At 57.5% G+C, this 55,930-nt stretch carries 58 protein-coding genes (2 of these 58 running past the window's edge); 28 read left to right on the top strand and 30 right to left on the bottom strand.

All coding sequences use genetic code 11. The features are described 5' to 3' along the window. The 7 genes from infB to pip all read right to left on the bottom strand — a co-directional run. Positions 1-1,110 carry the 5' portion of a translation initiation factor IF-2 gene (gene infB, locus K3J57_RS14020; protein WP_259785385.1) on the bottom strand. The gene continues 1,383 nt to the left of window position 1, outside the view, so the window shows 1,110 of its 2,493 coding nt (coding positions 1-1,110); it begins with the start codon at positions 1,108-1,110; its stop codon lies beyond the left edge, outside the window. Further along, positions 1,107-1,745: an RNA-binding protein gene (locus K3J57_RS14015; RefSeq protein ID WP_055187185.1), complete on the bottom strand. Its 639-nt coding sequence runs from the start codon at positions 1,743-1,745 to the stop codon at positions 1,107-1,109. Before K3J57_RS14015 ends, infB begins: the two co-directional genes overlap by 4 nt. 23 nt (positions 1,746-1,768) lie before the next feature. Continuing rightward, complete coding sequence (gene nusA, locus K3J57_RS14010; RefSeq protein WP_173486231.1) at positions 1,769-3,385, bottom strand: transcription termination factor NusA; 1,617 nt, start codon at positions 3,383-3,385, stop codon at positions 1,769-1,771. A gap of 2 nt (positions 3,386-3,387) precedes the next feature. Continuing rightward, positions 3,388-3,972 carry a ribosome maturation factor RimP gene (gene rimP, locus K3J57_RS14005; RefSeq protein ID WP_259796381.1) on the bottom strand — a complete coding sequence of 195 codons (585 nt, stop codon included), beginning with the start codon at positions 3,970-3,972 and terminating at the stop codon, positions 3,388-3,390. 184 nt (positions 3,973-4,156) lie between these two features. Continuing rightward, on the bottom strand, positions 4,157-4,771 hold the full coding sequence (locus tag K3J57_RS14000; protein WP_259796379.1) for a class I SAM-dependent methyltransferase: 615 nt from the start codon (positions 4,769-4,771) through the stop codon (positions 4,157-4,159). Between the two features lie 166 nt (positions 4,772-4,937). Then, positions 4,938-5,567, bottom strand: coding sequence for a CDGSH iron-sulfur domain-containing protein (locus K3J57_RS13995; RefSeq protein ID WP_259792557.1), 630 nt, complete (start codon positions 5,565-5,567; stop codon positions 4,938-4,940). 111 nt (positions 5,568-5,678) lie between these two features. Further along, a complete protein-coding gene (pip, locus tag K3J57_RS13990) occupies positions 5,679-6,665 on the bottom strand; it encodes a prolyl aminopeptidase (RefSeq protein WP_259794963.1) in 987 nt (328 codons plus the stop codon). 50 nt (positions 6,666-6,715) lie between these two features. On the opposite strand from pip, the gene ubiG reads away from it, so the two are divergent. Both ubiG and K3J57_RS13980 read left to right on the top strand, forming a co-directional pair. Further along, the gene (ubiG, locus tag K3J57_RS13985; RefSeq protein ID WP_259796377.1) at positions 6,716-7,462 is read left to right on the top strand and encodes a bifunctional 2-polyprenyl-6-hydroxyphenol methylase/3-demethylubiquinol 3-O-methyltransferase UbiG; all 747 of its coding nucleotides are present in this window, start codon (positions 6,716-6,718) and stop codon (positions 7,460-7,462) included. Positions 7,463-7,559: 97 nt separating this feature from the next. After that, positions 7,560-7,760 (top strand): hypothetical protein, encoded by a 201-nt coding sequence (locus K3J57_RS13980; RefSeq protein ID WP_259796375.1) that lies wholly within the window; start codon positions 7,560-7,562, stop codon positions 7,758-7,760. 90 nt (positions 7,761-7,850) lie between these two features. Here the strand turns inward: K3J57_RS13980 and K3J57_RS13975 are convergent, their stop codons facing one another. From K3J57_RS13975 to K3J57_RS13960, 4 genes are read right to left on the bottom strand one after another with little or no spacing between them, the layout of a single operon-like run. Further along, positions 7,851-8,309, bottom strand: coding sequence for a MarR family winged helix-turn-helix transcriptional regulator (locus tag K3J57_RS13975; RefSeq protein WP_173486235.1), 459 nt, complete (start codon positions 8,307-8,309; stop codon positions 7,851-7,853). After that, positions 8,310-9,128: a carbon-nitrogen hydrolase family protein gene (locus K3J57_RS13970; RefSeq protein WP_259792552.1), complete on the bottom strand. Its 819-nt coding sequence runs from the start codon at positions 9,126-9,128 to the stop codon at positions 8,310-8,312. Next, positions 9,128-9,391 carry a glutaredoxin 3 gene (gene grxC / locus K3J57_RS13965; RefSeq protein ID WP_055187175.1) on the bottom strand — a complete coding sequence of 88 codons (264 nt, stop codon included), beginning with the start codon at positions 9,389-9,391 and terminating at the stop codon, positions 9,128-9,130. Before grxC ends, K3J57_RS13970 begins: the two co-directional genes overlap by 1 nt. 37 nt (positions 9,392-9,428) lie before the next feature. Further along, positions 9,429-10,145, bottom strand: a complete 717-nt coding sequence (locus K3J57_RS13960; protein ID WP_259796374.1) for a ComF family protein — start codon at positions 10,143-10,145, stop codon at positions 9,429-9,431. Between the two features lie 30 nt (positions 10,146-10,175). Here K3J57_RS13960 and K3J57_RS13955 point away from each other — a divergent pair, with 30 nt between their 5' ends. The 5 genes from K3J57_RS13955 (at position 10,176) to K3J57_RS13935 (ending at position 15,410) form a co-directional block, all read left to right on the top strand. Beyond that, positions 10,176-11,006: a methyltransferase domain-containing protein gene (locus tag K3J57_RS13955; protein WP_259796372.1), complete on the top strand. Its 831-nt coding sequence runs from the start codon at positions 10,176-10,178 to the stop codon at positions 11,004-11,006. 70 nt (positions 11,007-11,076) lie between these two features. After that, positions 11,077-12,111: a ferrochelatase gene (hemH, locus tag K3J57_RS13950; protein ID WP_259796371.1), complete on the top strand. Its 1,035-nt coding sequence runs from the start codon at positions 11,077-11,079 to the stop codon at positions 12,109-12,111. A gap of 105 nt (positions 12,112-12,216) precedes the next feature. Then, positions 12,217-12,774, top strand: coding sequence for an ATP-dependent protease subunit HslV (hslV, locus tag K3J57_RS13945; protein ID WP_259796369.1), 558 nt, complete (start codon positions 12,217-12,219; stop codon positions 12,772-12,774). Further along, the gene (gene hslU / locus K3J57_RS13940; RefSeq protein WP_259796368.1) at positions 12,771-14,078 is read left to right on the top strand and encodes an ATP-dependent protease ATPase subunit HslU; all 1,308 of its coding nucleotides are present in this window, start codon (positions 12,771-12,773) and stop codon (positions 14,076-14,078) included. Before hslV ends, hslU begins: the two co-directional genes overlap by 4 nt. Positions 14,079-14,306: 228 nt before the next feature. Beyond that, positions 14,307-15,410 (top strand): alpha/beta hydrolase, encoded by a 1,104-nt coding sequence (locus K3J57_RS13935; RefSeq protein WP_259792538.1) that lies wholly within the window; start codon positions 14,307-14,309, stop codon positions 15,408-15,410. Here K3J57_RS13935 and K3J57_RS13930 read toward each other — a convergent pair. The 3 genes from K3J57_RS13930 to K3J57_RS13920 are packed head-to-tail and all read right to left on the bottom strand — an operon-like array spanning position 15,407 to position 17,718. Beyond that, complete coding sequence (locus K3J57_RS13930; RefSeq protein WP_259796365.1) at positions 15,407-16,000, bottom strand: Smr/MutS family protein; 594 nt, start codon at positions 15,998-16,000, stop codon at positions 15,407-15,409. The two genes, K3J57_RS13935 and K3J57_RS13930, sit on opposite strands and share 4 nt — an antisense overlap. Positions 16,001-16,003: 3 nt before the next feature. Continuing rightward, positions 16,004-17,062 (bottom strand): murein transglycosylase A, encoded by a 1,059-nt coding sequence (mltA, locus tag K3J57_RS13925; RefSeq protein WP_259796363.1) that lies wholly within the window; start codon positions 17,060-17,062, stop codon positions 16,004-16,006. Then, positions 17,059-17,718: a Tim44/TimA family putative adaptor protein gene (locus tag K3J57_RS13920; protein WP_173486245.1), complete on the bottom strand. Its 660-nt coding sequence runs from the start codon at positions 17,716-17,718 to the stop codon at positions 17,059-17,061. The genes mltA and K3J57_RS13920 overlap by 4 nt, the downstream gene beginning before the upstream one ends. Before the next feature lie 105 nt (positions 17,719-17,823). On the opposite strand from K3J57_RS13920, the gene K3J57_RS13915 reads away from it, so the two are divergent. Next, positions 17,824-18,330, top strand: a complete 507-nt coding sequence (locus K3J57_RS13915) for an FxsA family protein (protein WP_259785341.1) — start codon at positions 17,824-17,826, stop codon at positions 18,328-18,330. 52 nt (positions 18,331-18,382) lie between these two features. Here the strand turns inward: K3J57_RS13915 and idi are convergent, their stop codons facing one another. Next, positions 18,383-18,901: an isopentenyl-diphosphate delta-isomerase gene (gene idi, locus K3J57_RS13910; RefSeq protein WP_259796361.1), complete on the bottom strand. Its 519-nt coding sequence runs from the start codon at positions 18,899-18,901 to the stop codon at positions 18,383-18,385. A gap of 124 nt (positions 18,902-19,025) precedes the next feature. Between idi and secB the strand changes: the two genes are divergently transcribed. Further along, the gene (gene secB / locus K3J57_RS13905; protein WP_173486248.1) at positions 19,026-19,508 is read left to right on the top strand and encodes a protein-export chaperone SecB; all 483 of its coding nucleotides are present in this window, start codon (positions 19,026-19,028) and stop codon (positions 19,506-19,508) included. A gap of 12 nt (positions 19,509-19,520) precedes the next feature. Here secB and dnaQ read toward each other — a convergent pair whose 3' ends face one another. The 4 genes from dnaQ to K3J57_RS13885 are packed head-to-tail and all read right to left on the bottom strand — an operon-like array spanning position 19,521 to position 22,276. Further along, the gene (dnaQ, locus tag K3J57_RS13900) at positions 19,521-20,258 is read right to left on the bottom strand and encodes a DNA polymerase III subunit epsilon (protein WP_259792512.1); all 738 of its coding nucleotides are present in this window, start codon (positions 20,256-20,258) and stop codon (positions 19,521-19,523) included. Then, the gene (coaE, locus tag K3J57_RS13895; RefSeq protein ID WP_259785337.1) at positions 20,251-20,847 is read right to left on the bottom strand and encodes a dephospho-CoA kinase; all 597 of its coding nucleotides are present in this window, start codon (positions 20,845-20,847) and stop codon (positions 20,251-20,253) included. The genes dnaQ and coaE overlap by 8 nt, the downstream gene beginning before the upstream one ends. Next, positions 20,844-21,680, bottom strand: a complete 837-nt coding sequence (locus K3J57_RS13890) for a shikimate dehydrogenase (RefSeq protein ID WP_259785336.1) — start codon at positions 21,678-21,680, stop codon at positions 20,844-20,846. Before K3J57_RS13890 ends, coaE begins: the two co-directional genes overlap by 4 nt. Continuing rightward, positions 21,677-22,276 (bottom strand): Maf family protein, encoded by a 600-nt coding sequence (locus K3J57_RS13885; RefSeq protein WP_173486252.1) that lies wholly within the window; start codon positions 22,274-22,276, stop codon positions 21,677-21,679. Before K3J57_RS13885 ends, K3J57_RS13890 begins: the two co-directional genes overlap by 4 nt. A gap of 397 nt (positions 22,277-22,673) precedes the next feature. On the opposite strand from K3J57_RS13885, the gene hemJ reads away from it, so the two are divergent. The 7 genes from hemJ (at position 22,674) to K3J57_RS13850 (ending at position 30,049) form a co-directional block, all read left to right on the top strand. Beyond that, positions 22,674-23,123, top strand: coding sequence for a protoporphyrinogen oxidase HemJ (gene hemJ, locus K3J57_RS13880; RefSeq protein WP_173487858.1), 450 nt, complete (start codon positions 22,674-22,676; stop codon positions 23,121-23,123). Positions 23,124-23,257: 134 nt separating this feature from the next. Next, positions 23,258-24,529 carry a transcription termination factor Rho gene (rho, locus tag K3J57_RS13875; RefSeq protein WP_173487857.1) on the top strand — a complete coding sequence of 424 codons (1,272 nt, stop codon included), beginning with the start codon at positions 23,258-23,260 and terminating at the stop codon, positions 24,527-24,529. A gap of 27 nt (positions 24,530-24,556) precedes the next feature. Then, positions 24,557-25,846, top strand: a complete 1,290-nt coding sequence (gene mnmE / locus K3J57_RS13870) for a tRNA uridine-5-carboxymethylaminomethyl(34) synthesis GTPase MnmE (protein ID WP_259796360.1) — start codon at positions 24,557-24,559, stop codon at positions 25,844-25,846. Between the two features lie 30 nt (positions 25,847-25,876). After that, the gene (mnmG, locus tag K3J57_RS13865) at positions 25,877-27,751 is read left to right on the top strand and encodes a tRNA uridine-5-carboxymethylaminomethyl(34) synthesis enzyme MnmG (RefSeq protein ID WP_259792497.1); all 1,875 of its coding nucleotides are present in this window, start codon (positions 25,877-25,879) and stop codon (positions 27,749-27,751) included. Further along, complete coding sequence (rsmG, locus tag K3J57_RS13860; protein ID WP_259792495.1) at positions 27,748-28,371, top strand: 16S rRNA (guanine(527)-N(7))-methyltransferase RsmG; 624 nt, start codon at positions 27,748-27,750, stop codon at positions 28,369-28,371. The genes mnmG and rsmG overlap by 4 nt, the downstream gene beginning before the upstream one ends. After that, complete coding sequence (locus K3J57_RS13855; protein ID WP_259778373.1) at positions 28,364-29,152, top strand: ParA family protein; 789 nt, start codon at positions 28,364-28,366, stop codon at positions 29,150-29,152. Before rsmG ends, K3J57_RS13855 begins: the two co-directional genes overlap by 8 nt. 9 nt (positions 29,153-29,161) lie before the next feature. Continuing rightward, entirely contained in the window at positions 29,162-30,049 is an 888-nt protein-coding gene (locus tag K3J57_RS13850) for a ParB/RepB/Spo0J family partition protein (RefSeq protein WP_259796358.1), read from the top strand. Positions 30,050-30,057: 8 nt separating this feature from the next. On the opposite strand, the gene hemW is transcribed toward K3J57_RS13850, so the two are convergent. The 3 genes from hemW to rph are packed head-to-tail and all read right to left on the bottom strand — an operon-like array spanning position 30,058 to position 32,526. Then, complete coding sequence (hemW, locus tag K3J57_RS13845; RefSeq protein ID WP_259796357.1) at positions 30,058-31,245, bottom strand: radical SAM family heme chaperone HemW; 1,188 nt, start codon at positions 31,243-31,245, stop codon at positions 30,058-30,060. Next, positions 31,208-31,819 (bottom strand): RdgB/HAM1 family non-canonical purine NTP pyrophosphatase, encoded by a 612-nt coding sequence (gene rdgB / locus K3J57_RS13840; RefSeq protein ID WP_259792488.1) that lies wholly within the window; start codon positions 31,817-31,819, stop codon positions 31,208-31,210. Before rdgB ends, hemW begins: the two co-directional genes overlap by 38 nt. Next, positions 31,816-32,526: a ribonuclease PH gene (rph, locus tag K3J57_RS13835; RefSeq protein WP_055192909.1), complete on the bottom strand. Its 711-nt coding sequence runs from the start codon at positions 32,524-32,526 to the stop codon at positions 31,816-31,818. The genes rdgB and rph overlap by 4 nt, the downstream gene beginning before the upstream one ends. A 71-nt stretch (positions 32,527-32,597) precedes the next feature. Between rph and hrcA the strand changes: the two genes are divergently transcribed. The 3 genes from hrcA to K3J57_RS13820 all read left to right on the top strand — a co-directional run bounded on the left by hrcA (position 32,598) and on the right by K3J57_RS13820 (position 35,359). Next, complete coding sequence (gene hrcA / locus K3J57_RS13830) at positions 32,598-33,662, top strand: heat-inducible transcriptional repressor HrcA (protein ID WP_259785322.1); 1,065 nt, start codon at positions 32,598-32,600, stop codon at positions 33,660-33,662. 3 nt (positions 33,663-33,665) lie between these two features. Continuing rightward, positions 33,666-34,253, top strand: coding sequence for a nucleotide exchange factor GrpE (locus K3J57_RS13825; RefSeq protein ID WP_173487848.1), 588 nt, complete (start codon positions 33,666-33,668; stop codon positions 34,251-34,253). A 65-nt stretch (positions 34,254-34,318) separates the two neighbouring features. After that, positions 34,319-35,359 carry a TPM domain-containing protein gene (locus K3J57_RS13820; protein WP_259792486.1) on the top strand — a complete coding sequence of 347 codons (1,041 nt, stop codon included), beginning with the start codon at positions 34,319-34,321 and terminating at the stop codon, positions 35,357-35,359. Between the two features lie 103 nt (positions 35,360-35,462). Here K3J57_RS13820 and mutS read toward each other — a convergent pair whose 3' ends face one another. Together mutS and galE are read right to left on the bottom strand one after the other, a co-directional pair. Then, entirely contained in the window at positions 35,463-38,084 is a 2,622-nt protein-coding gene (mutS, locus tag K3J57_RS13815; protein WP_259794961.1) for a DNA mismatch repair protein MutS, read from the bottom strand. A 132-nt stretch (positions 38,085-38,216) separates the two neighbouring features. Beyond that, the gene (gene galE / locus K3J57_RS13810; protein ID WP_173486264.1) at positions 38,217-39,227 is read right to left on the bottom strand and encodes a UDP-glucose 4-epimerase GalE; all 1,011 of its coding nucleotides are present in this window, start codon (positions 39,225-39,227) and stop codon (positions 38,217-38,219) included. Between the two features lie 256 nt (positions 39,228-39,483). On the opposite strand from galE, the gene K3J57_RS13805 reads away from it, so the two are divergent. The 3 genes from K3J57_RS13805 (at position 39,484) to K3J57_RS13795 (ending at position 43,813) form a co-directional block, all read left to right on the top strand. Then, positions 39,484-41,745 carry an NADP-dependent malic enzyme gene (locus K3J57_RS13805; protein ID WP_259796356.1) on the top strand — a complete coding sequence of 754 codons (2,262 nt, stop codon included), beginning with the start codon at positions 39,484-39,486 and terminating at the stop codon, positions 41,743-41,745. A 144-nt stretch (positions 41,746-41,889) separates the two neighbouring features. Beyond that, positions 41,890-42,873, top strand: a complete 984-nt coding sequence (locus K3J57_RS13800) for a glutathione S-transferase family protein (protein WP_259796355.1) — start codon at positions 41,890-41,892, stop codon at positions 42,871-42,873. A 79-nt stretch (positions 42,874-42,952) separates the two neighbouring features. Continuing rightward, positions 42,953-43,813 (top strand): COG3904 family protein, encoded by an 861-nt coding sequence (locus tag K3J57_RS13795; RefSeq protein ID WP_259796354.1) that lies wholly within the window; start codon positions 42,953-42,955, stop codon positions 43,811-43,813. Positions 43,814-43,959: 146 nt separating this feature from the next. Here K3J57_RS13795 and K3J57_RS13790 read toward each other — a convergent pair whose 3' ends face one another. Continuing rightward, positions 43,960-46,176: an NADP-dependent isocitrate dehydrogenase gene (locus K3J57_RS13790; RefSeq protein ID WP_259792477.1), complete on the bottom strand. Its 2,217-nt coding sequence runs from the start codon at positions 46,174-46,176 to the stop codon at positions 43,960-43,962. A gap of 174 nt (positions 46,177-46,350) precedes the next feature. Continuing rightward, positions 46,351-47,370: an isocitrate/isopropylmalate dehydrogenase family protein gene (locus tag K3J57_RS13785; protein ID WP_055192918.1), complete on the bottom strand. Its 1,020-nt coding sequence runs from the start codon at positions 47,368-47,370 to the stop codon at positions 46,351-46,353. Positions 47,371-47,565: 195 nt separating this feature from the next. Between K3J57_RS13785 and K3J57_RS13780 the strand changes: the two genes are divergently transcribed. After that, positions 47,566-48,447, top strand: coding sequence for a ribokinase (locus K3J57_RS13780; protein WP_259796353.1), 882 nt, complete (start codon positions 47,566-47,568; stop codon positions 48,445-48,447). A gap of 10 nt (positions 48,448-48,457) precedes the next feature. Here the strand turns inward: K3J57_RS13780 and K3J57_RS13775 are convergent, their stop codons facing one another. From K3J57_RS13775 to K3J57_RS13765, 3 genes are all read right to left on the bottom strand, one after another. Continuing rightward, positions 48,458-48,742 (bottom strand): SCP2 sterol-binding domain-containing protein, encoded by a 285-nt coding sequence (locus tag K3J57_RS13775; protein ID WP_055192920.1) that lies wholly within the window; start codon positions 48,740-48,742, stop codon positions 48,458-48,460. Positions 48,743-48,854: 112 nt separating this feature from the next. Beyond that, complete coding sequence (locus tag K3J57_RS13770; protein ID WP_259797805.1) at positions 48,855-49,259, bottom strand: DUF1810 domain-containing protein; 405 nt, start codon at positions 49,257-49,259, stop codon at positions 48,855-48,857. 35 nt (positions 49,260-49,294) lie between these two features. Then, on the bottom strand, positions 49,295-50,545 hold the full coding sequence (locus K3J57_RS13765) for an argininosuccinate synthase (protein ID WP_173487839.1): 1,251 nt from the start codon (positions 50,543-50,545) through the stop codon (positions 49,295-49,297). Positions 50,546-50,690: 145 nt separating this feature from the next. Here K3J57_RS13765 and K3J57_RS13760 point away from each other — a divergent pair, with 145 nt between their 5' ends. After that, on the top strand, positions 50,691-51,512 hold the full coding sequence (locus tag K3J57_RS13760; protein WP_259792471.1) for a hypothetical protein: 822 nt from the start codon (positions 50,691-50,693) through the stop codon (positions 51,510-51,512). A gap of 41 nt (positions 51,513-51,553) precedes the next feature. Further along, positions 51,554-52,801: a threonine ammonia-lyase IlvA gene (gene ilvA / locus K3J57_RS13755; protein WP_259773439.1), complete on the top strand. Its 1,248-nt coding sequence runs from the start codon at positions 51,554-51,556 to the stop codon at positions 52,799-52,801. A gap of 14 nt (positions 52,802-52,815) precedes the next feature. Here the strand turns inward: ilvA and K3J57_RS13750 are convergent, their stop codons facing one another. Further along, a complete protein-coding gene (locus K3J57_RS13750) occupies positions 52,816-53,127 on the bottom strand; it encodes an Hpt domain-containing protein (protein WP_259792469.1) in 312 nt (103 codons plus the stop codon). Positions 53,128-53,332: 205 nt separating this feature from the next. Between K3J57_RS13750 and K3J57_RS13745 the strand changes: the two genes are divergently transcribed. The 3 genes from K3J57_RS13745 to K3J57_RS13735 all read left to right on the top strand — a co-directional run. After that, entirely contained in the window at positions 53,333-54,601 is a 1,269-nt protein-coding gene (locus K3J57_RS13745) for a PP2C family protein-serine/threonine phosphatase (RefSeq protein ID WP_259778363.1), read from the top strand. 114 nt (positions 54,602-54,715) lie between these two features. Then, positions 54,716-55,720, top strand: coding sequence for an Hsp33 family molecular chaperone HslO (hslO, locus tag K3J57_RS13740; protein WP_259792467.1), 1,005 nt, complete (start codon positions 54,716-54,718; stop codon positions 55,718-55,720). Further along, on the top strand, positions 55,701-55,930 hold the beginning of the coding sequence (locus K3J57_RS13735; protein WP_259792465.1) for a CoA pyrophosphatase. 370 nt of this gene lie beyond the right edge of the window; the window shows 230 of its 600 coding nt (coding positions 1-230); the start codon lies at positions 55,701-55,703; its stop codon lies beyond the right edge, outside the window. The genes hslO and K3J57_RS13735 overlap by 20 nt, the downstream gene beginning before the upstream one ends.

The raw sequence follows: 55,930 nt of genomic DNA, 5'->3' as shown, positions 1-55,930 counted from the left end.
CTGGTAGGCACCGATATGCTGGGTGATGCCACCAGCTTCACCTGCGGTCACTTTCGCATCGCGAATGGCGTCCAGAAGCGAGGTCTTACCATGGTCAACGTGGCCCATGATGGTGATGACCGGAGCGCGCGGCTGCAGGTCTTCCTCTTTGTCTTCCACCTGATCGATCACGTCTTCAACGTCAGCATCCGAAACGCGCACAATCTTGTGGCCAAATTCTTCGATGATCAGTTCCGCAGTATCCGCATCGATGGATTGGTTCTGCGTAACCATCATGCCCATTTTCATGAGCGACTTGACCACGTCCGCCACGCGTTCCGCCATACGGTTGGCAAGCTCTGACACCACAATGGCCTCAGGCACCTGCACGTCACGCACGACCTTTTCACGTTCAACATTGCCCATGGCTTTCTGACGGGCACGCTCTTGCTGACGGCGCATCGAGGCAACCGACCGCTGGCGGCCACCGCGATCACCGGACAGGGCCTGGTTCAGCGTCAGCTTGCCTGAACGGCGGTTGTCGTCACCTTTGCCCTTGCCGCGGTTCTGGCGGGCGGCGTCGGCATTGCCACGATCATCTTTCTTGGACCGGGTGGTCGAAGAGGGGGTTTTGGCCGTGCGTGCCTCAGCAGCCTGCGCTGCAGCCGGATCCGGTTTCGGAGCCGCCTTGGCACGCTTGGCGGCCTCTTCGGCCTCGCGTTTCTTGCGGGCTTCTTCCTCAGCCTTGGCTTTCAGCGCCTCTTCGCGCTCGCGTTCTTCACGCTCTTTGGCCTCGGCCTCCTCGCGGCGACGCTGACGCTCTTCCTCGCGGGCCTTTTCCTCAGCCGCACGCTTGGCGGCCTCTTCGCTTTCACGGGCCTTGGCAGCCTGCAGCGCCTTCAGGCGACGTTCCATTTCCGCATCGGAAATGCCGCCGGGGCGTTTCTTGGGATCACCTTTTGCGGGCGAGGCAGCACCCCCCGCAGCCGCACCCGGCTTGGGGACAACAACGCGTTTGCGTTTCGTTTCGACCACGACATTCTTGGTGCGCCCGTGGCTGAAGCTCTGCTTCACCTGACCTGGGCGGCTTCCGCGCAGGCCGAGGGTCTTTTTGCCGTCATTATCGCTCATCTGGTCTTCGTACCTTTCCGGTGACCCTTGTCACCGCCGCTGTCTAGCGCCCGCATGGCTGTCAATTTCTTGGCTTCCTCTACAACACGAGAGGCCAAACCACCAGCCGCAAGAGCACCATGTATCACATTTTCCCGTCCAAACGCCAATCCGAGCTCATCCCCGGTCAGGCAGTTGATGTAACGGTCACGCTCCCGAGGGGGGCGTAATTTCGATTTCTGACGGTCGGACCCGTCAATTGCCTGGATCAGAACCTTGGCCTCATCCTTGGCCAGCCAGTCCTTGACCTTTTCATATCCGGCCACCGCCTGACCTGCTTTGCGTGCCATGGCGATCAGGTGGACCACCCGGTCGGCATAGCCCTTTTCGAGCAGATCCAGGAGCCCATCCGGCACCGTCACGGGCTGGCGCGCAGCGCGCGAAAACAGCCCTTTCTTGATCGCCGTGGCAATGGCCGCCCGGTTGGCAGCCACATAAATGCCCCGCCCGGGCAGCTTGCCCAGAAGGTCAGGCACCACCATGCCGTCAGGCCCCACCACAAAGCGGATCAGCCCCGCTTTTGGCTGGCTTTCGCCCGTGGCGATGCACTTGCGTTCCGGCTCTTGGGGCCGCGATTTTGATCCACCGCGCGTCATGCGCCGACCTCTGAGGCCTGAAATCAGGCCTCAGCCTCCTCGGTGGTTTCCTCGTCACCTTCCTCGGCTTCGGGCAACAGTTCCTCCGGGTCCACCCAGCCCAGCATGACGCGGGCGGTCATGACCATATCCTGTGCCTCTTCCAACGAGATGCCGAATTTCTCAAGCGAGCCATCATCCTTGACGCGTTGGCCATCCACGGTGGTCCAACCACCGGCCAGTTCCCAGTCAGCGCAGGTTGCAAAATCTTCCAGCGACTTCACACCGTCTTCTGCCAGGGCCTCAACCATCTGCGCGGTCAGACCTTCGAACGCAATCAGGCTGTCCTCGGCGCCCATTGCGCGGGCGTTTTCGAGGGCCTTGGCAGCCTGAGCTTCCAGATAATCACGGGCGCGGGCCTGCAATTCCTGCGCGGTGCCTTCATCAACGCCGTCAATGACCAGCAGTTCATCCAGCTCGACATAGCCGACCTCTTCGAGGTTGGTGAAGCCTTCGGCCACCAGAAGCTGGGCAAAGAACTCGTCCAGATCCAGGGTTTCCATGAAGAGCGCGGTGCGGGCGGCGAATTCCTTCTGGCGACGCTCGCTCTCTTCTGCCTCGGTCATGATGTCGATATCGAGGTTGGTCAGCTGGGAGGCCAGACGCACGTTCTGACCGCGGCGGCCAATGGCCAGCGACAGCTGCTCATCCGGCACCACAACTTCGATCTTTCCGGCTTCTTCATCCAGCACCACTTTCGACACTTCGGCCGGCTGTAGCGCGTTCACAAGGAAGGTCGGCTGATCTTCGTTCCACGGGATGATGTCGATTTTCTCACCCTGCAGCTCATTCACAACCGCCTGCACGCGCGAGCCGCGCATACCGACACAGGCCCCCACCGGGTCAATGCCGCTGTCATAGGAGATCACGGCGATTTTGGCGCGCGAACCGGGGTCACGGGCCACGGCCTTGATTTCGATCACGCCGTCATAAATCTCCGGCACTTCCATCTTGAAGAGTTCAGCCATGAATTCCGGTGCGGTGCGCGACAGGAAGATCTGCGGACCACGGGTTTCACGGCGCACATCCTTGACATAGCAGCGAATGCGGTCATTCGGGCGATAGCTTTCACGACCGATCTTTTCATTGCGGCGCAGGATCGCTTCGCCGGTGCCGACGTCGACAATGACATTGCCATATTCTTCGCGTTTGACCTGACCATTGATGATGGTGCCAACGCGGTCTTTGAATTCTTCGAACTGACGATCGCGTTCAGCTTCGCGCACTTTCTGCAAGATCACCTGCTTGGCGGACTGGGCGGCGATCCGGCCCATCTCAACCGGCGGAACCTCTTCCGAATACACGTCACCCACCTGCGGGTTTTCCATGTATTGCTTGGCTTGTTCGACGGTAAACTCGGCCTGGTAATTCTCCAGCTCCTCATCCGCCACAACGGTGCGCACGCGGGTAAAGGTGGCGCGGCCGGTCTTGCGGTCGATCGACACGCGGATGTCCATTTCCGCGCCGTAACGCGATTTGGCGGCCCGTGCGAGGCTTTCTTCCATCGCTTCGATCACCAGCGCCGGGTCGATCATCTTTTCGCGGGCCACGGCCTCGGCGGTTTGCAGCAGTTCAAGCTGGTTGGCAGACGTGATTGCCATGGTCAGTCCTCCTCGGAACCGGTGATTTCCTGAATTTCGTCAAATTGGGCTTCGTCGATCTGGCCCGCATCCTTGCGCGCACGCAGCACGTCACGGATGAGCTCATCGGTCATGATCAGCTTGGCATCCGCCAGCCAGTCAAAGTCAAGGCCGATGGTGACCATCTCGCCCTGGTTTTCAATTTCGATCAGCACTTCATTGCCTTCGGTCCCCATCAGGGTGCCCTTGAAGCGCTTGCGCCCGTCGATCAGTTCGGTGGTTTCGATCTTGGCGGTGTAATCCTGCCAGGCGTCGAAATCCTTGAGCCGGGTCAGCGGGCGGTCGATGCCGGGGGATCCGACCTCAAGCGTGTAATTGTCCTCAATCGGGTCTTCCACGTCGAGCACGGCGCTGATCGCGGTTGAGATCTCGGCGCATTCATCCACTTCGATCCCGCCATCGGGACGCTGGGCCATGATCTGCAGCATTGGCGTATTGCTGCCCTGCAAACGCAAGCGCACCAATTCAAATCCCATGCCTTCGATCACCGGGCCGACGATGCCGGCAAGGCGCTGATCCATTGCGGTTTTGGCAACCAGTTCGGTCACTGTATTCTCCTATCGGGGCGATCGGGATACCAATCCCCCAAAAACAAAAAAACGGGCCAGCGGGCCCGTTCGTCTTACCGGTGGAGCTTCGAGTTTGGACCCCGACGCGCCGCTGTTGAATTGGGATATAGGCGGGATTGACGGGAAATGCAAGGGGGCAGGGACATTGCCCCCATTTCAGCGCTTATTCCGGCTTCTTCGCGATCAGAAATAGTGCGGTAATGCCCCCTTCGGGTTTCCAGTCTTCGACAATCTCAAACCCCGCGTCCCGCATCATCTGGCGCAGGGCGTCTTCGGTGAACCATGTCACGGAGGGTGCTTTGCCCAGCATCTGCGCAATCGGCAGGGCCAGTTTCAGCCACCACAGCTTGCCCAGGCAGGCGGTGGAGGTGACAAGCACCCCGCCGGGTTTCAACGTGTCATAGGCTTTGCGGATCGCGGCGGCAGGATCGTCCAGCAGGTGCAGGATCGAATGGCCCTGCACCATGTCCACGCTTTCCGGCTCCAGCGCCATGGTGGTGAAATCGCCCACCTCAAACCTGATCTTATCCGCGCCATCCTTGGCCCGCGCAATACGGATCATCTCGGACGACAGGTCCACCGCGTGATATTCTGCCACATGGGGCGCGTGGATCAGCGCGGTCGACCCGGTGCCGCAGGCAAATTCCAGCACCGCCATGTCAGGCCGCATATAGTCCTGCGTCTTGGCCAGCTTGTATTCATAGCTCGCCATATCCTTGATCTGATCGCGAGAATATTTCTCGGCAATCTTATTCCAGAAATCATCCGCCGCGATCATGCGCCACTCCTTTAAAGCGTTTCGAGTTTACGTTGAGCCACAGCGTGAACACGAAACGCGCGAAACAATTATATGTGGTGGGCGTTTCGACCTATTGTGGTGACCCAACAATAAGTCGAAACGCTTTAATCAACCTACAAATGCAATTTGTAGAGGAGATGGGGTGTCAGTCGTCGCTTTTCCACCCCGCGTCGCGGTGCGACCCGTCACAGAAGGGTTTGTTGCCCGACAGGCCACAACGGCAGAGCACATATTTCTGCGCAGATTGCCCTTCGCCCTTTGGCAAGACCGGCGGCTCCACACCATGCACCCACAAGGGTCCGTTTTTTTCGACGCGGATTTGCGGGCCATCCGGCACCAGATGCTCCGCGGCGCCATCCGCGCCTTTCAGGGACAGCGCGCCAGAGGGGCAGGCGGTGACCACTGCGCGCAGTTCCTCCATCGTGCCCCTGTCCGGCTGCACCCAGGGCTTTTCATTTGGATTGAAGATGTTTCTGGCAATCCGCCCGCATTCGGCGGCGTGGGAACACAGCATCGGGTTGTAATAAACCGTGGCCTCGGCCCCTTCATAGGCAATCAGCCGGTCGCGCCCTGCGGGCGTGCCAGGGCTGCTGTCAAACCCGGCCTCGACATGGCTGCCATCACAATAAGGTTTGTTTTTCGACTGGCCGCATCGGCACAGGCCCATGACTGGCTTGCATTCTTCCGCCTGGCCGGCTGCGGTTTCCAGACTGCTGATACCCTTGGCCACAAGGGGGCCGTTGTCGCGTGCCTCGATTTTCGGCTGATCTGCCATGGTCTCTCCTCCCATCCAGATTGGCTGCCCCACCAGTCTGCGCAGAGAGGCGGATTTGCACAATAGGGCAGGGCGCACAGAATGGCCTGCGCGGGCGCACCAAAGCCGGTGTCAGACACCCAGCGTGTCGCGTTGGCGCGCCAGCTTGTCCATCGTGTAAGTCAGCTCATCCGTGATCCCACGCTCTGACAGCGCGTGCCCGGCCAGATGGATCATGCGCAGGGTCGAGCTGGGCCAGCGTTTGTGCAATTCATAGGCCGATCCGGGCGGACAGATCATGTCATGACGCCCCTGCACAATCGTGCCGGGCACATGGGCAATCTTTGGCATATGGCGCAGGATCTGCCCCTCTTCCAGCCAGGCCCCGTTGGCGAAATAGTGGTTTTCAAGCCGGGCAAAGGCACGGGCGTAATCTGCCGGCGCATCCACCATGTGGCCCCGGTTCTGGATCGAGGCAAGCGCGTTTTCCCACCCGGCCCAGGCCTTGGCAAACCGCACCTCCTGCGCGTAATCGCCGCAAAACAGGCGGCGGTTGTAGGCAGCAATCAGATCCTCATGTTCGTCAGGCGGCACCATCGACGTGAAGTCATCCCACAGCTCGGGCCAGAACCGCCCAGCGCCCCCCCCGTAGAACCAATCCAGCTCAGCCTTGCGCGCCAGAAACACCCCGCGCAACACCAGCCACGCCACCCGTGACGGATGGGCCTGCGCATAGATCAGCGCAAGCGTTGCGCCCCAGCTGCCGCCAAAAATGATCCAGCGATCAATGCCAAGGGTCAGGCGGATATGCTCGATATCAGCCACCAGATGCCAGGTGGTGTTGGCGTCAATCTCGGCATGTGGGCGCGACCGGCCACATCCGCGTTGGTCAAACAGGACAATCCGATAGGCGTTCGGGTCAAAAAACCGGCGCATCTGAGGGGAGCTGCCACCCCCCGGTCCACCGTGAAACACCACGACCGGCATCCCCTGCGGATTGCCGCTTTGCTCAACATAAAGCTTGTGACCATCCCCCACATCCAGCATATGCCGATCATATGGTTCAATCGGGGGATACAGCCCTCCGGCTGTGCTGTTTTTTCCTGCGGCCTTGTCCATGGAAATACTATATAACGCCATTCAGGCCCCTGCTATCAGAAAGACGTGAGATGACCCAGAGCTCTGTTGACCCGTCCGAAGTGGAGAAATTCGCCGCCATGGCAGCGGAGTGGTGGGACCCGACCGGCAAGTTCAAACCGCTGCACATGATGAACCCGGTGCGGTTGGATTACATCACCAGCCAGATCGCGGCAGAGTTTGGCCGGGACCTGTCCGATGACAAACCCTTTGCCGGGCTGCGCATTCTCGATATCGGCTGTGGCGGCGGGCTTTTGTCGGAACCGATGGCGCGGCTGGGTGCGGATGTGGTGGGAGCGGATGCCACCGAACGCAATATCCCGGTGGCCCGGGCGCATGCGGAAGAGATGGGGCTTGAGATCGACTATCGCCACACCACCGCCGAAGCGATCGAAGAGGCAGGCGAACGGTTCGACGTGGTGCTGAATATGGAAGTGATCGAACATGTGGCCGATCCGCTGGCATTCCTGGTCTCCTGCCAGAACCTGCTCAAACCCGGCGGGCTGCTCCTGTGTTCCACCATCAACCGCAATCCGAAAAGCTTCATGGTTGCGATCGTGGGCGCCGAACATGTGATGCGCTGGCTGCCCAAAGGCACACATGAATGGTCGAAATTCATCACCCCTGATGAGCTTGAGGACCTGCTGGCAGAAAGCATGTTGCGGGTGGTGGACCGCAAGGGGTTTGTGTTCAACCCGATTTCCTGGCAATGGTCGATCTCGGATCGGGACCTGTCGGTAAATTATGTGACTGCCAGCGTGAAACCCAATAGAGACTAGTGTAATATATTGAAAACAAACGGGTTTTCCTGAATTCGTGTAAATCTGTTTTGTTTTCCGTAAAGCGGCACCCACTGTACATATACACCCACGGAAGATGAGCGACAAAACCGAGAACCTGATCCGCACCCACAGCTCCTGGCGCGACCATGTCACGCCGGAAGAGCGCGCGCGGTTGCTGGTTCTGGAAGAACGGATTGAACGCAAGCGACGCAGTCTGGATGAAACGATCTCGGAGCGTCAGAAGATCATGAGCCGGTCAATCCGGCGCATGCGGCGCAAGGCTGGAAAGGACTAAAGCGTTGCGTGACCGGGCAGTGTCGCAACCGCCCATCAACCGAAACGCATCATGAGATCGCGGGGAGATCGCTGGAAAACGCCAGCGACGTCATTCCGCCTCACTCAGCAATTGCCGCATTTCACGCAGCACGGGCAGGGCCTGCTTCACCCGGTCCTTGCCGATTTTGGTCACCATATTGCCAATGATCGGAGTGATGGATTGCAGCGCCGCATCCCGCGCCGCCCGCCCGGCGGGGGAAATGGTGACGAACTTACGCCGCGCATCATCCCAGTCGGGACGGATATGGATATGCCCTGCCCATTCCAGCTTGTTCAGCGTGTTGGTCATCGCCCCGCGGGTCACATGGAACGCCTTTGCCAGCTGCGCCGGGCTTTTCTCTTCCCCTGACCGTGCCAGGTGATTCAGAACGGAGAAGTGGCTCAGCTCCATCCCCTTGGGCAGAGCTTTCGACAGGCGGTTGCGGGCCAACTGATCGGCCATGAACATCTCGCTGAACAGCGCGACAGAAAGGTTATCCCTGCTTTGATTTGTGCTTTGGTCGGACATTCAGGGGCCTTCATATTTGCGATCATGGGTCAAAGAGGGCACACGCGCCCGGGCCCGCTTTACCTCATTCAGGTCGATATCGACCAGAGTGACGCCGGGTTTCTCCCCCCCATCTGCCAGAATTTCCCCCCAGGGCGCAACCACCAGTGAATGTCCAAATGTCGCACGCTTTTCAGTATTTTGCCCACATTGAGCGGGCGCCAGCACGAAACAACCGGTCTCAATCGCCCGCGCGCGCAGCAGTGTTTCCCAATGGGCCGCACCTGTTACCGGGGAAAAAGCAGCGGGCACGGTCAGGATCTCGGCACCGTTTTGCGCCAATTGCCGGTAGAGATGCGGAAACCGGATATCATAGCAGATCGTCATGCCGATCCGCGCGAAATCCGTCTCGGCCAGAACGGCCTGCTCACCGGGCCTGTAATGGGCACTTTCGCGATAGCTTTCCTGCGCATTGATCTCGACATCAAACATGTGGATCTTGTCATACCTGGCCGTGATCTGGCCAAGGGGCGAAATCAGGAAGGATCTATTGGCAAACCGCCCGTCCGGGTCATGGGTTTTCACCGCAAGCGATCCCAGCAACACCCAGATGCCCAGCGCCCGGGCCTCCTCCCGAATTTCATGCAGGAAGGCGCAGTCTTCTTCGTGGGAAATCTGCGCCGCCTGCGTTCTGCGCGAAGAGGAGAGCAGGTTGGTAACCTCTGGCGTCAGCACAAACCCGGCCCCACCCGCCGCCGCCGCACGCAAAGCACTCCGGGTTGAGGTCAGGTTGGCGCCCATATCCTCACCCGAGGTCATTTGCACCAACCCGATTTTCATCACAGCCCCCCGGTCAGGGCGCCATCCAGCTTACCGGCGCGGTCCAGATCATAAAGGTCGTCACATCCGCCAACATGATTGTCGCCAATAAAGATCTGCGGCACGGTATGACGCCCATTTGCACGCGCCATCATTTCCTGCCGACGCGCCGGATCAAACCCCACATCAATCTCATCAAAGGACACGCCTTTCTGCTTCAAAAGGCGCTTTGCCGCGTGACAGAAGCCACATAGGGCGCTGGTGTAAATGGTAACGGGTTGCATGACTATCCTCGGTTTGTTGCCAAGGATATATAGGATGTCAGGGCTCTTTCGCAACGCGTGCCAATGACAAGACCGTGACCGACGCGGCCCCGGCATCAAGGCAAGCGTCCGCTCCTGCAGAAAAAGTGGCCCCGGATGTCATCACATCATCCACCAGAAGGATGTGACGTCCAGACAGGGCATACTGCCGTTTCGGCTGGGGTTTGATCGCGCCTTTCATGTTTTCAAACCTTTCATCTGCCGACAGCCCATCATGGACAGATGTGCGTCGCGGGCGGATCAGCAGATCGGGCGCAAACTCCAGCTCCAGCCGGTCGGACAGGGCCCTGCCAAGCTCCGCCGCTTGGTTGAACCGCCGTTTGAGAAGGCGGGTCCAGTGGATTGGAATCGGCACAATCAGCGCATTTGGGGGCAGGACAGGGGCAATTGCCCGCGCCATCCAACCCGCCGCCGGGCGCGCCAGATCGGTCCGGTCGCCATGTTTCAATGCCAACACCATGCGCCGGGCATTGTCCCGATACTGCAAGGACGACCTCCCATGCGCCCAGGGACGATCCGTTTTCAGGCAATCATCACAATGGCTGACATGATGGTCTTCCTCTCCCAACAGGGGGGCACCACACAGATCACACACCACCCCTTCGATAAACGGGGTGTCCCGCCAACAGGCGCCACATAAGCCAAACTCGCTTTCCACCTGATCACCGCAGCACACGCATTGAGGCGGATACAACAGACGAAGCGCGGATTGCATTTCCTGTTTCTCCTTCTATGGTCCCAGCTTATGACCAGAGCAAGCCAGATGCCCAACGCCCTTACCGACCCCGAACGCCTGGCCCGCAACCGGGCCCGGTCCCACGCGGATGGGATGTTCCTGCAATCCCTTGCGGTGGATGAGGTCCATGATCGCCTGGATATGGTTAACAGAACGTTTAAAAACATCGCCATTGTCACCGGTTTCCCACAGATCTGGGGGCCCGCCTTCCCCCAAGCCACCCTTGTCGATGACCGGGATGATCTGCCGCTGAAGGCGGGTCACTATGATCTGGTGATCCACGCGATGGGGCTTCACTGGGCCAATGATCCGGTTGGGCAACTCATCCAATCACGACTTGCCCTGAAACCCGATGGCCTGTTTCTCGGTGTGTGTTTCGGCGGGCAAACCCTGGCCGAACTGCGCGCTGTTTTGGCTGAAACAGAGACCAAAATGATGGGCGGGCTGTCTCCTCGTGTTGCCCCAATGGGGGAAATCCGCGATTTGGGGGCTTTGCTGCAGCGCGCGGGGTTCGCCCTTCCGGTGGCAGACAGCGCCCCGCGAACCGTATCCTATAAGGACCTGTTTGCGCTGATGGCGGATCTGCGCCTGATGGGAGAGCGGAACGCGCTTGCCAAACGTAATCCCCTGCCACTGCCGCGCCGCTTTTTCATCGCCGCTGATCAGCATTACAAATCGCATTTTCCGGCGGAACAGGGTCGCATTTCAGCAACGTTTGAGTTCATCACCCTGACCGGATGGGCCCCGGATGACAGCCAACCCAAACCGCTTCGGCCGGGATCCGCCGCCGCAAGGCTGGCCGATGCCCTTGGCACAGATGAGACAAAACTCCCGAAATAGAGCCGAAGCAATTGACGCAACCCGAAAAGCCGCTATCTGAGATCAAGAATATGCGCGCAGGAGCAAGCCAATGATCATGGAGAAACCCACAGACCACCCCACCATCAAACCTCGGAAAGTGGGCATTCTGTTTGCCAATCTGGGCACCCCGGATGGCTATGATTACTGGTCAATGCGTCGGTATCTGAACGAATTTCTGTCTGACAAGCGGGTGATTGATTACCCGGCCTGGAAATGGCAGCCGATTCTGCAGGCCATTATCCTGACCAAACGTCCGAAATCCTCGGGCGAAGCCTATAAGTCGATCTGGAATGAGGAGCTTGGGGAAAGTCCGCTGATGACCATCACCAAGCTGCAGGTGGCCAAGCTGCAGGCTGAACTGGCAGAACTTTACGGCGATCGGGTGATGGTGGATTTCTGTATGCGATATGGCAATCCATCCACCAAGTCGAAACTGTCTGAAATGGTCTCTAACGGCTGTGATAGGGTCTTGTTTTTCCCGCTTTACCCACAATATGCCGGCGCCACGATGGGCACCGCAAATGACCAGTTTTTCCGCGCCCTGATGGAAGAGAAATGGCAGCCTGCGTCGCGCACCATCGAACCCTATTTCGACGACCCGGCCTATGTCGACGCGCTGGCGCAGTCAGTTGAGCGGGGATATGCGGCGCTCGACACACGGCCCGATCTTCTGGTTGTGTCCTATCACGGCATGCCGATCCGCTACCTGACCGAAGGCGACCCCTATCATTGCCAGTGCCAGAAAAGCACCCGCCTGCTGCGCGAGCGGCTGGGCTGGAGCGACACAGACATCACAACCACCTTTCAATCCGTGTTCGGTCCCGAAGAGTGGCTGAAACCCTATACGGTCGAAGAAGTGGCGCGGCTGGCGAAATCCGGCAAGAAAAACATCGCGGTGATCGCCCCGGCCTTCTCGGCTGATTGCATTGAAACCCTTGAGGAAATTCAGGAAGAGATCCAGGAAGCCTTTATTGAGGCGGGCGGTGAAACTTTCACCTATATCCCCTGCCTGAATGATGATGACGCCCATATCAAGGCGCTGGTCGGTGTGGCGGAACGCAACCTGCGGGGCTGGCTCGACTAAGGCGTATCACGACCGCCCCTGGTTCGTGACACAGCTTTTCAGGAACAAGAACTTGTCTGCCCCGTGCCCCACCTCCATATAGGGGGAAACGGATTTGGAGGCATTATGGCGGATACGGACTTTCCCGGCTGGCACGGCACCACGATCATTGGGGTGCGCAAAGGGGACAAGGTGGTTGTGGCAGGCGACGGGCAGGTCAGCCTGGGCCAGACCGTGATCAAAGGCTCCGCGCGCAAGGTGCGCAGGCTCAGCCCCGGCGGATTTGATGTGGTGGCGGGCTTTGCAGGATCAACCGCCGATGCCTTTACCCTGCTTGAACGTCTGGAAGCCAAGCTGGAAGCCACGCCCGGACAACTGGCGCGCGCCTCTGTTGAGCTGGCCAAGGACTGGCGCACTGACAAATACCTGCAAAAACTCGAAGCGATGCTGATCGTGACCGACGGGAGCGAGCTTCTGGTGATCACCGGGGCAGGGGATGTGCTGGAGCCGGAACATGATGTGGCGGCCATCGGATCTGGCGGCAATTTTGCCCTCGCGGCGGCCCGCGGATTGATGGAAAGCGATCTGGACGCGGAAAGCATCGCGCGCAAGGCCATGGCGATTGCGGCGGATATCTGCGTCTATACAAATGGCAATCTGACGGTTGAGGAAATCTGCAAATGACCGACCTGACCCCCCGTGAAATCGTATCCGAACTGGATCGCTTCATCATCGGCCAGAACGATGCAAAACGCGCGGTTGCCGTGGCGCTGCGCAATCGCTGGCGCCGCAAGCAGCTTTCTGCTGATCTGCGCGATGAGGTCTATCCGAAAAACATCCTGATGATCGGGCCGACCGGCGTCGGCAAAACCGAGATTTCGCGTCGGCTGGCAAAGCTGGCGCGCGCGCCGTTCATCAAGGTCGAAGCCACGAAATTCACCGAGGTGGGGTATGTGGGCCGGGATGTGGAACAGATTATCCGCGACCTCGTGGATGCGGCCATCATCCAGACCCGTGACCATATGCGCGAAGATGTGCGCGCGCGGGCCGAAGAAAACGCCGAGGAGCGGGTGATCGAAGCAATTGCCGGCAGTGATGCCCGCGAGGCCACGCGCGAGATGTTTCGCAAAAAACTGCGGGACGGGTTGCTTGACGACACGATGATCGAGCTGGACGTGGTGGACAATTCCAACCCGATGCAGATGATCGACATGCCGGGACAGCCGGGTCAGGGCATGGGAATGCTGAACCTTGGGGATATGTTCGGCAAGGCCTTTGGCGGGCGGACCACGCGGCGCAAGATGACCGTGCGCGAAAGCTATGACGTGCTGTTGGGGGAAGAGGCCGACAAGCTTCTGGATGACGAAACCGTCACCAAGGCCGCCCTGGAAGCGGTGGAGCAGAACGGCATTGTTTTCCTTGATGAAATCGACAAGGTCTGCGCCCGTCAGGAAGCCCGCGGCGGAGATGTGTCACGCGAAGGCGTGCAGCGCGACCTGTTGCCGCTGATCGAAGGCACCACCGTTTCGACCAAACATGGGGCGGTCAAGACCGACCATATCCTGTTCATCGCCTCGGGGGCATTTCACATTGCCAAACCCTCTGACCTGCTGCCGGAACTGCAGGGGCGTCTTCCGATCCGGGTTGAGCTTCGCGCCCTGACCGAAGCGGATTTCGTGCGCATTCTGACCGAAACCGACAATGCCCTGACGCTGCAATACACCGCGCTTATGGGCACGGAAAACGTGAATGTGGAGTTCACCAAAGACGGTATCGCGGCCCTTGCCAAGATCGCCGCTGACGTGAACCGGGATGTGGAAAATATCGGTGCCCGGCGCCTTTATACCGTGCTTGAACGCGTGTTTGAGGAGCTCAGCTTCTCAGCCCCGGATCGCAGTGGCGAGATTGTCACCGTGGATCGTGCTTTTGTGGATGACAACCTGGGCTCCTTGATGAAATCCGCAGATCTGAGCCGGTACGTCCTTTGACATCTGCGCCCGATCAGGCACAAGTTTCAGACAAATGAACGCGCCGCCCGGATCAGGGCGGCGTTTTTTCATTTCTCAGCTATACTCATTTCTATTCCGCTGAATGCGTTTCGGTTTTAACCTATCGCGGGGAAAGACAGGAACGTGGTGAAAGAGATCAATAACAGGGCATTTCGATATATTCCCGTATCTCATGCCTGTTCCGAAACACTTTGAGAGTGATTGACCGTGCGCCGATTTATTCTGTTTTTCATTTTCTTTCCGCTGATGGCCTGCGCTCCGCGGGGTGAAATCACCCTATATGCCGGCGCGGGTGAGGTCGGAAACGTGCAGAAGATCTTTATCGGTACCTCACGAGAGTTCGACCTGCTTATCGGTCGCCCCACCGGAAATCGCGGCGAAGAGCTGGTCTTTGGCCGGGTGGATGTCTCCGTTCCCCCCGAGCGTGAAACCGGCAGCGTGACCTGGCCTCACAATGCAACGCCGGACCCCGCCAAGCATTTCCTCGTCGATGATTTCGCCAGCTACCGGGACAGCAGCAGCTTTACCAAGGCTGTGCAAAAGGCGCTGCGGGGGCGCACGGGGGATGAGCGGGTTGCGACCATCTTTGTGCATGGGTTCAACAACACTTTCTCCGAAGGGCTCTATCGTTTTGCCCAATTGGTCGAAGACCTGGATCTGCCCTTTCTGCCAATCCACTATTCCTGGCCCAGCGCCGGGCACCCGCTGGGATATGGCTATGATCGGGACAGCATGCTCTATGCCCGCGACGGGCTGGAAGAGCTGATCCGCGCCACGCTGCGTTCCGGGGTGAAAGAGGTGATCCTGATCGGCCATTCGATGGGCGCGCTGCTGACCATGGAAAGCCTGCGTCAGCTGGCAATTTCCAATGAAACATCGGTGATGCAACGGATCGGCGGTGTCCTTCTGTTGTCACCGGATATTGATATTGACCTGTTTCGCCAGCAGGCCAAGCGGATCGAGAAACTGCCGCAGCCTTTCTATATTTTCAGCTCGACCAAGGACAAGGCACTGCGCCTTTCGGCCGGGCTGACCGGACAAACTGCCCGGCTTGGCAATGCCGAAGATATTGGCCCCCTTGCGGATCTGGATGTGACACTTGTCGATATCTCCGCCTTCTCAGACGGGCTGGCGGATCACAATGTCGCGCTGTCCTCCCCCGGATTTCTCAAACTGATCCTCTCGGTTCCTGATCTGGTGGGGACAATCGGCAAGACACGCGGTCCGAACCTGTTGCCGGGAACGGTTCTTGTTGTGCAGAACGCCACCAAGCTGGTGATTGGCAATCCCAGCCAGCCGGACGATGGCTAACGCAACCGGCGCAGATAGACGTAATAGGCCCCCTGGCCGCCATGCTTCAGATGCGCCTCTGATATCTGCAACACATGCTGTTTCAGCGGCGGCATATGCAGCCAATGCGGCACCTGATGACGCAGCACCCCGTGACGCACGGGAATGGGTCCGCCCTCGTCCCGGTGCTTGCCCTTCCCGGTGATCACCAGAACCAGCCGCCGTTGATCCGCCACCGCCTCAAGAATAAAGCGGGTCAGGATCGGGTGGGCCTGGGCAATTGTCATGCCATGCAGGTCGATCCGGGCTTCAGGTGACAGGCGCCCCTTCTTCATCCGCCCAAAGGTTTTCTTGTCCATGGCCAGACGTTGCTGGGCGATCTGATCCGACACAGGGGGGGCAAGATCATGCCCTGCATTGCGGGGATGTGCGGCCTCTCCAATCCGAAAACGAGGGGTCTTGACCTCGGGGGGTTTGGGGGCCGGCCTTGTATTTTCCGCAGGAAGAGTGCCTGTTTCCGGTCGGGTAGGGTGCAGGCGCTGCGTGTTCTCAGCCACTTTCTGCCAGAGCGCCTTTTCCTCTTCATTCAGCTTGCGCGGACGTCGGGCCATGGATCACTCCTCAACCTCAAGCGCAAAGGCGCGCTGGATCGGCATCAGAACATACATCCGCCCCCCGTCACGGATCTTACCTGCCAGAATGCCCGCCTGTTTCCCCGTGCCCCAGAAAATATCCGCCCGCTGCGCGCCCTTGACCCGCGACCCGGTATCCTGAGCCACCATCAGACGGCTGAAGGGCTCTTTCCCCGATTTCTCCAGCCAGACCGGCGCCCCCAGGGGCGTATATTTCGGGTCAACCGCCAGCGACCGCTGCGCGGTTATGGATCGGTTCATCGCCCCCAAAGGGCCTTTGTCACGGGGCAGCTGTTCCAGTTTCCGGAAAAACACATAGGAGTTGTTGGACATGAGCAGATCATGCCCATCCACCGGGTTGCGTTTGACCCAGTTGCGGATCACCGCCTGCGAAACCTGATGCGGATTATAAATCCCGCGCCGCACCATCTCTTTCCCAAGCGACTTGAACGCGTGGCCGTTATTTCCCCCATATCCCAGACGGATGGCGCTGCCATCAGTCAGGCGGATACGGCCCGAGCCCTGGATCTGCAGGAATTGCAGGTCAACCGGATCCGCCACCCAGGCAATTTCCAGCCCAAGCCCAGCCAGCGCGCCGCCTTCCTCAATCTCACGCCGGGTGCGCCAGGGCTGCCCTTTGGGAAGGCCGCTGGGTTTGCGATAGACAGGATAGCGATATGTCTCGGTCCTGAGGCGCGACCCCGCAATCTCCGGCTCGTAATATGCGGTGAACAGCGGGTCCATCCCGTTCTCGATCAGCACCGGGCGGAAAAACAGCTCAAAGAAAGCGCGCCCGGCCCCTCCACTCAGCGAATGGCGCTGCGCCACCGCGCAAAGGGGGGCCCAAAGCGGTTCATCCAGATCAATACAAGTGTCGATGAAAACGGAAAGGGCCGCATCATGATCGTCAGCGGCCCAGCCATTCAGCTCGGTGAACTCCAGCACGGACACACGCGCATCGGTGGGCAGTTTATCCCCAAGACCTGCAAACGCAGGGCCGCCCCAAAGGGCCAGCGCACATGCCAGCCCCCGGAAGATCATCCGCCAGTGGCCACCAGCTGCCAGTTCGGGTTGTCGGTGCCCATCTTGCGGGCAAAGGTCCAGATATCTTTCTGGCGCTTCACCTCATTCGGGTTGCCTTCGATGATCTCACCGCCATTGTCACGCACAACCGAGGTCAGCTCGCCCACAAATCGCACGGTGATTTCACCTTCATTTGTGGCGGGATCAAAGGTGGCATCTTCCAGCTTCAGCTCACGCAGGCCAACAAAACTGGCCTCGATCGTCAGACCCTGCTCACGGCGGCTTTCGACCACCATGGCAAAGCTTTCATAAACATCGTCCGACAGGAACGGCTTGATATCCGCCATTTCACCTGCCTCGAATCCCATCAGGATCATTTCGTAAGCGCCGCGCGCGCCGCCCAGGAACTCTCCGACCGAGAAATCAGGCTCCAGCGCCTTCATCGCCACCAGCGCACGGGCGGCCTCCGAGTTCTCTTCTACGTGGTCGGTGATGTCACTGTCCGGTCCACCTTCGATGACCTCGAAACTCCCCCGCGTGGCGCGTGGATTGTCCTGCCGCGTTACCTGCGGTTTTTCATATCCTTCGCGTGTGCCCAGCACATCGCGCAGGCGCAGGATCAGGAATAGCGCAATGCCGGCCAGCACCAAAAGCTGGATCAGGGGAGAACTCATATGGACCTCATTTTCTGGACGCTCTGGAAACACGTTCACCGGAAACATATGTAAGTACTGCGGGCGGACAAGTCCACCACGCCAAAAGAATAAACGAGGTGTATCATGTGGCTCTTTGCCCTGTTCATAGCGGTTCCGCTGATCGAAATCGCGTTGTTCATTCAGGTTGGAGGTCTGATTGGCCTGTGGCCGACCCTTCTGATCGTGGTTTTGACCGCTGTGATCGGCACCCAGCTGATGCGCGCGCAGGGGGCGATGGCGATGGCGGATCTGCGCAACAGCTTTGGTCAGCTACAGGACCCGACCGAACCCCTGGCCCATGGTGCGATGATCCTGTTTTCCGGGGCGCTTCTGCTCACGCCGGGGTTTTTCACCGATACGGTTGGCTTTGCGCTTCTCATCCCTGCGGTGCGGAGGGCAGTTTTCAACCATCTGAAATCAAAAGTGAAAGTTCAAAGTTTCACCATGGGAACCCAGTCTGAATTCGGCGAAACCCGCCCGCAGTCAGGCCGTGACGACGACGTGATTGATGGCGAATTTACCGATGTGTCCCCCGATAAACGCCCCACCCATCATGTCGAAAAAGGCCCCTCGGGCTGGACCAAGCACTAACAAGCACTAAAGCGTTTCGATTTTCCCTGCCTCAGGTAAGAACCGGGCCGCGTCAGGCCCCGAACACCGACGCCCGGTGATCGCGCAGGTAGATCCTGAGCCAGGGCGTAAAGACCTCCGGTGTCCGGGCAATATCCGTGTCTAACTCAACCGGATCGGCCCAGCGCGTGGCCTGAACTTCCTCCGGGTTCAGATCAATCTTCGGCAGGGTGTCACAGCGGATCACAAAAAGGTCGACCACCTCATGTTCGATCAACCCGCCCCCGACATCCGCCCGATATTCAAGCTGCTCAACCCAGACCGGATCAAGCCCGGTGATCCCCAGCTCTTCCCTCAGACGCCGAATGGCACAATCCCGCGGATCCTCCCCCCAATGCGGGTGGGTGCAGCAACTGTTCGCCCAGAGGTTCGGCGTGTGATATTTCCCGGCCGCGCGCTGCTGCAACAGCACCTTGCCCTTGTGCAGAATAAACACCGACACCGCCTTGTGGCGCATCGCTTTCACATGCGCCTCCAGCTTGTCGACCGGGGTCAGGGTGCCATCCACCCAAGTGGGGATCTTCGTGTTCATGTCCGTCCTTTAGCGATTTTGCCCCGCTCCGAAAACCCCTTCTCCTTGGACTTGACCACATCGGTTGTGCCTGCCTGAGCAAGGTGCTAGGCATCTTTCCAACCAAATTCTTAAGGAGATCCCCATGGCCGAGGAACAACAAGCCCCCGTGCCGCCCAAGATGCAAATCCTGGGCCAGTTCATCCGCGACATGTCGTTTGAAAACATCCTGGCCCAAAAGGGTGTCGAAGGCGAAGTGCAGCCCGAAATCAGTGTCGAAGTGGCGCTGGATGCGCAAAAACGCCCAGCCGACAACCAGTACGAAATCACCACGAAATTCACCGTGGGTTCACGCAACAAGAACGGCGGTCAGCAGCTTTTCCTGCTTGAGCTGGAATATGGTGGCATCTTCCACGTGGAAAACGTGCCGGACGAACAACTGCACCCGTTCTTGATGATCGAATGCCCGCGTATGCTGTTCCCCTTCGTGCGGCGCATCGTTTCTGACGTGACCCGCGATGGTGGCTTCCCGCCGCTTAACCTGGATACCGTTGATTTCCTTGCCCTTTATCGTGCAGAAATCGAACGCCGCGCAGCGGCAGAGGCAGAAACCGCCACGCAGAACTGATCCTGCCGGGGATCAGCTCTCCGACAGTTTTTTCCAAAGCGCGTCGTCGCCCAGCTTGTCAATAAACTCGGCATGGGCGGCGGCTTCTGCGTCATTGATCCGCGAAGGAAGCGGGGTTGGGCGCGCGGTTGGGCGCCAATTATCAGCGACATCCTCGTTTGATGCACTGCCGGGTCCACCCGCCAGAACCAGATCCGGCTGTCGCCCACCAATCAGCTCCAGATACACTTCTGCCAGAATTTCACTGTCAAGAAGCGCGCCGTGCAGGGTTCGGTTCGAGTTGTCGATCCCAAAGCGACGGCAGAGCGCATCCAGTGAGGCAGGCGCACCAGGGAACTTTTTGCGCGCAATCGCAAGCGTATCAAGCGCCCGCTCCCAGGGCAGTTCCGCAAGCCCCATCCATTTCAGTTCGGCATTCAGGAATTTCATGTCGAACGCCGCGTTGTGAATGACCAGACGCGCATCCCCGATGAACTCCACAAAAGCCTGTCCGACCTCTTTGAAGACAGGTTTGTCTTTCAAAATCACCTCACCGGGCGCAGCAGGGCGGGGTGTTGGCAAAAGATCAGGCCCAATCCCATGCACGCCAAATGCCTCTTCCGGCATACCGCGTTCAGGGTTGATATATTGATGATAGGTGCGTCCCGTGGGCATGTGGTTGATCAGCTCCAGACACCCGATTTCCACAATCCGGTCGCCGGAGTTTGGATCAAATCCCGTGGTTTCAGTATCAAGAACGATCTCACGCATTCAGTTTCTCCCGAATATGGGTCAGAACTTCCTCTACGGCCGCCTTGGCACCATCCAGAGTTTCGGTCGGAATGATCACGTCAGCCCGGGCACGTTTTTCTGAATCAGACACTTGTTTGGCAAGAATAGTCTCGAATTGTTGCTGGCTCATCGTGCCGCGCTCCATCACGCGGGCGCGTTGCAGATCAGCCGGCGCAGACACGACAACCACCAGATCCACATGTTCATGTGCCCCGATTTCAAACAGAAGCGGCATGTCCAGAAGCACGATATCCGCCCCTGAATCCGCCAGAAATTGCGCCCTATCTTCGGCGACCAGCGGATGCACAATCTGTTCAAGCTGTTTGAGGGCCGTTGCCTCGCGCCCGATCCAGTCCTTGAGCACATCCCGGTCAACAGCGCCGTCAATGATCGCCTCGGGGCAGATGGATCTGATCGGTTCAACCGCAGCGCCACCGGCGCCGTAAATCCGATGCACCGCCGCATCCGCATCCCAGATCGGAATCCCATAGGCGTGAAACATTTTGGCCGTGGTGGATTTCCCCATACCGATCGAGCCGGTCAAACCTATGATAAACGGCGTGCTCATTGTGCCAGCACTGCGCGGCGCAGGTCCTCAGTCACTTCAGGCCGCGCACCAAACCACCGCTCAAACCCCGGCACCGCCTGGTGCAACAGCATGCCAAGGCCATCAACAATCTGGCACCCGGCTGCTTCGGCAGTCTGCAACAACGGTGTTTTCAGCGGGGTGTAGACGATATCGGTCACGACCTGTCCGGGTTTCAGCCCATCAAGTGGCACCCTCAGCTCCGGTTTTCCAACCATCCCCAGAGAAGTGGTGTTCACAACGGTCAGGGCTTCTTCAATCATATTGCCGGCCTGCACCCAATCCACCACGGTGACACGGGCACCAAACTCGGACCGCAGCGCATCGGCGCGGGTGCGGGTGCGGTTTGACAAGAAGATTTCCGGCACCCCCACTTCCAAGAGCGAGGCGATCACGGCACGCGACGCCCCACCAGCGCCCAGAACGGCGGCCGGGCCGGACCTTGGGTTCCATCCCGTCGCGCCCTGGCGCAGATTTTCGATAAACCCGTACCCATCCGTGTTATCGGCGTGAATTTTTCCGTCTTTCCGAAAGATCAGCGTATTTGCAGCCCCCATCAAAGCCGCCCGATCGGTCACCAGATCAGCCAGCTTCAGCACCTCTTCCTTATGAGGAATGGTTACGTTGCAGCCGACAAAGCCAGCCTTGGGAAGGGTGCGAATGACCTCTTCCAGATCCTTCACCTCAACCCGCATCGGCACATAATGCCCGGGCAAGCCCATTGTTTTCAGCCAATAGCCATGAAGGCGCGGCGACAGGGAGTGTTCGATCGGATCCCCGATCACCCCAGCCAGCGGAATACGACGTTCGCTCATATCATCACCTCTTCTCGTTCGATCAGATATGACAGGAGTTCCGTCAGCGGCAAACCCAGCACATTGAAATAATCACCTTCCACGCTGGAAAAGAGGCGCACCCCTTCTTCTTCCAGCTTATAGGCCCCAACCGAATGACGGATGCTGTCCCAGTTCCGCGCCACATAGTCCTGAATATACCCTGCGCTGAGGTCGCGCATTTTCATACGCACCAACCCCACGTGACGCCAGAGGGGCTTGCCATCCTGATACAGAACGGCAGCAGAGAGAAGGCGGTGAGTTTTTCCAGACATTTCAGTAAGTTGAGAAATTGCGTCTTCTTGAGTGGATGGTTTTGACATCACCTCTCCACCCAGATCAGCCACCTGATCACATCCCAACACCAGCGCGTTTCGGTATTTTTCACTGATCTTCCGGGCTTTGAACTCAGCCAAGGCATCCGCAAGGTCGCGCGAATGGGCGCCCTCTGCCTTTAGTGACATTTTAATCATATCTTCATCAATTCGTGCGGGAATAACCTCAAAGCTCAGCCCTGCATTGCGCAGGAGTGTTGCCCGAATTTCGGAGCCTGATGCGAGGATGAATTGTGTCGCCATGGGAAAACCCTGTGGAAAAACTCTGTTTGTTCCGGTGTTTGCATCCGGGGGTAACTGAACCCTCCCTCTGCGCCTGCGGATAGTTCCTCAGTTCCTACGTCAAAATCCGCAGATCTTCCACTGTTGAGAAGTTTTCCACGGGAAAAACAAATTGGCCAACAGGCTGGCTTTCATCCGCCGAGTTATCCCCAGCCAGCCGGGCCCGAATCTGCTATGAAAACTTGGCAAGCTGAAACTTGTCCACGATCAAAGAGCAAACTTGTCCACCTGTGTAAAAAGACCGGGAAAACCCAATAATCCCCATTATCCACAGAGCCTACATAATCATCATCTTTTCTTTTAAATATTTATTATTTTAAGAAGGGAAAAACGGGCGCGTCAGAAAGGCAGGCATAACATGGGTGACATTCTTTCGGATTGGTATTTCTGGACCAAATCCTTACATATCGTCTCCGTCATCGCCTGGATGGCTGGCCTGTTTTATCTGCCCCGCTTGTTTGTCTATCACGCGGAAGTGGTCGGATCGGGCAATGAAACCGATGATCTGTTTCAGATTATGGAAAGACGGCTTTTGAAGGCGATCATGAATCCTGCGATGATTTCAACCTGGATCTTTGGGTTGTGCCTTGTGGCCACGCCCGGTGTGGTGGATTGGAGTGACCTCTGGCCCTGGCTCAAAGGTGGGTCCGTGCTTGGGATGACATGGTTTCACATGTGGCTGGCGGCCCGGCGCAAGGAATTCGCCGCAGGCACCAATCGTCTGCCTGGGCGGCGCTATCGCATGATGAATGAGCTGCCCACGCTTCTGATGCTCCTGATCGTCTTCTCAGTGGTGTTCAAATACTGAGATCGCCCCGAATTTCTTGACTCACCGGCCCCCTTTGGCCTATTTGGCAGACAAGCAGGCCGTCCGGCCAATGCATCTTCACGACTGCACATCTGTTCCAACGACGCTTTAATGCGTATCGCAAGGCTATTCCCATGTCCGAAAACCGTCTGAATCTGGCTGATCTGAAGGCCAAAAGCCCAAAAGAGCTTGTGGCAATGGCCGAAGAGCTCGAAATCGAAAACGCTTCGACCATGCGCAAGGGCGAGATGATGTTCTCGATTCTCAAGGAGCTGGCCGAAGAAGAGTGGATCATCGGTGGCGATGGTGTGCTTGAGGTGGTCCAGGACGGATTTGGTTTCCTGCGTTCAACCGAAGCCAACTATCTGCCGGGCCCGGATGACATCTATGTCTCGCCCACGGTGATCCGTCAGTATTCGCTGCGCACCGGTGACACAATTGAAGGTATCATTCAGGCCCCCGGCGAGAACGAGAACTATTTCGCGATCACCAAGGTGGAAAAGATCAACTTTGGCGATCCGGAAGCGGCAAAACACAAGGTGGCCTTTGACAACCTGACGCCGCTTTACCCGGATGAGCGTCTGAAGATGGAAATCGAAGATCCGACCATCAAAGATCGTTCCGCCCGGATTATCGACCTTGTTTCGCCGATCGGCAAAGGCCAGCGGTCGCTGATCGTGGCACCGCCGCGCACCGGTAAAACCGTGCTGCTGCAAAACATCGCCCATTCGATCGAAGCCAACCACCCGGAATGTTATCTGATTGTGCTGCTGATTGACGAACGTCCCGAAGAGGTGACCGACATGCAGCGGTCCGTGAAAGGCGAGGTTGTCTCCTCGACCTTTGATGAACCTGCATCGCGTCACGTGGCGGTCGCTGAAATGGTGATCGAAAAGGCGAAACGTCTGGTTGAACATAAGCGCGACGTGGTGATCCTGCTCGACTCGATCACCCGCCTCGGCCGCGCCTTCAACACCACCGTTCCGTCCTCGGGTAAGGTGCTGACCGGTGGTGTGGATGCCAACGCGCTACAACGTCCGAAACGCTTCTTTGGTGCTGCCCGGAATATCGAAGAGGGCGGGTCGCTGACCATCATCTCCACCGCGCTGATCGACACCGGGTCGCGGATGGACGAGGTGATCTTTGAAGAGTTTAAAGGCACCGGTAACTCGGAAATCGTGCTGGATCGCAAAGTGGCCGACAAACGCGTTTTCCCGGCAATTGACATCCTGAAATCCGGCACCCGGAAAGAGGATCTCCTGGTGGATGCCAAGGACCTGCAGAAAACCTATGTTCTGCGCCGCATCCTGAACCCGATGGGCACCACCGACGCGATTGAGTTCCTGATTTCAAAGCTGAAACAGACCAAGACAAACGGCGAATTTTTCGACTCGATGAACGCTTAATTGTCGTTAATTAACAATGGCTTAGATATGGATACGATCTTTGCATTGGCATCTGCTCGCGGTAAGGCGGGCGTCGCGGTGGTCCGGATATCCGGGCCACAAGCGTTTCTGGCCGCCGAAACTCTGGCGGGATCTTTGCCGGGACCACGCAAAGCAGGGCTGCGTCGGCTGACCGCTCTGGATGGCACCTATCTCGATCAAACCTTGGTGATTTGCTTTGAACACGGGGCCAGCTTTACCGGTGAAGATGTTGTTGAGTTCCAGTTGCATGGATCAACTGCCGTGGTTCGGGCTGCGCTGGAAGAGCTTGGAAAGTTCGAAAACCTCCGCATGGCAGAACCGGGGGAGTTCACCCGTCGTGCGCTGGAAAATGAACAGCTGGACCTGGCGCAGGTGGAAGGGCTTGCGGATCTTCTGGACGCTGAAACAGAGGCGCAGCGCAAGCAGGCGCTGAATGTTCTGTCCGGCGCGTTGGGAGAGATTGCCGAAAGCTGGCGCCGGGATCTGATCCGCGCCGCGGCTTTGCTGGAAGCCACAATTGATTTCGCAGATGAGGAGGTGCCAGAAGATGTATCTCCGGAAGTTGATGATCTCTTATCCGGTGTCATGCAAAGTCTGGGGCGCGAAGTGGATGGTGCGAGAATTGCGGAACGTATTCGAGACGGATTTGAAATCGCCATTATCGGCCCGCCAAATGCTGGAAAGTCTACGCTTCTGAACGCTCTGGCTGGTCGGGATGCGGCAATCACATCAGAAGTGGCCGGGACAACCCGGGACGTGATTGAGGTCCGCATGGATTTGGCCGGGCTTCCGGTCACGCTTTTGGACACGGCCGGTATTCGTGAAAGCTCTGATCAGGTGGAAGCCATAGGTATTGATCGTGCGGTAAGTCGCGCGGCTTCGGCTGATCTTCGCATTTTCCTTTTGGACCAACCTGAGGCGAAACTGGGGATCAACCCCACGGAGGGTGACATCGTCGCCCTTGGAAAGGCTGATCTGACCGATGGTGAGGGGTTTCGGATCTCAGGAAAAACGGGTCAGGGGATTGATCGCTTGATCGAAAAGATCACGTGCATTTTGGAAGACAGGGTGCAGTCCGCTGGAATTGCAACGCGCGAAAGGCATCGCCAGGAAATGCTGCGTGCTTTCGACGCTTTGGAGCGTGCTCGAATCGAGATAGAGTTTGGACAGGATCGCGCCGAACTGGCGGCGGAAGAATTACGGAGCGCCGTTCGCGCTTTGGATGGCCTTGTTGGACGTGTGGATGTCGAAATGGTTCTCGATGAGATCTTTTCGAGCTTTTGTTTGGGTAAGTAGATCCTTGGGATTGGGAAAGGAGTGTTTCACGTGAAACATTCGAAATTCGATGTGATTGTGGTTGGCGGCGGCCATGCCGGCGCAGATGCGGCTCATGCCTCTGCGCGCATGGGGGCAAACACCGCTCTGATCACTCTGAAAAAAGAAGATCTTGGGGTGATGTCCTGCAATCCCGCAATTGGTGGGTTGGGGAAAGGGCATCTGGTTCGGGAAATTGATGCGCTCGACGGATTGATGGGGCGTGTTGCTGATAAGGCAGGGATCCAGTTTCGCTTATTGAATCGCCGGAAAGGGCCTGCGGTGCAGGGGCCGCGTACACAGGCGGATCGGGCAATTTATCGACGCGAAATGCAGGCGGAAATTGCGACAACGCAAAACTTGACCCTGATTGAGGGCGAGGTTGCTGATTTCCTCATGGACCGCGCGCAGGTCAAAGGTGTTGTACTGGCTGATGGGGCGGAAATATCCGCAGGCGCAGTCATCCTCACCACGGGCACATTTCTGCGTGGTGTTATTCATATTGGGGATGTGCAGAAGCAGGGTGGGCGTATGGGGGATCGGCCCTCCATTCGTTTGGCGGAACGGATGGAACAGTTTGATCTGCCCCTTGGTCGCCTGAAAACTGGGACGCCACCGCGTCTGGACACAAGGACAATCGACTGGTCGAGTTTAGAATCCCAGCCGGCTGATGATGATCCGTCCATGTTCTCCTTTCTGAACAGCGCGCCATTTGCACGACAAATCTCATGCGGTATCACTCATACGAATGAGAAAACCCACGAAATCATTAGGGAAAATCTGGATCGTTCTGCGATGTATGGGGGGCACATCGACGGTGTCGGGCCGCGGTATTGCCCATCTATCGAAGATAAAATTGTCAGGTTCTCCGATAAGACCTCACATCAGATCTTTCTCGAACCGGAAGGCTTGGATGACATAGCGGTCTATCCAAACGGTATTAGCACCTCTTTGCCCGAAGATGTGCAGCAGGACTATGTGCGATCTATTGTTGGTCTCGAAAACGTCACCATCCTGCAGCCAGGATATGCGATCGAGTATGACTATGTTGACCCCCGTTCGCTGACTGAAACTCTGCAGGTTCGAAATGTGCAGGGCCTTTATCTTGCGGGTCAGATCAATGGGACAACCGGATATGAAGAGGCTGCCGCACAAGGTTTGGTCGCAGGCTTGAATGCAGCTGCAGAAGTTCTGGGGCGTGAAAAGGTCCTGTTTTCCCGGTCCAGTTCTTACATCGGGGTCATGGTTGATGATCTTATAACGCGCGGCGTTACAGAACCCTACCGCATGTTTACGTCTCGGGCTGAATTCCGGCTCTCTCTGCGCGCTGACAACGCTGATCAGCGCTTGACGCCAGTCGGGATTGAGATCGGATGTGTTGGAGATGTCCGGAAGGCGCGGTTCCTAAAGAAGCAAGAGGAACTGGAAAGTGCCCGCAATATCCTGATGGAAAAGACCTTTACACCACAAGATCTTGAAGGTTCCAGTTTCCAGGTTCGCAAGGATGGGACAAGAAGAAGTGCATTCACGCTGCTTTCTTTTCCTAAGGTGAGTTTTGACGATGTTCTGAACCTTGATCCTGCATTTGAAACCATCCTGCCAGAAATCCGTGAACAGATCGCAAAAGACGCGCTTTATTCCAACTATCTGGAACGGCAAGAAAAAGATGTTGCCGCGATTAAGCGCGATGAGGCACAGGAAATTCCAGAGAATTTTGAGTTCCAGGGGATGGATGGTCTTTCAAATGAACTTGCGGCGAAACTCACAGCTGCCCAGCCGAGAAATCTTGCCCAAGCAGCGCGTGTTGAGGGGATGACACCAGCGGCGTTGACGCTTTTGTTGGCGAAACTACGCAAGGCAGAGCGTTCAAAAAAGGGTGTAGCGTGACAGATACCAAATTTTTCTCACGGAAGTTCGATGTTTCACGTGAAACATTGGAACGGTTGGAGATCTACGCGAGTCTACTCAAAAAATGGAATCCGGCCATCAATCTGGTTGCGCCTTCAACTATCAATGACCTGTGGGAGAGGCATTTCCTCGATTCTGCACAGGTGTTTTCCGCTCTTCCTCAGGATGCAACGAAATGGTGCGACGTAGGAACGGGTGGGGGGTTTCCCGGCCTTATCGTTGCAATGCTTGCCCAGGAAAAAGCACCTGAATTACAGGTAACATGTATTGAAAGCGATCTTCGAAAAGCAACGTTCTTGCGAACCGTGTTGCGCGAGACCGGCGTTGAAGCGAATGTGCTTTCGGAGCGAATTGAACAGGCAGAACCACAGGCCGCTGACGTGTTTTCCGCGCGTGCCCTTGCCTCACTTGATAAGCTACTGGAATTTTCGGAACGGCATTTGTCACCGAATGGCATTTGTGTGTTTCAAAAAGGCGCCAGGTATCAGGAAGAAGTTGAAGAAGCCCTTGAAAACTGGTCATTTCAATTGGATAAAATACCGAGCGTTACAAATTCAGACGCAGTCATTTTGAAAATTGGAGCGATCAAACGTGCTTGACCTTACTTGTCCCGCAGGGACCAAGATTATCGCTGTTACCAATCAAAAAGGCGGCGTGGGTAAGACAACGACAACCATTAACCTGGGGGCCGCGCTAGCTGAACAGGGGCGAAATGTTCTCTTGGTTGATCTGGATCCGCAGGGAAATGCGTCAACGGGTCTGGGGATCGAGCTGGCCGATCGTGCTTTGACCACCTATGACGTGTTGATAGAAGAGGCGCCACTTTCAAACGTTATTGTTGAAACCGCCATAAAAGGTTTGTGGATTGCACCGGCGACCACAGATCTTTCTTCAGCAGATATTGAGCTGGTTTCGAATGAAAAACGCAGCCACTTGCTCCATGATGCGCTGCGCACACAAGATGTTGAAGGGTTTGACTATGTGCTTATTGACTGTCCTCCCTCTCTCAATCTTCTGACCGTGAATGCCATGGTGGCCGCACACAGCGTTTTGGTGCCGCTGCAAAGTGAGTTTTTTGCGCTTGAGGGGCTGTCTCAGCTGATGCTGAGTGTTCGAGAGGTGCGCCAGTCCGCAAATCCGGATCTGCGGATCGAAGGAATTGTTCTCACAATGTATGATGCCAGGAATAACCTGTCCCGTCAGGTTGAGGCTGATGCGCGCGACAACCTCGGAGAGTTGGTTTTTGATACCATTATTCCAAGAAATGTAAGGGTCAGCGAAGCGCCATCCTTCGCCTTGCCTGTGCTGTCTTACGATCCGAACTCTAAAGGCAGCCAGGCATATCGCGATCTGGCAGCAGAACTTGACGGCAGAAAATAGGAGGCAAGAATGGCGAATAAAGCAAAAAGCCGGGGTTTGGGGCGTGGTCTATCCGCGTTAATGGCCGATGTAACGCCGGAACCGGCCGCCCAAACAGGTGCAGTTGCCGTTCGGAAGGCTGATCAGATGATGCCGATCGAAAAGGTTCATCCCAATCCGGATCAGCCGCGCCGCACATTTACCCAAGATCAATTGGATGATCTGGCTGCCTCGGTAAAGGAAAAAGGGGTCATCCAGCCTCTGATCGTTCGCCCTGATCCAAAAGATGACGGCACCTATGAAATTGTCGCGGGTGAGCGGCGCTGGCGGGCGTCGCAGATGGCTCAGCTGCACGAGATCCCGGTTATTATTCGGACATATACCGATACTGAGGCGCTCGAAGTTGCCATCATCGAGAATATTCAGCGCGCTGACCTGAACGCCATCGAAGAGGCTGCGGGGTATCGCGATTTGATGGATCGCTTTGGCCATACGCAGGAAAAAGTGTCAGAGGCGCTTGGAAAAAGCCGATCCCATATCGCCAATTTGCTCCGCCTTTTGAACCTGCCCGCTGATGTGCAGGAGTTTGTGCGTGACGGGAAATTGACGGCTGGTCATGCAAGAACGCTTGTCACGGCGGAAGAGCCCCTGGCCTTGGCAAAGCAGATCATCGCAAAAGGGCTGTCGGTGCGCGAGGCAGAACGTCTGGCGAAGAAACCGAAGGGAGAGGCCAAACCGGTTGCGCGCCCGAAATCTGACAAGGATGCGGATACAAAGGCGCTGGAGGGTGATCTTTCTGCCACTTTGGGAATGAAGGTTTCCATTGACCACAAACCGGGCACCGAAGGGGGCGTGGTGACCATTCGCTACCAAAACCTTGATGAACTGGACGATATCTGCGGAATTTTGGGGGCGTAACCCGGAAATCAGTCCGGCAAAATCTCTCGAAGTATCGCATTCAACACAGGGCGGCCATCCTCGGTCGCCCTTAGTGTTTTCTGCGCGACAGAAACCAAGCCCATCTCAGACAAGTCTTTGATTTTATTACGATTAAGAGATGTCTGGAATTGTTGGGACAGGCGGTCCAGATCCACGCCCTCGGTGGTGCGTAACCCCATCAAAAGGTATTCTGTTACCTGCTCTTCTAAAGGAAGAGGTGCTCTCTCGCGCTTGTCAGCGTCCCCCAGGGCGTTCTCCAACCATTTGCTCGGCGAGAGAGGGGTTTCTGTTGCCCATCTGTTCTGCCCAAAAGACATCCGACCATGGGCCCCGGGACCGATCCCGACCCAATCACCTGACCGCCAATAGATCAGGTTGTGTCGGCTTTCCTCACCGGGACGAGCATGGTTGGAAACTTCATAGGCCGGAAGCCCGGCAGCGGCTGTGGCTTCCTGTGTGTGGAAAAACATGTCAACCGCCAGATCCTCCTCTGGCAGGCCTGAGAGTTTGCCCGCGTCAAACCGAGCGCCAAACGCCGTGCCGGGTTCGATGGTAAGCTGATAAAGCGAAAGATGATCCGGGCCGAAACTCAGCGCGCGGTCCAGTTCGGCCTGCCAGTCCGGCAGGGTCTGATCCTGCCGCGCATAGATCAGATCAAAATTGACCCGCGAAAAATGCTGCCGGGCGATCTCCAGCGCGCGCAGACCTTCGTCAACACTATGCAAGCGTCCGAGTTTGCGAAGGTCATTATCGTTCAATGCCTGAAACCCCATCGAGACACGGTTGACCCCCGCCTCGCGATACCCTGCGAAATTCCCGGCCTCGATCGAGGTTGGGTTGGCCTCCAGCGTGATTTCGATATTGTTTGCGAAGGTCCAAAGGTCAGAGGCTTTGTCGATGATTGCCGCCACTGTGGCGGGGTCCATAAGGCTTGGGGTGCCGCCGCCAAAATAGATCGAAGACAAAACCCGACCCGGTGCCTCAGCTCCGTACCGGTCCAGATCTTTCAGATAGGCAGCCAACCATTGCGATTGATCAATCTGCGCCGATACGTGGCTGTTGAAATCGCAATAGGGGCATTTCGAGGCGCAAAACGGCCAGTGGACATAAAGTCCGAATCCAGCCGTTTGCCAATTCTCAGGCAAAGCTGCCTGCCACGAGCTTCGCGAAAGCATCTGCGCGATGGCTCATTTCGTGTTTTTGGGCCGGATCCATTTCACCAAAGGTGATGTCATAGCCATTGGGCACAAAGATCGGGTCATAGCCGAACCCCTGGTCGCCGCGCATGGGCCAGGTCAGAGACCCTTCAACTTTGCCCTCGAACAGCTCGTCATGGCCGTCGGGCCAGGCGAGGCAGAGCGTGCAGCAAAACCGTGCGGTGCGGGGCAGGGGGGCGTTTTTCTCTTCCAGAAGGCGCCAGGTTTTCTCCATCGCCATCGGAAAATCCCGACCATTTCCGGTCTCGGCCCAGTCGGCGGTATAGACGCCGGGGGCGCCGTCCAGCGCGTCGACCATGATCCCGCTGTCATCAGACAGGGCAGGCAAACCCGTTGATTTTGCAGCAAAATGCGCCTTGATCCGGGCATTTCCGGCAAAGCTGTCTTCGGTTTCTTCCGGCTCTTCCAATCCGTGATCGGCGGCTGAGGTGACGGTGACCCCAAAAGGGGCCAGCAAAGCTGCGATTTCGCGCAGCTTGCCTTTGTTATGACTGGCGATGACCAGCTCTTTTCCGTCAAACTTGCGGGTCACTTGGTGGCCTCAATCGCAGCCGCGGCCAGTTCCGCACCGCCTTTTTCAGCCAGATCCATCAACTGGTTCATCTGATCACGGTTGAAGGTTGCGCCCTCAGCTGACATCTGCACTTCGATCAGTTTGGCTCCGGACATGACAAAATTGCCATCCACGCCGGCCACGGAATCTTCGGGGTAATCCAGATCGAGCACGGGCTGGCCGGCATAGATGCCGCAGGACACGGCGGTGACCGGATCGCCAAGCGGATCGGTCGAAATGTCACCAGCTTTCAGAAGCTTGTTCACCGCAAGACGAAGCGCAATCCAGCCCCCGGTGATTGAGGCGCACCGCGTGCCGCCATCTGCCTGAATCACATCACAATCGACGGTGATCTGACGCTCGCCCAACCCGACCAGATCGACACCGGCGCGCAGAGAGCGGCCGATAAGCCGTTGAATTTCCACGGTCCGGCCTTGCTGTTTGCCGCTTGCGGCCTCACGGCGCATCCGTGATCCGGTGGAACGGGGCAGCATCCCGTATTCGGCGGTGACCCAGCCTTTGCCGGAGTTGCGCAGGAACGGGGGCACACGCTCTTCCAATGAGGCGGTGCAGAGCACATGGGTGTCGCCCACGCGGATCATGCACGACCCTTCAGCGTGTTTTGTGACCCCGGTCTCGATTGAAATCGAGCGCATTTGATCTAAATTTCTACCAGACGGGCGCATGGCATTCCCCTTTATTTGAAACCTATAGGCGTGATACCCATGGGTCCGGCAGAAAGGCAAGGCATTAGCGCATGGAAGACGGATCTGACCTGATCAAAGACATGAATACCCGCTCGCGCGAGGTGTTCCGCTGTCTTGTGGAAAGCTATTTGGAAACCGGGGATCCGGTTGGGTCGCGCACATTGACCCGCGCGCTGACCGAGAAAGTGTCAGCGGCGACCATTCGCAACGTGATGCAGGACCTCGAATTTATGGGGCTTCTGAATTCCCCCCATGTGTCAGCCGGTCGGGTGCCCACGGATCTGGGGCTGCGGTTGTTTGTGGATGGGTTGCTGGAAGTGTCCAACCTTGATCACAGTGACCGGGAAAAGATTGATGCCACGGTTGGGAATGTGCCCGGCGATGTGAGCACAATGATGGATCGGGTGGGGCAGGCGCTGTCGGGGATCACTGCCGGCGCCAGCCTGGTTCTGACGCCAAAACATGAAGCGCCGATCAAGCATATCGAATTTGTGTCACTTGGCGCGGATCGCGCCCTTGTGGTGCTGGTTTTTGCCGATGGTCAGGTGGAGAACCGGGTGTTCACCCCGCCTGCGGGCCAGACGCCATCCTCCCTGCGCGAGGCGGCCAATTTCCTCAATGCGATTGCCGAGGGACGCACCATTACCGAGTTGCGCGGCGATATGGGGGATGAGATTGCGCGCCGCCGGGCGGAGCTGAACACATTGGCGCAGGAGTTGATTGACGGCGGGGTGGCGCTGTGGGCCGATCAGGGGGGGCAGAACGAGCGGCTGATTGTGCGGGGCCGGTCGAATCTCCTGTCGGGCACCGAAGAAGAAGCCGATCTTGCGCGCATTCGCACCCTGTTTGACGACCTCGAACGCAAGCGCGACATCGCCGATTTCCTTGAACTGGCGGATCAGGGCGACGGGGTGCGCATTTTTATTGGCTCCGAGAACAAACTTTTTTCACTTTCGGGTAGCTCTTTGGTGGTTTCCCCTTATATGAACGCTGATCGAAAGATCATTGGTGCCGTGGGGGTGATTGGACCGACCCGGCTGAATTACGGACGGATCGTGCCGATCGTGGATTACACGGCGCAACTGGTTGGCAAAATGATCTCGGATCGAGGATAGAAGATGACCGACGCGAAAAAGACACCGGCGGAAGACGTGGAAGCCGCCATTCAGGAATTGATGACCGAACAGGCCGGTGATGAGCCCATGTCACTGGACGATCTGGCCAATGAGCTGCCGCCGAGCGAAGAGATCCTGGCGCTGCAAGCTGAGCGTGACGAGTATAAAGACCGGTTCATGCGCGCCCTGGCGGATGCGGAAAATGCCCGTAAACGGTCTGATCGGGACCGTCGTGAGGCTGAGAATTACGGCGGATCAAAGCTGGCCCGTGATATGCTGCCCGTCTTTGACAATATGAAACGCGCGGTGGAAGCGGCCTCGAAAGTGGACAATGAAGCGTCCAAACCGCTGATCGAAGGGATCGAACTGACCATGCGTTCGCTTCTGGGCATTTTTGAAAAACATGGCATCCGTCTGGTCTCTCCGGAAGTGGGGGACAAGTTTGACCCGGAACAGCATGAGGCGATGTTCGAAGCCCCGGTGCCCGGCACCAAGGCGGGGGATGTGATCCAGGTGATGGCGGAAGGGTTCATGATCCATGACCGCCTGCTGCGTCCCGCCCAGGTGGGTGTGTCCTCGACCCCGGCTTGAATTTTCCCCTCAACAGGGGCGATAAAACCGCGTATGAAACTCCCGTCATTGACGGGAGTTTTCTTTTGCGCATCCTTCTTTCCTTCCTCTTTCTTGTCTGGGCCAATATTGCCCAGGCGCAGAATTATCCCGCCTATTCAGATCTTTACGTAAATGACTTTGCTGCCATCCTCTCACCTCAAGAGGCGGATCGCCTGCGCGCCACGCTTGAGGAGCTGCGTGAAAAACGTGGGATAGAGTTTACGCTTGTCACCCTCAAAAGCCTCGCAGATCACGCCTATGACGGCCCGATTGAACCCTTTGCCACCGGACTGTTCAATGCTTGGGGCGTTGGCGATGCGACCAGAAATGATGGGGTGATGATGCTGGTTGTGCGTGACGATCGGGTGATGCGGATCGAAGTCGGCTCGGGCTATGGAACAGAGATGAACGGGCCAATGCAGCGGGTGATCGACCATACGATCCTGCCTGAATTTCGCGATGAGGATTACGTGAACGGGATCCTGTCCGGTGTTGATGAGGCGATTTATGAAATCACGGGTGTCTATCCCGGAGATTACGATGCCCCCCGGTATCAGATCGTGGCAAAACAGGGGTTGCGGCAGGTGAAACGGTATTGGCCGCTGTCACTTGCGGGCGTCGGTGCCTTTTTGTTTGCCGCCTGGCGGTTCCTGCGCCGCCGCGCCCCACGCCGTTGCCCCAATGACGGGACATGGATGATCTGGCTGAGCGAGACTGATGATGATGCGCATCTGATCAAAGGACAGCTTGCAGAAGAACGGCTGAAAACCGCGGATTACGACGTCTGGCTTTGCCCGGCCTGTGACAATGCGCATGTGATCCGTCGCAAGAAGTGGTTCACCTCCTACAGCCGCTGCCCGCGATGTGATTTCCACACCTTGAAGACAGATACCACCACGCTGGAAAGTGCCACGCGACAGTCAACCGGGCGGGCCCGGGATGACTTTTCCTGCGCGCAATGTGGCGAAAGCTGGAGCGCGACACGGACTTTGCCAAGGATCACATCCAGCCGCTCCTCCTCGTCCTCATCCGGTGGATTTGGTGGAGGCAGTTCCAGCGGGGGTGGCGCGTCCGGGCGCTGGTAGCTGGGGGACGTTGTCCCCCAGACCCCCTAAAGCGTTTCGGGATAAACCCGTGACACATGATTATTCCGAAACGCTTTAAGGTATTTTTAGCAAGAAAAAAGGATCAGTCCTTTAGCAGCTCGCGCAGGTCATAGACCAGATTCAGCGCTTCGCGCGGCGTGAGGCTGTCGGGCAGAACCTCCCGCAATGCGTCTTCGACCCTGGATGGCGCTGTTTTCACCGGCGCAGGCGCGGGCGGAGTGGCGGCAAACAGCGGCAGATCGTCAATCATCGCCTTGGCGCCTTCGCCATCGCGCTCCCCCTTCTCGAGCGCCTCAAGCACCACGTTGGCGCGGGCAATCACGGCTTCGGGCAGCCCGGCAAGTTTGGCCACCTGCACCCCGTAAGACCGGTCAGCAGCGCCTTTTTTAACCTCATGCAGGAAAATCACCTCGCCTTCCCATTCCTTGACCGAAATCGTCGCGTTTTCAACGCCGGTCAGCTTGTCCGCAAGCTGGGTCATTTCGTGGTAATGGGTGGCAAACAGGGCGCGGCTGCGGTTTGTTTCGTGCAGATGCTCCAGCGTGGCCCAGGCGATTGAAAGGCCGTCATAGGTGGCGGTGCCGCGGCCGATTTCATCGAGGATGACAAGCGCGCGATCATCGGCCTGGTTCAGGATGGCGGCGGTTTCCACCATCTCGACCATGAAGGTTGACCGCCCCCGGGCCAGATCATCCGAGGCCCCAACCCGGCTGAATAATTGTGAAACAATGCCGATATGGGCGGATTTGGCGGGAACGAAGCTCCCGGTTTGGGCCAGAAGCGCAATCAGGGCGTTTTGGCGCAAAAATGTTGATTTACCCGCCATGTTGGGCCCGGTCAGCAGCCAGATATGGGCGTGATCATTGCCGTTTGAGAGGGAGCAATCATTGGCGATAAACGGCTCACCGGTTTTGCGCAGGGCGGCTTCGACCACCGGGTGGCGTCCGCCGGTGATTTCGAATTTACGGCTCTCGTCCACATGCGGCATGGCCCATCCCTCGGCGCGCGCGAGATCGGCAAACCCGGTGGCGAGGTCGATTTCAGCGAGCGCCCGGGCGGTGTCGGCGATGGCGGCGGCGCGGTCCAGAACCTCTCGTGTCAGGCTGGAATAGAGACGCTTTTCGATCTCCAGCGCCCGACTTCCCGCGTTGTGGATCTTGGTTTCCAGCTCGCTCAGCGCGACGGTGGTAAAGCGCACGGCGTTGGCGGTGGTCTGGCGGTGGATGAAGGTCTCTGACAGGGGTGGGTTCAGCATCTTGTCCGCATGGGTGGCGGTGGTTTCGATGAAGTATCCCAGCACGTTGTTATGTTTGATCTTGAGCGAACTGATCCCGGCAATCTGCGCGTATTCAGCCTGCATCCCGGCGATCACCCCCCGGCCCTCATCCCGCAATTTGCGGGCTTCGTCCAGATCTTCGTCGTAACCGGGGGCGATGAAACCGCCATCGCGGGCGAGGAGAGGGGGATCAGCCACCAGCGCCTCTTCCAGAAGGGACAGCAATGTATCGTGGCCCAGGAGCTTTTCCCCGGCCACCATCAGCCGTTCAGGGATTGCTTCGGCATTGGCGAGCTGTTCAGACAGGTCAATTGCAGCGCCCAGCCCGCCGCGGATTGCGGCCAGATCACGGGGACCGCCCCGGTCCAGCCCCAGCCGGGACAGGGCCCGATCCATATCGGGGGTTTTGCGCAAAGACTCGCGCAGATCTTCGGAAATGCGGGACTGTTCCACCAGAAATGACACGGTTTCAAGCCGGGCGTGGATTTCGGAAAGGTTGCGTGACGGAGAGGAAATGCGCCGCTCCAGCAGCCGCCCCCCGCCGGCGGTTACCGTGCGGTCCACCACTGACAAAAGCGATCCCTGGCGGCCGCCGGACATCGCATGGGTCAGTTCCAGATTGCGCCGCGTGGCGGCGTCGATTTGCAGCGTGCCATGGGACAATTCGCGCACCGGCGGGCGCAGCAGCGGCAATTTGCCTTTCTGGGTGATTTCCAGATATTCGACAATGGCGCCCATGGCGGCAATTTCTACACGGGTAAAGCTGCCAAATGCTTCGAGCGAGCCGACGGCGTATAGTTCCTTCAGACGTTTTTCCGCGCCGGCGCTGTCAAAAGCGGCCTGCCCAAGCGGGGTGGGGGCCGCGCCGGATTCAGTGACTATTCCATCAAGATCATACATGATCTGGTCGGGAAGAATGACCTCACGCGGGGCCAGGCGGGCCAGTTCCGGTGATAGGCGCATACGCGAGCAGGGCATGACGCGGAATGCGCCAGTTGAAATATCGACCCAGGCAATTGCGCCATCCTCGCGGATTTCGGCAAAAGCGGCGAGGAAATTGTGCCGCCGCGCGTCCAGAAGGCTTTCTTCGGTAAGGGTGCCGGGGGTTACAAGGCGCACCACATCCCGTTTCACCACGGATTTCGCGCCGCGTTTCTTGGCCTCGGCCGGGTTTTCCAACTGTTCGCACACCGCAACACGAAACCCTTTGCGGATCAGCGTCAGCAGATACCCTTCGGCGGAATGCACCGGCACGCCACACATGGGAATATCCTTGCCCAGATGCTTGCCGCGCTTGGTCAGGGCAATATCCAGCGCCTCGGCGGCGGCGATAGCATCGTCAAAGAACAGCTCGTAAAAATCGCCCATACGATAGAACAGGAGCGCATCGGGATAGCCTTCCTTGATGTCGAGGAATTGCGCCATCATCGGTGTTACTTTGGCGGTTTGGTCGCTCACGTCGCTGGGATCCTTGATCTGGTCTGCATTGAGGTGGGTTTGGTTGATAAAACCAGAAAACACGGGGGCTGGAAAACCGGTTTTCCGGGATATTTCCCAGTGTCAGGTGTTTTTCCGCCGAGAGACCCAGTTCCAGCTGGACTGGCACATCTCCTCCAATCCCCGCTGCGCGGTAAAGCCCAGAAGTTCACGGGCCCTGGAAGGGTCGGCATAGACGCTTGCCACATCTCCGGCGCGACGAGGGGCGATCCGGTGGGGCAGGGGTTTTCCCGCGGCGGCCTCATAGGCGCGCAGCATATCCATCACCGAATATCCCGTGCCGGTGCCGATATTTACCGTGTGGCTCTGGTCTGTTTCCAGCAAGGATTTGACCGACAGAACATGGCCCTGCGCAAGATCCATCACGTGGATATAATCGCGCACACCGGTGCCGTCGGGCGTGTCGTAATCATCGCCAAAGATTGACAGTTCGGCCAGTTCGCCGGTGGCGACCTTGGCGATATAGGGCATCAGGTTGTTGGGCGTGTCATTCGGATCTTCGCCAATCAGCGCGCTGTCATGGGCGCCGGCGGGATTGAAATAGCGCAGGATCCCAAAGGCCCATTTGTCATCAGAGGCGGCGATCTGGTTCAGCGACTGCTCACAGGCCAGTTTGGTAAAGCCATAGGGGTTGGTAAAACCGAGATCGGCGGTTTCGGTGACGGGCAGCTGGTCGGGCTGGCCATAAACCGTCGCCGAGGAGGAAAACACCAGCCGCCCACATCCGGCACGCTCCATCGCGCGCAGCAGCGCGTAAAGCCCGGCAATATTGGTGTTCAGGTATTCCAGCGGGATCTGGCCGCTTTCGCCCACGGCCTTGAGGGCGGCAAAGTGAATGGCGGCGTCGATCTTGTGCTCGGAAAAGATACGATCCAGCAGCCCCTCATCCAGCACGTCACCCGTATAGCAGGTGACCGGCGCACCGGTGATCGTTTCAAGCCGGTCGATCACATCTGGCCGTGCGTTTGAGAAATTATCCAGAATGACAATATCAAAGCCAGCCCTTGCAAGCTCGACATAGGTATGAGAGCCAATGAAACCTGCGCCGCCCGTCAACAAAATCGTCTGTGTCACTTGTCACTCCTGATGAAAGGTTTGGCCAAGATATAAATCATCGCCCCGTGAAAGGCACGGACGGAATTTTGTGCGGTAGGGGGCTGCTATATCCGCAAATGAATTTCTGAATATTGCGTCACAACAGGGATGAATTTTCGACTATTGCGCAAAAACTCCCGAATTGAGTTATAAAATGCTCAAATGAGGTTGAGCCTGCGCGCGACCCCCTGTAAGGGAGGAGGGTCTGTCTGTCGCAGGGAAAGGGCCAAGAGGAATGGCAAAACAACGCATCACCGATGAAGAGGCTCTGGCCTTTCACATCTACCCGACACCGGGCAAGTTCGAGGTCACGCCATCGGTGCCAATGACCACGCAGCGCGATCTGTCGCTGGCCTATTCGCCGGGGGTTGCCGTGCCATGTGAGGCCATCGCAGCAGACCCGTCGACCGCGTATGATTACACCAACAAGGGCAATCTGGTGGCGGTGATTTCCAACGGCACAGCGGTGCTTGGATTGGGGAATTTGGGTGCATTAGGGTCTAAACCGGTGATGGAAGGCAAGGCAGTCCTGTTCAAACGGTTTGCCGATGTGAACTCGATCGACATCGAGCTGGACACCGAAGACCCGGATGCGTTCATCAATGCGGTGAAGCTGATGGGGCCGACCTTCGGGGGCATCAATCTTGAGGATATCAAGGCGCCGGAATGCTTTATCATTGAGCAGAAGCTGAAGGAAGAAATGGACATTCCGGTGTTCCATGACGACCAGCATGGCACGGCGGTGATCTGTGCGGCGGGGCTTTTGAATGCGCTGCACCTTAGCGGCAAGAAGATCGAAGACTGCAAGATCGTTCTGAACGGCGCGGGGGCTGCCGGGATTGCTTGTATCGAACTGATCAAATCCATGGGCGCGCGGCATGAAAACTGCATCGTCTGCGACACCAAGGGTGTGATTTATCAGGGCCGCACCGACGGTATGAACCAGTGGAAATCGGCCCATGCGGTGAACACCGATCTGCGCACGCTCGAAGAGGCGATGGAAGGCGCGGATGTGTTCCTTGGCGTGTCGGTCAAGGGGGCCGTGACGCAGGATATGGTGAAATCCATGGCTGACAATCCGGTCATTTTCGCCATGGCCAACCCGGATCCGGAAATCACGCCGGAAGAGGCGCATGAAGTGCGCAATGACGCCATTGTTGCCACCGGCCGTTCGGATTACCCGAACCAGGTGAACAACGTTCTGGGCTTTCCCTATCTGTTCCGCGGCGCGCTTGATATCCACGCCCGCGCCATCAATGACGAGATGAAAATCGCCTGCGCTCAGGCCCTTGCCGAACTGGCCCGCGAAGATGTGCCGGATGAAGTGGCCATGGCCTATGGCACCAAGCTGACCTTTGGCCGCGACTATATCATCCCGACCCCGTTTGATCCGCGCCTGATCTATACCATTCCCCCCGCCGTGGCGAAGGCCGGTATGGATACCGGGGTGGCACGCCGCCCGATCATCGACATGGAAAGCTATGCGCTGAACCTGAAATCGCGCATGGATCCCACCGCCTCCATCCTGCGGGGGATCACCGCGCGGGCGCGCAAGAACCAGGCCACGATGATCTTTGCCGAAGGGGACGATCCGCAGGTGCTCCGGGCTGCCGTGCAATATCAGCGTAACGGGTATGGCCGTGCGCTGGTGGTGGGGCGTCAGGAAAATGTGCGCGAGAAGCTGGAAGCCGAGGGTCTGGGGGATGCAGTCCGCGAACTGCGTGTGGTGAACGCCGCCAACACGGAAAACCTTGGGCTTTACAAAGACTTCCTCTATGAGCGCCTACAGCGTCAGGGCTTTGACCGCCACGATGTGCATCGCCTCGCGGCGCGGGATCGCCACGTGTTTGCGTCGCTGATGCTGCAGCATGGTCATGGCGATGGCCTGATCACGGGCGCCACGCGCAAATCGGCATATGTGCTGGACCGGATCAACCATGTGTTTGATGCCCGCGCCAGTGACGGAGCGGTCGGTGTCACCGCCGTTCTGCACAAGGGCCGTATCGTGCTGATGGCTGATACGCTGGTGCATGAATGGCCCGAAACCGAAGATCTGGCCAATATCGCAGAGCGTGCCGCCGCCGTGGCGCGGGGCCTTGGGCTTGAACCCCGCGTCGCGTTTGTCAGCTTCTCGACCTTCGGCTATCCAATCTCGGAACGTGCGCAGAAACTGCATGAAGCGCCGGCAATTCTGGATCAGCGCGGCGTTGATTTCGAATATGATGGTGAGATGACTGCAGATGTGGCGCTGAACCCGGATGTGATGAAGCATTACCCGTTCTGCCGGCTCTCCGGGCCTGCCAACGTGCTGGTGGTTCCCGCCCGCCACTCGGCCTCGATTTCGGTCAAGATGATGCAGGAGCTGGCAGGTGCCACGGTGATCGGCCCGATCCTGTCCGGCGTCGATAAACCGATCCAGATCTGTTCGACCAACTCCACGTCAAATGACATCCTGAACATGGCGGTTCTTGCCGCGGCGCGTCTGGGCGAAAAGTAAAAACAGGCTCTGATCCTGCCTAAAGCCGGCCCTTTCCTGGGGGCCGGTTTTTCTGTGCATATTTGCAATTTCTCTCTGCATTCACGAATGTTGAGCGCCCGATCCGCACCCCCATATACTCATTGCAGCATAAAGGAGCGGATCATGGGCCAGCTTGTGAACGGAAAATGGGAAGATGTCTGGTATGACACCAAATCCACCAAAGGGAAATTCAAGCGAAGCGAGGCGCAGTTTCGCAACTGGATCACCCGTGACGGATCCGCCGGACCAAGCGGAAAGGGTGATTTTAAGGCGGAACAGGGTCGATATCACCTCTTTGTCTCGCTGGCGTGCCCCTGGGCGCACCGCACGCTGATCTTTCGCAAGCTGAAGGGGTTGGAGGGGTTGATCGACGTCACCGTGGTCTCTCCGGATATGTTGTCAAACGGATGGGAGTTTGACCCGGACCGCGGCGGTGATCCGCTTTTTGGCCATGCCTACCTCCACCAGCTCTACACACTGGCCATCCCGGACTATTCCGGCCGGGTCACGGTGCCGGTGCTATGGGACAAGCAGACCCAGATGGTGGTCAGCAATGAAAGCTCGGAAATCATCCGTATGTTCAATTCCGCCTTTGACGAGATCACCGGAAACACGCTCGATTTCTATCCCGAAACCCTTCGGGACCAGATCGATGAGGTGAATGAGCTTGTCTATTCCAGCATCAATAACGGGGTCTACAAATGCGGGTTCGCAACGACGCAAGAGGCCTATGAACACGCATTTGAGGCTTTGTTTGCAGCCCTGGACCAGATCGAAGATCGCCTGTCCGGACACCGGTACCTCGTTGGAAATAGTTTGACCGAGGCGGACTGGCGCCTGTTTACCACCCTGATCCGCTTTGATGCGGTCTATCATGGTCACTTTAAGACAAACCTGAAACGGATCGAGGATTACCCCAACATTTCCAATTATTTACGCGATCTGTATCAGCATTCGGGTGTCGCAGACACCGTGGATTTCCACCAGATCAAGCGGCATTACTATGCCAGTCATGAGACGATCAACCCGACCCGGATTGTGCCCAAAGGACCGGCGCAGGACTTCACCCGCCCCCATGACCGGACCCGGTTTGAGGTCGGGGTTTAACCGCAACGAGGAGCACCCCCCCAAGCGTTTTGAAAAAACACCTGTTTCATGTTTGCCCCGAAACGCCCTAAGCTGACCCATGTCCTACATTCTCACCCATTGGCGGGGGCATCACCCGCTTTGGCGCGCCTTCTGGATCAATGGGGTGGCGTTGCGCGCCCTTGTCCTGCTTGGCTTTGGTGCGCTGGGGGCGATCGCCCCGCTGGCTGTGTCTCTTGTGGCGGTTCTGGTGGGCGCCGATCTGCTGTTCCTGATCTGGCAATCTATCGGTTACTTCCGAAGCGCAGAGCAGAATTTGCGTGAATTAGGGTCTGTTTTGCCACTTTGGGCGGGGATGATCGCTTTGATCATCGCGGTTTTTGCCTCGCTGTCGCACTGGTGGGCGCTGGCCCTGCAAACCACCCCGTTCCTGTCTGATGAACCGTATTCGGAGATGCGCAACCGGCACTATGCAGCGCAATATGACCTGTCTGCTGAGGGGGAGGTGGTGCTGTTGACCGGTGTGATTGCCCTGGGCGCAACTCGCGATTTGCGGGACCTCTTGCAGATCCACCCGGATGTTACCCGGATCGAGCTGGACAGTGACGGTGGAAATATCTTTGAGGCGCGCGGCATCGCGCGGCTGGTTCTGGAGCAGAAGCTGGACAGTCACGTGACCCGGCGGTGCAGTTCAGCCTGCACGTTGGTGTTTGTCGCCGGGCAGCGGCGGTTGCTGGCCTCGGGCGCGCGTCTGGGGTTCCATGGTTATGCGTTGGATGAAGCGGAGAAACTTCCCCGTTTCGATATTGCAGCCGAACAGGAGCGGGATCGCACTTTTCTGCGCAGTCGGGGAGTGTCCGAAACCTTCCTTGCCCGGATCTATCAATCTGGCCCGAATGAGATCTGGTTTCCCAGTGTGGCGGAGCTGGAAGCGGCGGGGGTTGTAACGAAATCGCCCTGAAATGGCCGGTGAAATGTTTAAACTTTCGATATTTGGGTCGTGAAAACTTTAAACTTCCGGCTTTCGATAGCTTCAAAAGTTTCATGTTTCAGAAATGAAAAACCCCGCCTGAGGGGCGGGGTTTTCCGTGTTCTGTAAGAGAGGGCTTAGCCGATGATCGCGTTCAGCGTGGCCGAGGGGCGCATCACTTTTGCTTTCAGTTCGACCGAGGGGCGGAAGTAGCCGCCGATGTCAGCCGCCGGGCCCTGAGCTGCAGCAAGCTCGGCCAGGATTGCCTCTTCGCCCTCAGCCAGTGCTTTTGCAACCGGGGCAAACTCGGCGGCCAGATCCGCGTCATCGCCTTGTGCCGCAAGGGCTTCGGCCCAGTAGCGGGCGAACCAGTAGTGGCTGTCGCGGTTGTCGGGCTGACCCACTTTGCGCGAGGGCGACTTGTTGTTGTCAAGGATACCCTGAGTGGCTTCCTCAGCTGCACGTCCCAGGACACCGGCTTTGGCATTGCCCTTCACATCCGCGAGGAAGTTCAGGCTCTCGCCGAGGGCACAAAACTCGCCCATCGAATCCCAGCGCAGGTGGTTCTCTTCCACCAGCTGTTGCACGTGTTTCGGGGCCGACCCACCAGCGCCGGTTTCAAACAGACCGCCGCCTTTCATCAGCTTCACGATCGACAGCATCTTGGCCGAGGTGCCCAGTTCCAGGATCGGGAACAGGTCGGTCAGATAGTCACGCAGAACGTTGCCGGTGATGGCGATGCTATCGTTACCTGCAGTGATCGTTTTCAGCGACTGGGCAGTGGCTTCGCGCGGAGCCATGATCTGGAAAAGATCAGCTTTTCCAGCAGCTTCCAGTGCCGGGGTCACATATTTGATCAGCTCGGCGTCATGGGCGCGATTTGCGTCCAGCCAGAAGATCGCTTCCGATCCGGTCAGGCGCTGACGGTCGAGGGCCAGCTCAATCCAGTTCTCGATCGGGGCCTTTTTTACGGTGCAGGCGCGCCAGATGTCCCCGGCTTCCACGTCATGCGAATGCAGGGTGTCACCATTGGCGGTCACCACGCGGATGGTGCCGTCTGCGGGGGCTTCGAACGTGGTCGGGTGTGAGCCGTATTCCTCGGCTTTCTGTGCCATCAGGCCAACGTTGGCAACCGCGCCAGCGGTGGCCGGGTTCAGGGCGCCATTGGCTTTGAAGAAGTTGATCGCTTCGTCATAGACGGTGGCATAGCAGCGGTCGGGGATCACGCAGTTGGTGTCGCCCTTGGCGCCGGTCTCATCCCAGCCTTTACCGCCTGCGCGGATCACGGCGGGCATCGAGGCGTCGATGATCACATCCGACGGAACGTGCAGGTTGGTGATGCCTTTGTCGCTGTCGACCATATACATCGACGGACGGTCCAGAGCGGCGATTTCAGCGTTGATCTCGTCTGCGTTGTCCATGCCATTGATGGCATCCAGAACCGCGCCCAGACCCGAGTTCGGCGACCCACCGGCAGCGGCAATGGCTGCGCCGTGCTTGTCCCAAACCGGACCCAGCCATGCTTTGACTGCGTGGCCAAAGATGATCGGGTCGGACACTTTCATCATCGTCGCTTTCATGTGAAGCGAGAACATGGTGCCGTCTTTCTTGGTGTCTTCGATGGCGTCTGCCAGGAAGGAACCCAGGGCTTTCGCCGACATGAAGGTCGCATCCGCGATGGTGCCTTCTTCCAGCGGCCAACCGTCTTTCAGAACGGTGACAGCGCCGTCACGGCCCACGAATTCGATCTTCGCATCCCCTGCCTGCGCAGCGGTGATGGTGGCGGAAACTTCGTTTGCATAGAAGTCGTTACCCGGCATCGAGGACACTTTGGTTTTGCTGTCCGATGCCCATTCCCCCATCGAATGCGGGTTGTTCTGTGCGTAGTTCTTCACGGCTTTGGCAGCGCGGCGGTCCGAGTTGCCTTCGCGCAGAACCGGGTTCACGGCCGAGCCTTTGATCGCGTCGTAACGTGCGCGGATGGCTTTTTCTTCGTCGGTCTTCGGCTCTTCCGGGTAGTTCGGAATGTTGTAACCCTGCGATTGCAATTCTTCGACGGCGGCAACCAGCTGCGGCACAGATGCCGAGATGTTCGGCAGTTTGATCACGTTGGCGTCCGGGGTTTTCACCAGCTCGCCCAGGGCAGCCAGATCGTCTGACTGGCGCTGTTCAGCGGTCAGGTTCTCAGGGAAGGTGGCGATGATACGACCCGCGAGCGAGATGTCCGGGGTGCCCACGGTGATGTCGGCGCTTGATACGAATTTACGGATGATCGGAAGGAAGGAGGCCGAGGCCAGCTCCGGCGCTTCGTCTACAATGGTATACAAAATATCTGGCTGCGATGTGTCGGTCATGTCAGAACACCCCTTTTTTTCGCTGAAAGGATCACCGCCGGGCACCTGCCCAAAGCTGGTGAGATGTGAGATTTCCCCCCTCCCATACACAAATTGCGTGAAGAAAAAAAGGGGCGTAGCGCTATCAGCGCAGTGAAAAAAGGCCGCAGCTTGTGCTACGGCCTTTCGGGTCGATCAAAGTCGGTCAATGATGGCCTGGGCGATGGTCATCGTGGTGCCGGTGCCGCCCAGATCCGGGGTCACGCGGTCTTTGGCCTGCACGGTTTCGATTACCGCTTTCTTCAGGCGCTGGGCGTCGTCGGTTTTGCCGACATGTTCCAGCATCAGGCCTGCGGCCATCAGAAAGGCGCAGGGGTTTGCTTTTTGCTGGCCTGCAATATCTGGGGCTGACCCATGCACAGCCTCGAAAATGGCGGCGTCTGTGCCGATATTGGCGCCAGGGGCAAGGCCAAGCCCCCCCACCAGCCCGGCGGCGAGGTCGGACAGGATGTCACCGAAGAGGTTGGTGGTGACAATCACGTCAAATGCGTCCGGATACATCACCATCTGCATGGCACAGGCATCAACAATGCGTTCGTCCCAGGCCACGCGGTCTTCATATTCCTTGGCGATCTTGCGGGCCTCTTCCAGAAACATGCCCGAGAGCAGTTTCAGGATGTTGGCCTTATGCACGATCGAAACCTTCTTGCGCCCATTGGCCAAGGCGTATTCAAACGCGGCGCGGGTGATGCGCTGGGCGCCCTCTTTGGTGTTGTAACCGGTTGAAAAGACTTTGCCTTCCGGGTCGCCATTGTGTTCCATATAGCCTTCGTCCGAGATGTAATACCCTTCCAGGTTCTCGCGAAAGATCACCATGTCCACATTGTCGAACCGACCGTCGAGTTTGATCGTCTTGGTCGGGCGGACATTGGCATAGAGGTTGAACGCCTGACGCAGTTGCAGGTTGATCGATTTGAAACCGCCGCCCACCGGTGTGGTCAGCGGGCCTTTGAGGGCCAGTTTGGTGTGGCGGATACTGTCGATTGTGGCCTGCGGCAGCGGTTCGCCCGCTGCGTCAATGCCAGCCATGCCAGCCTGCTGCACGTCCCACTTGAAGGGCGCGCCCATGTGATCGAGGATGGCGGTGACAGCTTCGGTGATTTCGGGTCCGATCCCATCTCCGGGGATCAGGGTGGCGTCGATTTGGGTCGTCATGGCGGAAACTCCCTGCTTGTGACTTACCGTTTGGCCTATGGATTCTGCTGGTTCATATAAACGGTATACAATGGAATACAATAGAAAACTAATATTCCTAAATGTGAATAATATTGGGATTTTAAGCGTGGCCGCCCCGGTTCTCTCTTGCGTAAACACCAAGAAATTATAGGGTTTTCTCAAGGGGATCTTGCCATGACCATCTTTAATCTCGGGTCGATTAATATCGACAATTTTTACCAGCTGCCGCATCTTCCGGGGGCTGGCGAAACGATTGGGGCCACACAGCACGCGATTTCGCTGGGGGGAAAGGGGGCCAATCAATCCGTGGCGGCCAGCCTTGCTGGTTGCCCTGTGCATCATATCGGCGCCATCGGATCCGATGGGCATTGGTGTCGCGCGGCGTTGGAGCGGCGCGGTGTGGATGTGCGTGATATTGAGGTGACAGAAGGGGCAACCGGACACGCCAATATCTGCATTGATCCTGATGGCGAGAACATGATCGTGCTGATGCCCGGTGCCAATTATGCGCTGAGCTGGGATTTCGTGCGCTCGGCGCTGGACAAGATGACGGCGCAGGACCTGCTGGTCTTGCAGAACGAGACCACCCTGGTGCTTGAGGCTGCCAGGTTTGCGCGCGGTCGGGGTGCAAGGGTGATCTATTCTGCGGCACCCTTTGACGCATCCGCCGTGCGTGAGGTGCTGCCGTATTGCGATCTTCTGGTGATGAATGAGGTTGAGGCAACCCAGCTTTCTGCCGCGCTGGGTGTTGGGTTGCACGAGATTGACGTGCTTGCTTTGCTGGTTACCAAAGGGGCAGAGGGGGCGATCTGGCGGGATCAGAATACCGGGCAGGAGCTCCGCGCCCCTGCCTTCAAGGTGCAGCCCGTGGATACGACCGGGGCCGGAGATTGTTTTATTGGTTACGTGGCCGCAGGGCTGGATCAAAAATTGCCTTTGGAACAGGTGTTGCGTCGGGCGTCAGCCGCAGCCGCGCTTCAGGTCACCCGTAAAGGCACCGCCGAGGTGATGCCGGCGGCAGAAGAGGTGGCAGCGTTTTTGAAGGCGCGCGCTTAGGGTCCTGACCCTACCCCAAGAGCTTGGCCAGCTGCATTGCGGTGGTCATATCCCCCGACAGCTTGATCTTGCCCATCATGACCGCGGTCATCGGGTTGAGCTTGCCGGTCAGCAGTTTCTGCAGGTTCTCGGTGGACAGGCGCAGGGTGCAGTCCGTGTCACGGTTTTCGGTGCTGGCGGCGTTTTCGGCCAGCACAATCACCCCATCCTCGCCGCAATCAAATTTCAAAGACCCGTTAAAGCTGCGCCCTTCGAGGCCGGATTGTATCCCCTCGGCAAGTTTTTGCAGTGGCATGTCAGTTCCTCCCGTTTGCCTTTCGATAGAAAGACGATCCCGGGTCTGGCAAGCATGACCAAAGGGGAGGTGGGATGCGCCGGGTAATTTCCGGGCGCTGTCGTCAGGAATATCAGGCCCGGCTTAATATTTCGATCGTGCGGGCACAGGGTTGTCCCGCGTAATGAACCTCCAACACCCGTCGGAACATGTCCGGCGCGTCCGGGACAGCAGCAAACAGCGTCATGCAGGAGCGCAGCTTCTGTGCATCCACAGCCCCCAGGATCTCAACCGGATCCGTGCCTGCATGTTCCAGCAACAGGGATGCCGCAACAACCAGGCGCCGTTTCAGTTCATCATGCGCCAGATAGGCGGTGGCCTCGCTCAGATCCTCCAGCCCATAAAGCTGCGACATGTCGGACCTGCCCAGTTCGGCCAGTTGCGGAAAGACGAACCACATCCAGTGGCTGGTCTTTTTTCCCGCCTGAAGTTCGCTCAGGACATCGCTCCACACGGTGTCCTGAGCTTCGATGAACATGTCCAGCTCATCGTCGATATCTTCGTCGTCGTAGCTCACTTGCCAACACGACGGTTGCGGTCGGCAATCAGCTTCAGGCGCAGGGCGTTCAGCTGAATGAACCCGGCCGCATCGGTCTGATCATAGGCGCCCATGTCTTCTTCAAAGGTCACATGTGCCTCGGAATAGAGCGAGTGATCCGACCAGCGGCCAACCACGCGGGCCAGACCCTTGTAGAGCTTCATGCGCACGGTGCCGGTGACATGTTCCTGCGACAGGTCAATCGCCGCCTGCAGCATTTCGCGTTCGGGCGAATACCAGTATCCGTTATAGATCAGTTCGGCGTAACGCGGCATCAGCTCGTCTTTCAGATGCATCGCGCCACGGTCCATGGTGATCGATTCGATGCCGCGATGGGCATCGAGCAGGATGGTGCCGCCGGGGGTTTCATAGATCCCGCGCGATTTCATACCCACATAGCGACCTTCGACCAGATCCAGACGACCGATGCCGTGCTTGCGGCCATATTCGTTCAGTTCGGTCAGGATGGTCGCGGGCGACATTTTCACGCCATTGATACCGACGGCATCGCCTTTTTCGAACTCGATCTCGATGAATTCGGGGGTGTCCGGTGCATCTTCGGGATGCACGGTGCGCTGGTAGACATAGTCCGGCGCGTCCTCAGCCGGATCTTCCAGAACTTTACCTTCCGACGAGGTGTGCAACAGGTTCGCGTCGACCGAGAACGGTGCCTCGCCACGTTTGTCCTTGGCCACCGGGATCTGGTGCTGCTCGGCGAATTCCAAGAGCTTGGTGCGCGAGCCCAGATCCCATTCACGCCAGGGCGCAATCACGACGATTTCCGGGTTCAGCGCATAGGCCGCCAGTTCGAACCGAACCTGATCGTTGCCCTTGCCGGTTGCCCCGTGTGACACGGCGTCGGCACCGTGTTCTTCGGCAATTTCAACCAGACGCTTGGAAATCAGCGGACGCGCGATCGAGGTGCCCAGCAGGTAAAGCCCTTCATATTGCGCATTGGCGCGGAACATCGGGAAGACGAAATCGCGCACAAACTCTTCGCGCAGATCTTCGATATGAATGTTTTCCGGTTTGATGCCCAGCATCTCGGCCTTTTTGCGGGCCGGTTCCAACTCTTCACCCTGACCAAGGTCGGCGGTAAAGGTGATCACTTCGCAACCATATTCGGTTTGCAACCATTTCAGGATGATCGAGGTGTCGAGACCACCGGAATAGGCCAGCACAACTTTCTTGGGTGCAGCTTGCGGTGCAGTGTTGGAAGAAATCATCATATTCCCTTTCACGAGCGTGTCACCGCGCGCTTATCCCGTTTTTGCCCGGGGGGCAAGTATTGCAGGGCCATCCCGTCCTTGCTTTGATCGGCTTTCCGTGATTTTAGAAGTGCAATACACGTATTGATTGAAAGGGGTTGATGTGTCTGGTCTGGATATTTTGAAACATTCCTGGGGAATGGTGTGGCGCAACAAGGCAGATGCTGCGCGGATTTCTGTGGTGTTGTTGCTGTTGTCCATGGTTGTTGGGTTCGCCCTCAGTTTTTCGATCACGTTTTCACCTGATTTGCTGCTGGCATTGGGCCCGATTGGGCTTGTTCTGGTGCAGCTCATTCAGCAGGTATTGTCCCTCTTGATTGGTGCTTGGATTGCCGTGGCCTGGCATCGTTATGTTCTGATGAATGAGGATCCAACAGGCTGGTTGCCGCAACTGCGTGGGCCGCAGGTGATGACATACGCGCTCTGGGCGGTCCTGATGATGATTGGGGTCGTTGTGCTGTCTTTTCCGCTGATTTTGGCTTTCTTGCTGATGATTGAAAGTATCGAGGCAGGAGCGGTTCCGAATACCGGGCAGATCGTATTTCTGATCATTGCCTTTGTGGTTGTGATGTCCCTTGCCATGATTGCAATGATGCGTTTGTCGACAGTGCTTGTGTCGCGCGCGCTGGGCGAACGTCTTGGCGTAAAACAGGCGTGGGCGGCAACGCGCGGGTCAAACAAGATGATCTTTGCCCTGTTCTGCTGGATGTTCCTGATCCTGTTCGCCGTGATGTTGGTGGTGGGATTCGTGGCGAGTATTTTGGGGTCAATGGGGCTGACGATTTTGGCGTTTGGAGTTGTGGTGCCCATCTATGTGTTTGGGGGGTGGCTGTTTGCCATGCTGCAAATCAGCATCATGACCACGATCTACGGCGTCTATGTTGAAGGGCGAGAGCTGCCGTATTCCGGGGGTAATCTGGCGTAAACAACCTTGCCAAGAGCCTGCCCTTGGGTCAGACATTCCAGATGAGCGATTTTCTGAAAAAAGCCCGCGTTGCAGAACAGCAGATGCGGGCGCTGTTCCCCGCGACGCCCTTGCAGCGTAATGACCATCTGTCGGCCATCTATGATGCCGATATCTGGTTGAAGCGCGAAGACCTCAGCCCCGTGCGCAGTTACAAGATCCGCGGGGCGCTGAATGCGATGGGCAAGGCGCTTGCAAAAAATCCAGATCAGGACGTGTTTGTCTGTGCTTCCGCGGGCAACCATGCGCAGGGTGTGGCGTTTGTATCGCGTCATTTCGGCGTCAAGGGCGTGATCTTCATGCCGGTCACAACCCCGCAGCAGAAAATTCAGAAGACCCAGATTTTTGGGGGCGACTCGATCGAGATCCGCCTTGTTGGCGACTATTTCGACGATACGCTTGCGGCCGCGCAGGAGTATTGTGACAAGGTTGGCGGGCATTTCCTGTCACCCTTCGATGATAAGGATGTGATCGAGGGGCAGGCCAGCGTCGCGGCTGAAATCTCCGCCCAGCTGGGGCGCAACCCGGATGTGGTTGTCTTGCCTGTGGGCGGTGGTGGCCTGTCCGCCGGGATCACCAGATATCTGGCCGAAGTGGCCCCGGAGACCGTGCTGCATTATGTTGAACCCGCCGGGGGGGCATCGCTTGCCGCTGCGATTGCGCAGGGGCAGCCGGTCACTCTTGATCGGGTTGATAATTTTGTGGATGGGGCTGCTGTGGCACGGATTGGGGCGCAACCCTTTGACGTGCTGCGGGATGTGCCATCCGCGCAGGTCCATGGGGTGCCCGAGGATCGGATCTGCACAACCATGCTTGATATGTTGAACGTGGAAGGGGTGGTGCTGGAACCGGCCGGCGCATTGTCCGTAGATGTTTTGAAGGATCTGCGGGACGAGATCCGGGGCAAGACGGTGGTTTGCGTGACTTCTGGTGGCAACTTTGATTTTGAACGCCTGCCAGAGGTGAAAGAGCGTGCTCAGCGGTATTCCGGGCTGAAAAAATACTTCCTGCTCCGTCTGCCCCAGCGCCCCGGCGCGCTTAAGGACTTCCTGCAAATTCTGGGACCAGACGACAACATTGCGCGTTTTGAGTATATGAAAAAGTCTGCCCGGAATTTCGGTTCGGTTTTGATTGGGATCGAAACCACGGTGCCAGAGAATTTTGACGCGTTGTTTGATGCGCTCGATCAGAAGGGCTTTGCCTATTCCGATATCACCGATGATGAAATGCTGGCTGAGTTTGTCATTTAAACGAAACGCTGATTTCAGTGCGCGGTGAATACCTCTTTTGAGGCGAAATACGTATCGAAGACCGGTGTGAGATCAACATCGGCGGCCCTGCCGCGGGCTGCCATCTGTTCGCCGTCACCGCATAGTTTTGACAGGGCGTCAAAGCCCAGGTTCACGGCAGAGCTTTTCAGGAAATGCAGGTCCTGTTCATATTGTGACGGGTCGGGGTTGTTGCGCAACCGGTCGATGACCTCATCCACCTCCATCAGGAACATCTCTGCAACCTCGGCAAAATCTTCTTCGCCGATCTCTGCTTTCAATTCCGCGACGCGATCCCAGCTGATCATCCTGCCCTCATAAGAAATAAATCGTTGATACTGCGCCCTGAATAGCCGGTGATGGTTAAGCTGGGGTTAGTGTGACAGTAAATTTCCTGCAAATTTTAAATTTAAACCGCCGTTAAATCTCTGGGGGCTATGGCTGAAAGGAATGTAAGCGACTCGCACTGGCGATGAAGGGTAACACGTGGCAAAATCTGCTATAAATCCGGACATGATCAACTCTGCTGTCAGAGATGGCGCAGCCTTGGGAGAAGCTGTGGTCAACACAGTTCTGGTCGTGGATGACAGCCGCGCGCAGCGGATGATTGTAAGCTCAACCCTGAAACGTCAGGGGTTTACCGTTGTTGAAGCCGGATCCGGTGAGGAAGCGCTGGAGAAGATTGCCACGGAAGATATCGACCTGATCCTGTCTGACTGGATGATGCCGGGCATGGATGGTCTGGAGCTTTGTCAGGCGTTTCGTGCGATGGAGAGAGACAAGTATGGCTACTTCATCCTTCTGACGTCCAAAAGTGAAAAGGGCGCGGTGGCGCAGGGGCTGGATGTCGGGGCGGATGACTTCCTGAATAAACCCGTCAATGCCGAGGAGTTGCGGGCCCGGATCAATGCTGGTGGCCGGATCATGTCCATGGAGCGGGAGCTTCAGGAAAAGAACAGGCTGGTCAACGCAACCCTCACTGAAATCCAGACGATTTACGACTCCATTGATCGGGACCTGATCGAAGCGCGCAACATGCAGCAATCTTTGGTGCGTGAACGGTTTCGTGATTTTGGGTCGTCGGAGATCAGCTTGTTGTTGCAGCCTTGTGGGCATGTGGGCGGCGATCTTGTCGGGATGTTTCAGGCTGATGAGAATACCGTCGCGATCTACTCGATTGATGTTTCAGGTCACGGGATTGCCTCTGCGCTTCTGACGGCCCGCCTTGCGTCCTATCTGTCGGATGGATCCCCTGAGCAGAATATCACCATGTCCACGGGCCTGCGGGGGAAATTGCGCCTGCGTGACCCGGAAGAAGTGGCTTATCTGCTCAATACCATGATGCTGGAGGATATGCCTACCGAGCATTACTTCACCATGATCCTTGCCTATCTCGACCTTAATACAGGTGTGTTGAAGCTCACCCAGTGCGGCCATCCAAACCCCGTGCTGCTGCGCGCAGATGGCAGTGTGGAATATGTTGGGCAGGGCGGCTTGCCGATCGGGTTGATCCGGGGAAGCAGCTATGAGCGTTTCGAAATTGCTCTCGAACCGGGGGACCGGCTCATGTTCTATTCGGATGGGTTTACCGAAGCGGAGAATGAGAAGGATCAGATGCTGGAGGAAGAGGGGTTCGAAAGAATGATCTCACGCAATGCCTCATTGAAAGGGCAGCTGTTTCTGGATGGGCTGGTGTGGGAGCTGGATAATTACTGCGGCAGCCGGGAATTCGGTGATGACTTGTCGATGGCAGTGATTGAATACAAGGGCCAAACGCGTTGATGCTTGGGGGATTGGCGAAATAAATCGCGCGCTCCCTCTTTTCCCAACGGTTGCCGCGACCATATAGACGCGGTATGCAAACGAATTGCCGAAAGCTCAGCCGTGGATAGCCCGATGACACTAGGAAACCTGATTGCCTGGGATGATACCATCCTGCCCTTCCAACTGGACAATTGTGACGTACGGGGACGTGTGCTGCGTCTGGATGGTGTGCTTGACACGATCCTGTCGCAACATGACTACCCCCCGGCAATCGAAGCATTGGTGGCTGAGGCAGCGATGCTGACCGCGATGATCGGTCAAACCATCAAATTGCGCTGGAAACTGTCTCTTCAGATCCGGGGGGATGGGCCGGCCCGCCTGATCGCCACAGATTACTATGCCCCCGCGAAAGAGGGTGAACCGGCGCTGATCCGCGCCTATGCCAGCTTTGATGAAGAGCGCCTGTCGAATGAGGCACCTTCTTTTGGGCAAATCGGCAAGGGCTTTTTTGCGGTGCTGATTGACCAGGGTGACGGCAATAAACCCTATACCGGCATGACCCCGCTGGTGGGCAGTTCCCTGTCCGACTGCGCGCAGACCTACTTTGCGCAATCGGAACAATTGCCGACCCGTTTCCATCTGACGTTTGGAAAATCCACATGGGCTGGCGGTCAGGAAAGCTGGCGTGCAGGAGGGGTCATGCTGCAGCATATGCCAAAGGCGGGCTCTCACGTGTCGCCAGATGGCGGTTCAGGCAAAGACGGCCTTCTGGTTGCCGACGATCTGGTCACTGAGGACAATAAGGAAAACTGGAATCGCGCCAATATCCTGCTGTCGTCGGTGGAAGAGTTGGAACTGATTGGGCCCTCCGTCGCGCCGACCGACTTGCTGACCCGTCTGTTCCACGAAGAGGCACCGCGGATCTTTGATCCGCAGGCGATCCGCTTTGGTTGCACCTGTTCCGAAGATCGTGTCCGTGAAAGCCTGTCGATCTACTCTGAAAAAGACATTGCCTACATGACCACGGAGGAAGGGCGCGTGACCGCTGATTGTCAATTCTGTGGTGCGCATTATGATCTTGATCCAAAGACTGTCGGCAAAGATGCCAAAGGACCAGATGGTGACGTCAGAGATTGATCGCATTCGAACCGCTTTGGGCCACTCTGGTGGCGGCAGTTCCGATTTTGACCTCAACCCGGATATCAGACCACCTACGGGGCGCAGCTTGCGCCCCGCTGCCGTTCTGGTGCCATTGATTCATGAACAGGGCGCGTTGCGACTGATCCTGACCAAACGCGCCTCACATCTTAAACATCACCCCGGTCAAATCGCGTTTCCCGGCGGAAA

This window comes from Aliiroseovarius crassostreae, assembly GCF_025137635.1.
GTDB lineage: Bacteria > Pseudomonadota > Alphaproteobacteria > Rhodobacterales > Rhodobacteraceae > Aliiroseovarius > Aliiroseovarius crassostreae.
The sequence above is the reverse complement of the archived record's forward strand: the minus strand, read 5'-3'. Positions and strand labels throughout refer to the sequence as shown.

Excerpts from the sequence above, each read along its gene's own strand:
- ilvA (WP_259773439.1), top strand. The coding sequence starts at position 51,554 with ATGAGCGATTTTCTGAAAAAAGCCCGCGTTGCAGAACAGCAGATGCGG.
- pip (WP_259794963.1), bottom strand. The coding sequence starts at position 6,665 with ATGGACAAGGCCGCAGGAAAAAACAGCACAGCCGGAGGGCTGTATCCC.
- K3J57_RS13805 (WP_259796356.1), top strand. The coding sequence starts at position 39,484 with ATGGCAAAACAACGCATCACCGATGAAGAGGCTCTGGCCTTTCACATC.
- mnmE (WP_259796360.1), top strand. The coding sequence starts at position 24,557 with ATGGATACGATCTTTGCATTGGCATCTGCTCGCGGTAAGGCGGGCGTC.
- K3J57_RS13825 (WP_173487848.1), top strand. The coding sequence starts at position 33,666 with ATGACCGACGCGAAAAAGACACCGGCGGAAGACGTGGAAGCCGCCATT.
- hslV (WP_259796369.1), top strand. The coding sequence starts at position 12,217 with ATGGCGGATACGGACTTTCCCGGCTGGCACGGCACCACGATCATTGGG.
- nusA (WP_173486231.1), bottom strand. The coding sequence starts at position 3,385 with ATGGCAATCACGTCTGCCAACCAGCTTGAACTGCTGCAAACCGCCGAG.
- K3J57_RS13890 (WP_259785336.1), bottom strand. The coding sequence starts at position 21,680 with ATGAGCGAACGTCGTATTCCGCTGGCTGGGGTGATCGGGGATCCGATC.
- K3J57_RS13770 (WP_259797805.1), bottom strand. The coding sequence starts at position 49,259 with ATGTTCATCGAAGCTCAGGACACCGTGTGGAGCGATGTCCTGAGCGAA.
- hslO (WP_259792467.1), top strand. The coding sequence starts at position 54,716 with ATGACACTAGGAAACCTGATTGCCTGGGATGATACCATCCTGCCCTTC.
- K3J57_RS13790 (WP_259792477.1), bottom strand. The coding sequence starts at position 46,176 with ATGACCGACACATCGCAGCCAGATATTTTGTATACCATTGTAGACGAA.
- K3J57_RS13765 (WP_173487839.1), bottom strand. The coding sequence starts at position 50,545 with ATGATTTCTTCCAACACTGCACCGCAAGCTGCACCCAAGAAAGTTGTG.
- K3J57_RS13850 (WP_259796358.1), top strand. The coding sequence starts at position 29,162 with ATGGCGAATAAAGCAAAAAGCCGGGGTTTGGGGCGTGGTCTATCCGCG.
- K3J57_RS13930 (WP_259796365.1), bottom strand. The coding sequence starts at position 16,000 with ATGGCCCGACGTCCGCGCAAGCTGAATGAAGAGGAAAAGGCGCTCTGG.
- K3J57_RS13970 (WP_259792552.1), bottom strand. The coding sequence starts at position 9,128 with ATGAAAATCGGGTTGGTGCAAATGACCTCGGGTGAGGATATGGGCGCC.
- K3J57_RS13920 (WP_173486245.1), bottom strand. The coding sequence starts at position 17,718 with ATGAGTTCTCCCCTGATCCAGCTTTTGGTGCTGGCCGGCATTGCGCTA.
- K3J57_RS13915 (WP_259785341.1), top strand. The coding sequence starts at position 17,824 with ATGTGGCTCTTTGCCCTGTTCATAGCGGTTCCGCTGATCGAAATCGCG.
- hemW (WP_259796357.1), bottom strand. The coding sequence starts at position 31,245 with ATGCTTTCGCGAAGCTCGTGGCAGGCAGCTTTGCCTGAGAATTGGCAA.
- mutS (WP_259794961.1), bottom strand. The coding sequence starts at position 38,084 with ATGATGGCGCAATTCCTCGACATCAAGGAAGGCTATCCCGATGCGCTC.
- K3J57_RS13750 (WP_259792469.1), bottom strand. The coding sequence starts at position 53,127 with ATGATCAGCTGGGATCGCGTCGCGGAATTGAAAGCAGAGATCGGCGAA.
- K3J57_RS13960 (WP_259796374.1), bottom strand. The coding sequence starts at position 10,145 with ATGCAATCCGCGCTTCGTCTGTTGTATCCGCCTCAATGCGTGTGCTGC.
- mltA (WP_259796363.1), bottom strand. The coding sequence starts at position 17,062 with ATGATCTTCCGGGGGCTGGCATGTGCGCTGGCCCTTTGGGGCGGCCCT.
- rph (WP_055192909.1), bottom strand. The coding sequence starts at position 32,526 with ATGCGCCCGTCTGGTAGAAATTTAGATCAAATGCGCTCGATTTCAATC.
- K3J57_RS13980 (WP_259796375.1), top strand. The coding sequence starts at position 7,560 with ATGAGCGACAAAACCGAGAACCTGATCCGCACCCACAGCTCCTGGCGC.
- coaE (WP_259785337.1), bottom strand. The coding sequence starts at position 20,847 with ATGAGCACGCCGTTTATCATAGGTTTGACCGGCTCGATCGGTATGGGG.
- K3J57_RS13975 (WP_173486235.1), bottom strand. The coding sequence starts at position 8,309 with ATGTCCGACCAAAGCACAAATCAAAGCAGGGATAACCTTTCTGTCGCG.
- hrcA (WP_259785322.1), top strand. The coding sequence starts at position 32,598 with ATGGAAGACGGATCTGACCTGATCAAAGACATGAATACCCGCTCGCGC.
- rho (WP_173487857.1), top strand. The coding sequence starts at position 23,258 with ATGTCCGAAAACCGTCTGAATCTGGCTGATCTGAAGGCCAAAAGCCCA.
- grxC (WP_055187175.1), bottom strand. The coding sequence starts at position 9,391 with ATGCAACCCGTTACCATTTACACCAGCGCCCTATGTGGCTTCTGTCAC.
- K3J57_RS13795 (WP_259796354.1), top strand. The coding sequence starts at position 42,953 with ATGTCCTACATTCTCACCCATTGGCGGGGGCATCACCCGCTTTGGCGC.
- K3J57_RS13995 (WP_259792557.1), bottom strand. The coding sequence starts at position 5,567 with ATGGCAGATCAGCCGAAAATCGAGGCACGCGACAACGGCCCCCTTGTG.
- dnaQ (WP_259792512.1), bottom strand. The coding sequence starts at position 20,258 with ATGCGTGAGATCGTTCTTGATACTGAAACCACGGGATTTGATCCAAAC.
- K3J57_RS13955 (WP_259796372.1), top strand. The coding sequence starts at position 10,176 with ATGACCAGAGCAAGCCAGATGCCCAACGCCCTTACCGACCCCGAACGC.
- K3J57_RS13885 (WP_173486252.1), bottom strand. The coding sequence starts at position 22,276 with ATGGCGACACAATTCATCCTCGCATCAGGCTCCGAAATTCGGGCAACA.
- idi (WP_259796361.1), bottom strand. The coding sequence starts at position 18,901 with ATGAACACGAAGATCCCCACTTGGGTGGATGGCACCCTGACCCCGGTC.
- K3J57_RS13775 (WP_055192920.1), bottom strand. The coding sequence starts at position 48,742 with ATGCCACTGCAAAAACTTGCCGAGGGGATACAATCCGGCCTCGAAGGG.
- hemH (WP_259796371.1), top strand. The coding sequence starts at position 11,077 with ATGATCATGGAGAAACCCACAGACCACCCCACCATCAAACCTCGGAAA.
- K3J57_RS13785 (WP_055192918.1), bottom strand. The coding sequence starts at position 47,370 with ATGACGACCCAAATCGACGCCACCCTGATCCCCGGAGATGGGATCGGA.
- K3J57_RS13800 (WP_259796355.1), top strand. The coding sequence starts at position 41,890 with ATGGGCCAGCTTGTGAACGGAAAATGGGAAGATGTCTGGTATGACACC.
- hemJ (WP_173487858.1), top strand. The coding sequence starts at position 22,674 with ATGGGTGACATTCTTTCGGATTGGTATTTCTGGACCAAATCCTTACAT.
- ubiG (WP_259796377.1), top strand. The coding sequence starts at position 6,716 with ATGACCCAGAGCTCTGTTGACCCGTCCGAAGTGGAGAAATTCGCCGCC.
- K3J57_RS13780 (WP_259796353.1), top strand. The coding sequence starts at position 47,566 with ATGACCATCTTTAATCTCGGGTCGATTAATATCGACAATTTTTACCAG.
- K3J57_RS14000 (WP_259796379.1), bottom strand. The coding sequence starts at position 4,771 with ATGATCGCGGCGGATGATTTCTGGAATAAGATTGCCGAGAAATATTCT.
- hslU (WP_259796368.1), top strand. The coding sequence starts at position 12,771 with ATGACCGACCTGACCCCCCGTGAAATCGTATCCGAACTGGATCGCTTC.
- K3J57_RS13745 (WP_259778363.1), top strand. The coding sequence starts at position 53,333 with ATGATCAACTCTGCTGTCAGAGATGGCGCAGCCTTGGGAGAAGCTGTG.
- secB (WP_173486248.1), top strand. The coding sequence starts at position 19,026 with ATGGCCGAGGAACAACAAGCCCCCGTGCCGCCCAAGATGCAAATCCTG.
- K3J57_RS14015 (WP_055187185.1), bottom strand. The coding sequence starts at position 1,745 with ATGACGCGCGGTGGATCAAAATCGCGGCCCCAAGAGCCGGAACGCAAG.